The sequence below is a fragment of the Phocaeicola dorei genome (assembly GCF_013009555.1).
Classification (GTDB): domain Bacteria; phylum Bacteroidota; class Bacteroidia; order Bacteroidales; family Bacteroidaceae; genus Phocaeicola; species Phocaeicola dorei.
This window is the reverse complement of sequence record NZ_CP046176.1, coordinates 5,024,570-5,082,240: the sequence shown is the minus strand read 5'-3', so window position 1 is coordinate 5,082,240 and position 57,671 is coordinate 5,024,570. Positions and strand designations below refer to the sequence as shown.

The 57,671-nt window shown below is 43.0% G+C and carries 50 protein-coding genes, 2 tRNA genes and 3 pseudogenes (2 of these 55 running past the window's edge); 26 read left to right on the top strand and 29 right to left on the bottom strand.

All coding sequences use genetic code 11. From position 1 onward, the window contains the following. The 3 genes in view from GKD17_RS20805 to GKD17_RS20795 are tightly spaced (at most 20 nt apart) and all read right to left on the bottom strand, a layout consistent with a single transcriptional unit that may run on beyond the window. Positions 1–1,513, bottom strand: the 5' portion of a protein-coding gene (locus tag GKD17_RS20805) for a DUF3945 domain-containing protein (RefSeq protein WP_004291455.1). Its footprint begins 59 nt before the window's first position; 1,513 of the gene's 1,572 nt are visible here — the first part of the coding sequence; it begins with the start codon at positions 1,511–1,513; the stop codon falls past the left edge of the window. Between the two features lie 20 nt (positions 1,514–1,533). Continuing rightward, a complete protein-coding gene (locus tag GKD17_RS20800; RefSeq protein ID WP_004291454.1) occupies positions 1,534–1,884 on the bottom strand; it encodes a helix-turn-helix domain-containing protein in 351 nt (116 codons plus the stop codon). A 3-nt stretch (positions 1,885–1,887) separates the two neighbouring features. Then, a complete protein-coding gene (locus tag GKD17_RS20795; RefSeq protein WP_004291432.1) occupies positions 1,888–2,313 on the bottom strand; it encodes a helix-turn-helix domain-containing protein in 426 nt (141 codons plus the stop codon). Positions 2,314–2,451: 138 nt separating this feature from the next. Here GKD17_RS20795 and GKD17_RS20790 point away from each other — a divergent pair, with 138 nt between their 5' ends. Then, entirely contained in the window at positions 2,452–2,751 is a 300-nt protein-coding gene (locus GKD17_RS20790; RefSeq protein ID WP_004291426.1) for a helix-turn-helix domain-containing protein, read from the top strand. Between the two features lie 31 nt (positions 2,752–2,782). After that, positions 2,783–3,088, top strand: a complete 306-nt coding sequence (locus GKD17_RS20785; protein ID WP_004291424.1) for a helix-turn-helix domain-containing protein — start codon at positions 2,783–2,785, stop codon at positions 3,086–3,088. A gap of 77 nt (positions 3,089–3,165) precedes the next feature. Here GKD17_RS20785 and GKD17_RS20780 read toward each other — a convergent pair whose 3' ends face one another. Both GKD17_RS20780 and GKD17_RS20775 read right to left on the bottom strand, forming a co-directional pair. Continuing rightward, positions 3,166–3,528, bottom strand: coding sequence for a hypothetical protein (locus GKD17_RS20780; RefSeq protein WP_004291423.1), 363 nt, complete (start codon positions 3,526–3,528; stop codon positions 3,166–3,168). A gap of 11 nt (positions 3,529–3,539) precedes the next feature. After that, positions 3,540–4,775, bottom strand: a complete 1,236-nt coding sequence (locus GKD17_RS20775) for a site-specific integrase (protein WP_004291422.1) — start codon at positions 4,773–4,775, stop codon at positions 3,540–3,542. 352 nt (positions 4,776–5,127) lie between these two features. Between GKD17_RS20775 and GKD17_RS20770 the strand changes: the two genes are divergently transcribed. Beyond that, entirely contained in the window at positions 5,128–7,620 is a 2,493-nt protein-coding gene (locus GKD17_RS20770) for a YfhO family protein (RefSeq protein ID WP_007839161.1), read from the top strand. Between the two features lie 26 nt (positions 7,621–7,646). Here GKD17_RS20770 and GKD17_RS20765 read toward each other — a convergent pair whose 3' ends face one another. The 6 genes from GKD17_RS20765 to GKD17_RS20740 are packed head-to-tail and all read right to left on the bottom strand — an operon-like array spanning position 7,647 to position 13,941. Further along, positions 7,647–8,393 carry a glycosyltransferase family 2 protein gene (locus GKD17_RS20765; RefSeq protein WP_007839159.1) on the bottom strand — a complete coding sequence of 249 codons (747 nt, stop codon included), beginning with the start codon at positions 8,391–8,393 and terminating at the stop codon, positions 7,647–7,649. Continuing rightward, complete coding sequence (locus tag GKD17_RS20760) at positions 8,386–9,648, bottom strand: glycosyltransferase family 4 protein (RefSeq protein ID WP_007841327.1); 1,263 nt, start codon at positions 9,646–9,648, stop codon at positions 8,386–8,388. The genes GKD17_RS20765 and GKD17_RS20760 overlap by 8 nt, the downstream gene beginning before the upstream one ends. A gap of 12 nt (positions 9,649–9,660) precedes the next feature. Continuing rightward, positions 9,661–10,776, bottom strand: a complete 1,116-nt coding sequence (locus tag GKD17_RS20755; protein WP_007839155.1) for a glycosyltransferase family 4 protein — start codon at positions 10,774–10,776, stop codon at positions 9,661–9,663. Continuing rightward, positions 10,749–11,765 (bottom strand): hypothetical protein, encoded by a 1,017-nt coding sequence (locus tag GKD17_RS20750; protein WP_007839153.1) that lies wholly within the window; start codon positions 11,763–11,765, stop codon positions 10,749–10,751. The genes GKD17_RS20755 and GKD17_RS20750 overlap by 28 nt, the downstream gene beginning before the upstream one ends. Then, positions 11,762–12,577, bottom strand: coding sequence for a LicD family protein (locus tag GKD17_RS20745; protein WP_007839151.1), 816 nt, complete (start codon positions 12,575–12,577; stop codon positions 11,762–11,764). The genes GKD17_RS20750 and GKD17_RS20745 overlap by 4 nt, the downstream gene beginning before the upstream one ends. Further along, positions 12,574–13,941, bottom strand: coding sequence for a bifunctional cytidylyltransferase/SDR family oxidoreductase (locus tag GKD17_RS20740; RefSeq protein WP_007839150.1), 1,368 nt, complete (start codon positions 13,939–13,941; stop codon positions 12,574–12,576). The genes GKD17_RS20745 and GKD17_RS20740 overlap by 4 nt, the downstream gene beginning before the upstream one ends. Before the next feature lie 91 nt (positions 13,942–14,032). Here GKD17_RS20740 and GKD17_RS20735 point away from each other — a divergent pair, with 91 nt between their 5' ends. After that, on the top strand, positions 14,033–14,863 hold the full coding sequence (locus tag GKD17_RS20735; protein WP_007841325.1) for an O-fucosyltransferase family protein: 831 nt from the start codon (positions 14,033–14,035) through the stop codon (positions 14,861–14,863). Positions 14,864–14,885: 22 nt separating this feature from the next. Here GKD17_RS20735 and GKD17_RS20730 read toward each other — a convergent pair whose 3' ends face one another. The 3 genes from GKD17_RS20730 to metG form a co-directional block, all read right to left on the bottom strand. Further along, positions 14,886–15,911, bottom strand: coding sequence for an acyltransferase (locus GKD17_RS20730; protein ID WP_007839148.1), 1,026 nt, complete (start codon positions 15,909–15,911; stop codon positions 14,886–14,888). Further along, positions 15,911–17,347, bottom strand: a complete 1,437-nt coding sequence (locus GKD17_RS20725) for a lipopolysaccharide biosynthesis protein (RefSeq protein WP_007839147.1) — start codon at positions 17,345–17,347, stop codon at positions 15,911–15,913. The genes GKD17_RS20730 and GKD17_RS20725 overlap by 1 nt, the downstream gene beginning before the upstream one ends. Positions 17,348–17,428: 81 nt before the next feature. Further along, positions 17,429–19,471 (bottom strand): methionine--tRNA ligase, encoded by a 2,043-nt coding sequence (gene metG, locus GKD17_RS20720; protein ID WP_007839146.1) that lies wholly within the window; start codon positions 19,469–19,471, stop codon positions 17,429–17,431. Positions 19,472–19,703: 232 nt separating this feature from the next. Between metG and GKD17_RS20715 the strand changes: the two genes are divergently transcribed. Genes GKD17_RS20715 through GKD17_RS20700 form a run of 4 tightly spaced genes read left to right on the top strand, consistent with a single transcriptional unit; the run spans position 19,704 to position 22,019 of the window. Next, complete coding sequence (locus GKD17_RS20715; protein ID WP_007841322.1) at positions 19,704–20,786, top strand: TIGR04133 family radical SAM/SPASM protein; 1,083 nt, start codon at positions 19,704–19,706, stop codon at positions 20,784–20,786. An 11-nt stretch (positions 20,787–20,797) separates the two neighbouring features. Next, the gene (locus GKD17_RS20710; protein WP_007839141.1) at positions 20,798–21,277 is read left to right on the top strand and encodes a radical SAM-associated putative lipoprotein; all 480 of its coding nucleotides are present in this window, start codon (positions 20,798–20,800) and stop codon (positions 21,275–21,277) included. Between the two features lie 31 nt (positions 21,278–21,308). Continuing rightward, positions 21,309–21,797 carry a radical SAM-associated putative lipoprotein gene (locus GKD17_RS20705; protein ID WP_007839140.1) on the top strand — a complete coding sequence of 163 codons (489 nt, stop codon included), beginning with the start codon at positions 21,309–21,311 and terminating at the stop codon, positions 21,795–21,797. 54 nt (positions 21,798–21,851) lie between these two features. Beyond that, positions 21,852–22,019, top strand: coding sequence for a hypothetical protein (locus GKD17_RS20700; RefSeq protein WP_007839139.1), 168 nt, complete (start codon positions 21,852–21,854; stop codon positions 22,017–22,019). Between the two features lies 1 nt (position 22,020). Here the strand turns inward: GKD17_RS20700 and GKD17_RS20695 are convergent, their stop codons facing one another. From GKD17_RS20695 to xerD, 4 genes are all read right to left on the bottom strand, one after another. Further along, the gene (locus GKD17_RS20695) at positions 22,021–23,559 is read right to left on the bottom strand and encodes a YifB family Mg chelatase-like AAA ATPase (RefSeq protein WP_007839138.1); all 1,539 of its coding nucleotides are present in this window, start codon (positions 23,557–23,559) and stop codon (positions 22,021–22,023) included. Between the two features lie 4 nt (positions 23,560–23,563). Then, on the bottom strand, positions 23,564–24,631 hold the full coding sequence (locus GKD17_RS20690) for a thioredoxin-like domain-containing protein (protein WP_007839137.1): 1,068 nt from the start codon (positions 24,629–24,631) through the stop codon (positions 23,564–23,566). Positions 24,632–24,783: 152 nt separating this feature from the next. Further along, positions 24,784–26,460, bottom strand: a complete 1,677-nt coding sequence (locus GKD17_RS20685) for a tetratricopeptide repeat protein (protein WP_007839136.1) — start codon at positions 26,458–26,460, stop codon at positions 24,784–24,786. 158 nt (positions 26,461–26,618) lie between these two features. Beyond that, positions 26,619–27,545 (bottom strand): site-specific tyrosine recombinase XerD, encoded by a 927-nt coding sequence (gene xerD, locus GKD17_RS20680; RefSeq protein WP_007839135.1) that lies wholly within the window; start codon positions 27,543–27,545, stop codon positions 26,619–26,621. Between the two features lie 66 nt (positions 27,546–27,611). On the opposite strand from xerD, the gene aroQ reads away from it, so the two are divergent. The 5 genes from aroQ to GKD17_RS20655 all read left to right on the top strand — a co-directional run bounded on the left by aroQ (position 27,612) and on the right by GKD17_RS20655 (position 31,841). Further along, positions 27,612–28,034, top strand: coding sequence for a type II 3-dehydroquinate dehydratase (gene aroQ, locus GKD17_RS20675; protein ID WP_007839134.1), 423 nt, complete (start codon positions 27,612–27,614; stop codon positions 28,032–28,034). Between the two features lie 32 nt (positions 28,035–28,066). Continuing rightward, on the top strand, positions 28,067–29,530 hold the full coding sequence (gene pyk, locus GKD17_RS20670) for a pyruvate kinase (RefSeq protein ID WP_005850571.1): 1,464 nt from the start codon (positions 28,067–28,069) through the stop codon (positions 29,528–29,530). A gap of 15 nt (positions 29,531–29,545) precedes the next feature. After that, positions 29,546–30,184 (top strand): O-methyltransferase, encoded by a 639-nt coding sequence (locus tag GKD17_RS20665; protein WP_007839133.1) that lies wholly within the window; start codon positions 29,546–29,548, stop codon positions 30,182–30,184. A gap of 73 nt (positions 30,185–30,257) precedes the next feature. Continuing rightward, on the top strand, positions 30,258–30,593 hold the full coding sequence (rbfA, locus tag GKD17_RS20660; RefSeq protein ID WP_005844486.1) for a 30S ribosome-binding factor RbfA: 336 nt from the start codon (positions 30,258–30,260) through the stop codon (positions 30,591–30,593). Positions 30,594–30,602: 9 nt separating this feature from the next. Further along, the gene (locus GKD17_RS20655; protein ID WP_007839131.1) at positions 30,603–31,841 is read left to right on the top strand and encodes an FtsX-like permease family protein; all 1,239 of its coding nucleotides are present in this window, start codon (positions 30,603–30,605) and stop codon (positions 31,839–31,841) included. Positions 31,842–32,186: 345 nt separating this feature from the next. On the opposite strand, the gene GKD17_RS20650 is transcribed toward GKD17_RS20655, so the two are convergent. The 8 genes from GKD17_RS20650 to ribD form a co-directional block, all read right to left on the bottom strand. Continuing rightward, positions 32,187–33,059 (bottom strand): pyridoxamine kinase, encoded by an 873-nt coding sequence (locus GKD17_RS20650; RefSeq protein WP_007839123.1) that lies wholly within the window; start codon positions 33,057–33,059, stop codon positions 32,187–32,189. Between the two features lie 56 nt (positions 33,060–33,115). Beyond that, a complete protein-coding gene (gene murI, locus GKD17_RS20645) occupies positions 33,116–33,961 on the bottom strand; it encodes a glutamate racemase (protein WP_007839121.1) in 846 nt (281 codons plus the stop codon). A 102-nt stretch (positions 33,962–34,063) separates the two neighbouring features. Beyond that, positions 34,064–34,567 (bottom strand): OmpH/Skp family outer membrane protein, encoded by a 504-nt coding sequence (locus GKD17_RS20640; RefSeq protein ID WP_007839120.1) that lies wholly within the window; start codon positions 34,565–34,567, stop codon positions 34,064–34,066. 57 nt (positions 34,568–34,624) lie between these two features. Continuing rightward, positions 34,625–35,140 (bottom strand): OmpH/Skp family outer membrane protein, encoded by a 516-nt coding sequence (locus GKD17_RS20635; RefSeq protein WP_007839119.1) that lies wholly within the window; start codon positions 35,138–35,140, stop codon positions 34,625–34,627. Between the two features lie 20 nt (positions 35,141–35,160). Continuing rightward, positions 35,161–37,800, bottom strand: coding sequence for an outer membrane protein assembly factor BamA (bamA, locus tag GKD17_RS20630; protein WP_007839118.1), 2,640 nt, complete (start codon positions 37,798–37,800; stop codon positions 35,161–35,163). A gap of 11 nt (positions 37,801–37,811) precedes the next feature. Continuing rightward, positions 37,812–38,543 (bottom strand): isoprenyl transferase, encoded by a 732-nt coding sequence (locus GKD17_RS20625; protein WP_007839117.1) that lies wholly within the window; start codon positions 38,541–38,543, stop codon positions 37,812–37,814. Positions 38,544–38,576: 33 nt separating this feature from the next. Next, entirely contained in the window at positions 38,577–39,974 is a 1,398-nt protein-coding gene (locus GKD17_RS20620) for a DUF6242 domain-containing protein (RefSeq protein WP_007839114.1), read from the bottom strand. Between the two features lie 112 nt (positions 39,975–40,086). Then, positions 40,087–41,154: a bifunctional diaminohydroxyphosphoribosylaminopyrimidine deaminase/5-amino-6-(5-phosphoribosylamino)uracil reductase RibD gene (gene ribD, locus GKD17_RS20615; protein ID WP_007839112.1), complete on the bottom strand. Its 1,068-nt coding sequence runs from the start codon at positions 41,152–41,154 to the stop codon at positions 40,087–40,089. 44 nt (positions 41,155–41,198) lie between these two features. Between ribD and prmC the strand changes: the two genes are divergently transcribed. The 3 genes and pseudogenes from prmC to GKD17_RS20600 all read left to right on the top strand — a co-directional run. Continuing rightward, entirely contained in the window at positions 41,199–42,035 is an 837-nt protein-coding gene (gene prmC / locus GKD17_RS20610) for a peptide chain release factor N(5)-glutamine methyltransferase (RefSeq protein ID WP_007839110.1), read from the top strand. 1 nt (position 42,036) lies between these two features. After that, entirely contained in the window at positions 42,037–42,522 is a 486-nt protein-coding gene (locus GKD17_RS20605) for a regulatory protein RecX (protein WP_007839108.1), read from the top strand. Next, positions 42,503–42,814: pseudogene (locus GKD17_RS20600) on the top strand (ComF family protein); the annotation flags it as partial. The gene GKD17_RS20605 and the pseudogene GKD17_RS20600, both read left to right, overlap by 20 nt. A gap of 16 nt (positions 42,815–42,830) precedes the next feature. Here GKD17_RS20600 and GKD17_RS20595 read toward each other — a convergent pair. Next, positions 42,831–43,604, bottom strand: a complete 774-nt coding sequence (locus GKD17_RS20595; RefSeq protein WP_007839296.1) for an IS5 family transposase — start codon at positions 43,602–43,604, stop codon at positions 42,831–42,833. Between the two features lie 110 nt (positions 43,605–43,714). Between GKD17_RS20595 and GKD17_RS20590 the strand changes: the two are divergent. The 8 genes and pseudogenes from GKD17_RS20590 to GKD17_RS20555 all read left to right on the top strand — a co-directional run. Continuing rightward, positions 43,715–44,101 (top strand): annotated as a pseudogene (locus GKD17_RS20590) (ComF family protein); the annotation flags it as partial. Between the two features lie 99 nt (positions 44,102–44,200). Then, positions 44,201–44,839, top strand: a complete 639-nt coding sequence (gene pyrE, locus GKD17_RS20585) for an orotate phosphoribosyltransferase (RefSeq protein ID WP_007839094.1) — start codon at positions 44,201–44,203, stop codon at positions 44,837–44,839. A 97-nt stretch (positions 44,840–44,936) separates the two neighbouring features. Continuing rightward, positions 44,937–45,341 (top strand): SRPBCC family protein, encoded by a 405-nt coding sequence (locus GKD17_RS20580; RefSeq protein WP_007839093.1) that lies wholly within the window; start codon positions 44,937–44,939, stop codon positions 45,339–45,341. Between the two features lie 15 nt (positions 45,342–45,356). After that, on the top strand, positions 45,357–46,697 hold the full coding sequence (argH, locus tag GKD17_RS20575; protein ID WP_007839091.1) for an argininosuccinate lyase: 1,341 nt from the start codon (positions 45,357–45,359) through the stop codon (positions 46,695–46,697). Positions 46,698–46,720: 23 nt separating this feature from the next. Then, positions 46,721–47,713 (top strand): aldo/keto reductase, encoded by a 993-nt coding sequence (locus tag GKD17_RS20570; protein ID WP_007841291.1) that lies wholly within the window; start codon positions 46,721–46,723, stop codon positions 47,711–47,713. A 70-nt stretch (positions 47,714–47,783) separates the two neighbouring features. After that, positions 47,784–47,856: transfer RNA gene (locus GKD17_RS20565), tRNA-Gly, on the top strand. A gap of 16 nt (positions 47,857–47,872) precedes the next feature. Then, positions 47,873–47,957, top strand: a tRNA-Leu gene (locus GKD17_RS20560). Positions 47,958–48,197: 240 nt separating this feature from the next. Further along, positions 48,198–48,494 (top strand): annotated as a pseudogene (locus GKD17_RS20555) (RagB/SusD family nutrient uptake outer membrane protein); the annotation flags it as partial. Between the two features lie 774 nt (positions 48,495–49,268). On the opposite strand, the gene GKD17_RS20550 reads toward GKD17_RS20555, so the two are convergent. Both GKD17_RS20550 and GKD17_RS20545 read right to left on the bottom strand, forming a co-directional pair. Beyond that, a complete protein-coding gene (locus GKD17_RS20550) occupies positions 49,269–49,856 on the bottom strand; it encodes a DNA-3-methyladenine glycosylase I (protein ID WP_007839083.1) in 588 nt (195 codons plus the stop codon). 101 nt (positions 49,857–49,957) lie between these two features. Further along, positions 49,958–53,953 (bottom strand): hybrid sensor histidine kinase/response regulator transcription factor, encoded by a 3,996-nt coding sequence (locus GKD17_RS20545; protein WP_032936877.1) that lies wholly within the window; start codon positions 53,951–53,953, stop codon positions 49,958–49,960. 251 nt (positions 53,954–54,204) lie between these two features. On the opposite strand from GKD17_RS20545, the gene GKD17_RS20540 reads away from it, so the two are divergent. Next, positions 54,205–57,258 (top strand): SusC/RagA family TonB-linked outer membrane protein, encoded by a 3,054-nt coding sequence (locus GKD17_RS20540; protein WP_007839073.1) that lies wholly within the window; start codon positions 54,205–54,207, stop codon positions 57,256–57,258. Between the two features lie 18 nt (positions 57,259–57,276). Next, a protein-coding gene (locus GKD17_RS20535; RefSeq protein WP_032933493.1) for a RagB/SusD family nutrient uptake outer membrane protein crosses the window boundary here: on the top strand, positions 57,277–57,671 show its beginning. Its footprint extends 1,249 nt past the window's final position; only the first 395 of its 1,644 coding nucleotides appear in the window; its start codon is at positions 57,277–57,279; its stop codon lies off the right edge, out of view.

Below are 57,671 nucleotides of genomic sequence, written 5' to 3'. Positions count from 1 at the left end.
GGGCGTCCTTCGGGTTGGTCTGACCTTTCTGCAACGGCTCTCTCAGATTCTTTGTAGCCTCGTTGGTCTTGCCATCGTTGTTCACCGCCACCTGCGTGCGGCTCTCGTTGGACGGAGCAACCTGCTGTGCATTGTCAGGGTTCGTGTCGTAGCGGTACGGGCGTCCCTTCTCCGGGTTGAACTTGATATACATCGTGGCATGGAAGCCCTGCTTGTCGGTCACGTTCTCCAGCTTCACGGCTTTACCCGCCACATAGTCGGCTTTCTGCTGGTCGGTGAAGCTCACGCCGCTCCATTTGCTGATGGGGCGGATGCTGCCGTCCTCGTTCGTCCACGTGTTGCGGCGTTGCTCCTTCTTGGTCTGTGCGGCATTTTCCCCGCCCTGCGCCTGACTTTTCGATGTGTCGCCTTTGGTTTCCTGTGTCTGTGCGGTACGGGGCGACTTGCCGGTTCCCGGCACGAACTCCACGCCGCGCTGCTCCACGTTCACTTGCAGGGTGGTGACGAACTTTCTGCCGTCGTTGCGCTCGATGAGCTTGTCGCGTACGGGCAGTCCGGCGCGGAGCATGTCCCGCTCCTGCGTGGTGATTTCCGTCTTGCCGATGCGCTCCGGGATGCGCACCCTGCTTGCCGGAATGTCCGTGATTTCATTCGTCTTGCGGTCGATGCTGATGTAGGAGGGGATGATCTCGCCCGTTTCCCTGTCCACAATGTCCACGACCCTACCGAGATTGCCCGTTTCGCGGAGGTTCTTCCGGTCATTGTCGGAGAATTTGTGTTCCTTGTACTCATCCAGCTTCTGCTCCTTGCGGATGAAGTGCGGCACGAGGCTGATGTTTCCCTCACCGTCCTTCTTGAAGGAGAGGCGGGCGTCCAGCTCGAATGATTCGCCGCCGAAGGTCGGTTTGACCTTTACCAAGTCGGACTTGCCATAGTTGAGCATCTTCGTAAGGTCGCCGGACTTTTCAAGGTTGTCCCGCTTTACGCCCCATCTGTCCTCCAGCTCCTGCCAGTTGATTTTACTCTCGTCGATGGGCTGGTAGCCACGTTTGCCCTGCATCTGTTCGGATTTGTCCTGTTGCTGTTCTTTCCGTTGTTCCATGTTCTCCTGTTTTTGAGGTTCTTGTTTCTCTGTCTGTTGTGCTGCCATCTCTTCCTGCACCTTCTTCTCATAGTCGGAGGTGTCCACCTTGTGAGGGGCGAGCAGCTCCTTGTTCGCTTCGGGGTCTTTCAGCAGTTGCTTCATCACCTCTAAGAGATTTTCAGCTTGGTCTGCCGCAATGCGGTAGAAACCGAAGCGGCTGGGTTCCTTGCACTGCCGGAAGAAGTTCTTGAAGAAGTTGTCCAGCACGTCGCCATGTCGGTCGAATTGCAGGAAACTCTGCGCGTTCTCCGCTTTTGCGGGGGTGCGCTTGGGTGTGCCGTCCGCGTTCAGCCCGGCTACCACGCTGATCTCGCCTGTCTTCTCGTCACGGACTACCAGCACGTCCTTTTCGTCTTTTTTCTTTGCCATCTGAAAAATGTTTTAATGGGTTATTTATGAAAGAAATTATGGATACGAGCCTTGTAGAAGGCTATATCTTCCTTTTTGAAGTCCTTGATATGGTTGGAAAGGAATGTCAGCACGTCCTCCTCGCTGTAATAGGTCTTCTTGCCCAGCGTCTTGTAGGGCAATGCGCCTACGCTGCGGTAGCGTTGGAGGGTGCGTTTGCTTATCTGGAGCAACATGCACAAATCCTGATTGTCGAAAAGGCGGATGCTTTCCGTGATAGTGGGCTGTTTCCCCTCAGCCTTCATCGCCAGCAGCAGTTCGTCCTGACGGTCGAGCCGTTCCATCAGCTTCTGCATCCAGCCCTCGAAGTTGTTTCGTGTGAGCAGTTCCATGACCTATGTCCTCCTTCCTTTTGGTTTGCCGCCCGTGCGCAGCGTGTGGTTGTGGAACAGGGTGTCTATTGTCCCTTCCTCGTTCCTTACTGTGTTGTCCTCCAATAGCCGCAGTATCTCGGAAAGGCGGTAGCGGCAGCTTCCGCGTACCACCACATACTCGATACGGTGGTCGGTGCGCATACGCTGCATGGTGCGCTTGCTCACGTTGAGCATCTTCGCCGCCTGTGCCGTGTCAAGCAGCTTGTCTTCGGTTTCCCGCTTCCGTTTCTTCTCGTCCCTTGCCTCGCGGATGTACCCTGCGATGTTCGCAATCTGCGCCATCATCTCCTTGTAGGCGGAACTTTCCATTGTTATCACTTTCATGTTCAGTCCTTTCTTTTTGTTTCTGCGACAAAATTCGGCAATAAACAAAAGGGGCTTTAACAACTCACTACGTGACTCACGTAAGATTTTTGCGGAAGATGGCTCCGTAACCCGGTCAAACGGCGCAACAGGCAGCCTTTCAGCGGAAAACGATACGTCTTGTATGCCGTTTCGTTACCTTTGCGGCAAACTCTAAATGACATGAATATGGAAATAGTATCTATCGAGAAAAAGACTTTCGAGATGATGGTGGCGGCATTCGGCGCACTCTCGGAGAAGGTCGCCGCCCTGAGGCGCAAAAGCGACACGGGGCGCATGGAAAGATGGCTCACGGGCGAGGAGGTCTGCGGGCAGTTGAGAATAAGCCCGCGCACGTTGCAGACGCTGCGTGACAGGCGGCTTATCGGCTACTCGCAGATAAACCGCAGGTTCTATTACAAGCCAGAGGAGGTGAAGCGGCTGATACCGCTTGTCGGCACGCTCTATCCGCACGGCAGATGATTTGATTTATTCACCCACTGAATCCGAAGTTATGATGAACGAGAACAACGATGTTTTTACGATGGAAGACGAGCCGATAGCCTCTGTGGTGCAGGATATGCGCAAAGGCTCGAAATGGCTGTCCGCATTTCTGGAAAGCTACCGTCCTCCGCTGGACGGGGAACGTTACCTGACGGACGGCGAGGTGTCGGAACTGCTCCGTGTGAGCCGGCGCACCTTGCAGGAATACCGCAACAACCGCGTGTTGCCCTTCATACTTTTGGGAGGGAAGGTGCTTTACCCGGAAACGGGGCTGCGCGGGGTACTGGAAGCGAACTACCGCAAGCCGCTGGAGTGAGGCGGTTTCATGAAAAAGTAAACGGGTGACACCTTTTGTGGTGCTACCCGTTTACTTGTCTTATGGGGTATGTGCAATCAGCAATACCCGGCTTTTCCGTTCTGTATGAACATCACGTATGTCTGCCGTTTCTCTTGTGAGAGTGCCTTTCCCACCAGCCATGTGCGGAACAGGTGGGTGTTGTAGGTATTCACCCTGAAAGCGACCGGGATGATGATTTCAAGGGCGTACACGTCCGCGTGCAGCCCGTTTTCAAGCTGCATGTAGCGGCACACCTCGTAGTCGTTCAGCACGTCCGACTTGCGGACGGCTCTGATGGCGGCGTTCACTGCCGGGACGGTCGTATGGAACAATCCGGCTATTTCGGTGGCGGTCATCCACACGTCGTTACCGGTTACGCTGACTGCCTTGTCCTCGATGATGATTGTGTCACGTTTCATGGCTTTTCTTTTTAGATGGTGCAACCTGCAAATTCCTCGACGCCGTTCAATCTTGCGGCAAGGTTCTCCATGTCCTGATTGAGCTTCTCTTTGGTTATCTTTGCGTAAATCTGCGTCGTCTTTATGCTCTTGTGTCCGAGCATGGAGCTGACCGTTTCGATGGGAACACCGTTGGAGAGGAATATCGTCGTGGCTGCCGTGTGGCGGCTCTGATGCCACGTGATATGCTTGGTGATGCCGCAACGCTTGGCGACGGCACGGATACCGGCAAGGCACGTGTTATAATGCGGAACGGGAAATATCCTGCCGTCCCCGCACAGTCCCCGGTATTTGCCGATTATGCGGTTGGCGATGTCGAGCAGGCGGATGTTGGACACCACGCCCGTTTTCTGGCGGTTGATGTTTATCCACTCGTGTTCGTCGAAGTAGGTGCGGATATTCTCTTCCGTAAGGTTGCGCATATCCGCGAACGACAGCCCCGTGAAGGCGCAGAACAGGTAGAGGTCGCGGTACAATTCCTGTTTGGCGTTTTTCAGTTTCCCCTCCATCAGCAGGCGGATCTCATCTTTGGTCAGGAAACTGCGTGTTGTTTCCTCCTTCTTGATTTCATACTCGCGGAACGGGTCGCGCGTCAGCCACTCGTTGTTGATGGCGATGAATACCATCGTCCGTAACGGGCAGACGTACAGCCACACGGTATTGGTGCAGCAGTGCTTGTCCGTGCGCAGGAACATCTCGAAGTCGGAGATGAAAGCCGGGGTAAGCTCTTTTAGGGCGATGTCCTTCACATGGTAGCGGATGTCGAGGAACTCTTGCATGTGCTTGTAAACGGTGCGGTACTTCAGCAGCGTGCCTTTGGCTTTCATGCCTGCCTCCACCTGCTTCTCGTAGTCCTCGTTGTGCTGGCGGAACACCTGCATCAGCGTGTGGTAGCGGTGTTCCAGTCCGAGAAAGGCGTTCTTCACCTTCTCCGCCGTGACGAAGTTGTCACGCTCCATGATTTCCTGATAATGCCTGTTGATGCGTACCCGCATCTTGTCAAGCATACGGTTCGTTTCGAGTGCCGCCGTGCTTCTGCCCGTGACACGTCCACCTTTGGTGTCCCACAGTTTCGGATCGACAGTCAGTTTGCAGCTGAACTGTGTCTGGCTGCCGTCCACCGTGATGCGTCCCATGACGGGAACTGTCCCGTCCTTTTTCACTACCTGACGCTTGAGGTAGTAGATTACTGAAAATGTACTCTTCATTGTCCTTAATTTTTGGGTTTCAAAATTAGTTGGTGAAGAGTCCGGTGTTGGTACGCAAAACGGGGAGGAACGGCGCAATCTTTTTCCGTAACCTGATTTTTCGCATGAGTTATGGATAACTCACTATTCCTTAGAGCCTTGTTTCGCTATTCGTACCCGTTTGTCGCATTTTCGGGCATGGTTACGAACAAGTAACGTAGCGGCGTCAGGATTTGGCTTCGGCAGGGATTGTAATGGCTTCACGGATTATCGCCACTTCAACCAAAACCCTTGTAACTCAATTCTATCACTATATCTTTCCGCATTTCACTTTTTTGTAGTAACTTTGCAACGTTAATAAACAGATATACTTATGAACTTATTTAAAAGAATACTACCTGATATAGTAGTGATTATCCTCTTTGCTGTCATCTCATTCGTCTATTTTTTCCCGGCAGTGACAGAAGGGCGTATCCTTTCACAACATGACTCTGTGGCGGGCATTGGTGCTGGTGAAGAAGCGAAAGAATATCTGGAACGTACGGGAGAGCGTACGCGCTGGACTAATTCGATTTTTGGTGGTATGCCTACTTATCAGATGGCACCCAGTTATGATTCTACGGATACCCTGAAGGGAGTAGAGAAGTTGTATCATTTGTATCTCCCGAATTATGTGTGGTATGTATTTGTCATGCTGTTGGGCTTTTATATATTATTGCGTGCATTCGATTTCTCGGTCTGGCTGGCTTCATTGGGGGCTGTGTTGTGGGCATTTTCTTCTTATTTTTTCATCATTATAGCTGCCGGACACATCTGGAAATTTGTAACCTTGGCCTATATTCCACCCACTATAGCCGGTATGGTACTGGCTTATAGAGGAAAATACTTGTCAGGCGGTTTGCTGACAGCGGTTTTTGTTGCTTTGCAGATAGTGTCGAACCATGTGCAGATGAGTTATTATTTTCTATTTGTCATGCTCTTTATGGCGGTTGCGTTTGGAGTGGATGCTTGGCAGAAGAAGGAAATGCCGCAATTTCTGAAAGCAACTGGGGTGTTGTTGATGGCCGGTATTTTGGGAGTTTGCATAAATCTATCCAACTTATATCATACGTATGAGTATAGTAAGGAAACGATGCGTGGAAAGAGTGAGCTGGTGAAACCGGATAGTCATAATCAGACTAAAAGTGGTCTGGAACGAGATTATATCACTCAGTGGAGTTACGGTATCGGTGAGACTTTCTCTTTGCTTGTTCCTAATGTGAAAGGTGGCGCTTCCGTACCTTTAGCAGCTAACGAAAAGGCGATGGAAAAGGCGAATCCTATGTATAATAGCATCTATAGCCAGATAGGCCAGTATTGGGGCGAGCAACCCGGTACATCCGGTCCTGTATACGTGGGGGCGTTTGTAATGTTTCTGTTTATTCTTGGACTGTTTATAGTGAAAGGTCCTATGAAATGGGCGCTTTTGAGTGCTACTGTTTTGTCTGTCCTGCTGTCATGGGGAAAGAATTTTATGGGATTCACTGATTTCTTTTTGGATTATATCCCGATGTACGATAAATTCCGTGCGGTTTCTTCCATTTTGGTCATTGCTGAGTTTACCATACCTCTGTTGGCTGTCCTTGCTTTAAAGGAGGTAATGGCACGTCCTCAGTTGGTTAAGGAACGGGCCCGGTCGTTTTATATCAGTCTGGGATTGACAGGTGGTATCGCTTTATTGTTTGCATTGGCTCCCGGTTTCTTTTTCCCGTCGTATGTTTCAAGCATGGAAATGCAGGCATTGCAGGGTATTCCGGCAGATCAGCTGGCTCCGTTACTTGCTAATCTAGAAGAAATCCGTCGGAGTGTCTTTACTTCGGATGCATGGCGCAGCTTCTTTATTATTATGATAGGTACGGCAGTTCTTTGGTTATATGGCATGGGCAAGCTGAAAGCGAAGGTGACGATTCTGGCATTGGCTGTCCTCTGTCTGGCAGATATGTGGAGTGTGAACAAACGTTATTTGTATGATGACCAGTTTGTGGAAAAGGTACAACAGGATAATTCCTTTAAACCGACCGAAACGGATAAGACGATATTGGCCGATAAAACGTTGGATTTCCGGGTACTGAACCTAGCCGGCAATACGTTTAATGAAAATACGACTTCTTATTGGCATAAGAGCATCGGTGGATATCATGCCGCCAAACTGCGCCGCTATCAGGAAATGATAGAGGAGCATATCAGTACCGAGATGAATGGCGTGTTCAAGGCTGTTTCGGAGGCGGGAGGTGATATGCAGAAGGTGGCTCCGTCCGGATTTCCTGTGTTGAATATGCTGAATACCCGTTACTTTATTTTTCCGCTGCAAGGTGGAAAGACCGTCCCAATACGGAATCCTCATACGCTGGGCAATGCTTGGTTTGTAAACGAGGTGCAGTATGTGGACAATGCCAATGAAGAGATAGACGCTTTGCATCGGATAGACCCGGCAAAAACGGCTGTCGTAGATAAAAAATTCAGTGCGGAGGTAAAATCGGCAGCTGAAACAGATACACTGAGTACAATCAAACTGACTGCGTACGAACCTAATGACTTGAAATATGAGGTTAATTCCAAAACTGGAGGAACAGTGGTTTTCTCGGAAATTTACTATCCCGGTTGGCAGGCATATATTGATGGTGTGGAAGCGCCGCACGGAAGAGCGGATTATATTCTTCGGGCAATGAATGTGCCGGCCGGAAAGCATGTAGTGGAATTTAAGTTCGACCCGAAATCGCTGCATGTTACGGAAACGGTGGCTTTTGTGGCATTGGGTGTATTGGCCTGTGTGTTGGTCTTGTTCTTGTTCTTGCAGGTCAGAAAGGCCCGTAGGAAAATTGATTGAGTCCCGTTATTAGTCAGACTTCCGGATTATTTGTAGAGCAGGCGCAGAACGAACCATAAGTGGTGTGTCACTGTGCTTGCCCATCCATAGTGACGGCTCATAATACGGAAGCGTTCTTTCAAGGAGGCTTTATGGTTACGGGTGGTCATTCCTTCATTCAGGTAATCAATAAGAGTAAGATGGGTATTATGGAGTACATCCGCTTTCTTCATGATACGGATACACCAGTCAAAATCTGCCGAGAACCGATATTGCAGGTCGTATGGCTCTACCAGATCACGGCGGGCGAAAAAGGCTTGATGGCAAACCAACATTCCTTGCTTGAAGCTTTTCCAGGTAAGCGTTGCGGGTGCAGACAGGCGGCGCATGTATAAAAAATGCCCTTGACTGTCCACTATTTCTGTTTCTCCATATAGCACTCCCGGCAGGGCTGTTCCATTGATGGAATGTACCATTTGCAGCAAAGTATCATCCTCGTGCAGGCCATCACCGGCATTCAAGAAACAAAGATAATCTCCGGTTGCCAATTTTATTCCTTTGTTCATGGCATCGTATAAACCTTGGTCGGGCTCACTGATAACAGTGGTGATATGTTCCTGGTATTTGTGAATGATATCCAGTGTTTCATCTGTTGATCCCCCGTCCACAATAATATACTCCAGATTCTTATAAGTTTGTGTAACAATACTTTGTATAGTATCCTCTAACACTTTTGCTGCATTGTAGGTGACGGTAATAATAGAAAACTTGGGATGAGGATGATGGTTATGCATGATTCCCTGTAATCTTGTTATAGATTTCAACATATTTCTTGGCAATGGTACTTTCCGAATAACTGGATACTGCCTTACGGCAGGCTTCCTCACTCAGACTTTCATATTCTCCTTCGGTCAATGCCCAGTGAATGCCGTTTGCCAGATCCTTGGAAGACTGATATTCGGCAACATAACCGTTGTGCAGGTGGTCAATCATTTGTGGAATACCTCCTACATTGAACCCTATGCACGGAATACCACAGGCCATTGCTTCTACGATGGTATTGGGTAGATTGTCTTGTAAAGAAGGTGTGACGTATAAGTCGACTGCATTGTAGATATCTACCAGTTCCTTCTCGTTGCTGACATAATTCATCGGATAGATAGGGAAGGGAAACAGGGAAGTGTATTGTTCGGCTTGGTTACCAAAAACCACTACACCTAATTCTTTACTAAAATCTGGATATGAGGAAGCAATTTGTTTGCAAGCTGATACCAGATAGTCTATTCCTTTTCTCTTGTCTGTAATTTTTACGGAGCCGAAAAGCAATAACTTCTTGTCTTGCGGAAGATGGCATTTTTCTCTGGCCTGTTTTTTATCACGAGGTTTGAACAGGTTGGTGTTGATTGCATTGGGAATATTGGTAATGGTCTGACCTTTAATCAGATCACTTTTCTTAGCCAATGATTCTAACCAGCGGCTACAAGCTACAAAGGTGATTTGTGCTCCTTCAAACAGTTTTTTCTTTTTCTGGAAAGTACGGTAGGCTATGTCTTTTCTGCTTCCTTTGTAAAGTTGCGGACAGTTGTGGCATTGTGTGGCATATTTATCGCAATCTCCTGCATAATGGCAGATACCGGTAAAAGGCCACATATCATGCATTGTCCAAACGATGGGTTTGCCGGATTGGATGATACGCCGGATATCTGTCAGTGACAACATACCTTGGTTAATCCAGTGCAGATGAATGACGTCGGCCTGGGTAAATTCGGGCAATACTGTGATATTGGTGCCGGTATTGGCTATGTCAACGGCAAACAAGTTATGTTTCTTGAAGTGGTTGGCTTGCCAGATAACGACACGTTCCCAGATGAATTGCCATACTTTCCACCATGATTTCTTTAGTTCAACGACACTTATCTGGTCGGTCTGCTTGTCACGTACAAGCATTTTTGCCTTTATTCCGTTGTTTTTTAAAGCCTCCATGAGGCGGTTGGCTGCAATGGCGGCTCCACCTATTCGCTCAGACGTATTGATGATAAGTACTCTCATGTGCATAAAAGTTTATGCAAATGTACGTTTTTTAGAGGACATCTTAGATATTTCCAGTAAGCTTTCTGCTATTTCATGGGAAAAGATTTCCAAATTGAAACGTTTTTCTGCCAACTTTCGGGCGTTGGCGCCCATCTTTTGGGCTTCTTCGGGATGGTCGGCTATGCGATGAATGGCGTTGATCCAGCCTTCCACGTCATTATAGGCTACGGTAATTCCTATTTCTTCTTTGTCTATATCCATTTCAAAATTGGGATTACGTGAGCAAATGACAGGGATGCCTAATGCAAAGGCTTCTACCAATGTGGTAAGGCCTACGGTATAAGGAAAATCCATACAGCAGATGACAACACAGCTTTTTCGTGCCACTTTCTGTGCCAATAAGTATGGGATGACACCGTCCGTATAGTGTACTTGTACAGAATCGGGTAGACAAAAGCTTTCAATAATCTGTTGGTAGTTTACACTTCCATTGGTGGGGGCGATGTACAAGTCCAGTTGTTGTTCGGTGGCGCAGAAAGCTTGCAGCATAGTGTTTACATCCCGGTTTTCTTTCCCGGTGGAGATAAAGCCTTCTGGTTTCCGATCTGGCATTACTTGTAGAATATGGTCATAGAAAGCGAGATCCGGTCCCCAATGGATAAGCTGAAGCTTTTCTTCGGGAGCTTTCCCGGTCGCTAATGAGTCTTTAATCAATTTTTTACTGAATAGGAACATATGGTCAATGCCTTTATAAAAGAAACGTGAGATATGTTCTCTTATTTTTCCGGATGAAGTTTTTAAGGCAGTGTGATGCCAAATGACGATGGGTTTGCGGTAGAATCCTAATGCTCTGAGCAGGATAATTAGCTCCAGTCCACGGAAAGATGTACCGTAGAGTACTTCGTATGGCTCTTTGCAGCACAGAATCTCTTTAGTGGCATAGAGCATCAGTCTTAGACGGCCGGGGAAAGCTTTGTATTTATGCATTACCGACCGGATGCCATATTTTTCCAGCAAAGGAAGTCCGTAGAGAATGTGTCCCGGAAACTTATAATCTTTCCATTCCTCGTAACTTTCACGGGTTAACCGGGTGTGATAAAAATAAATAGTGAGTGGTTTTACCGGTGTTGGTCTCTTTTCAGCCATTTGTTAATTCTGTTTTTTATTGCTTTAGTAATGATGGAAAAATTGCCGTATCGCAGGTTCAGAAATAATTCTTCGAAAGAACGTCCTATCTTAATCCAGGGATGTCCCCACCCCATGATGCGGTAGACGGCTTTTTTATAAGCTACATTCTCAATGACATAACGGGGATGCTTGAGAGGAAATTCTACTTCATACCGTTTCATGGTGAAGATGCGGCGGTATCCTTTGGGCAGTGTATGAACAGAACCGGCAAAATGGGTGGAATCTGCTGTGACTCCCAAATTGTTAATCATGTTGCGGGTAGGTACGATAGCCAGTCCCGAGTTGAAAAGCATGGAAGCGTGGAAGATGGTTTCATAATAGGCTTTGTTGTTTTCTTTATGGCGATGGCACATGTAGATAAAGTCTTTGCGGAATTTCCGTTCTTTAATGAGCTGCTCCAGTTGTTGCATATTGAACTTATCCTCTAGAAAAGTATAATGCTCGTCCCATTGGTCGATGACCCTTCTCCAACTGGCCCATCCCCAAATCGAGAAGGTGGAGGCAAAGAAATAATCGTATGGTACATCCGGAGTAATCTCTTCGTTATTGAAACCTGCAATCATGGTGATACGGGTGTCTTGCTCGTATTTGTCTAACATTTCTTTACAGAATGTGAAAAAAGAAACGGAAGGCACATCGTCATCTTCCAATACGATACATTTGTCAACCATAGAAAAAGCCCATTTTTGTGAGATGTATTCCGAAGGGTCGCAACCATAGTTCTTCTCCTGATACATGCGATGGACTTTGCAATCCCAGTCTATCTGATCTGTCACTTCACGACATGCTTTTATACCGGGCAGGTCGTGTTCGCCACGTGGTCCGTCCTGATAGAGGAAAAGCTTGGAGGGACGGGCATTCCTGACTTGTTCAAACACTTGTGATAGTTGTTGCGGGCGGTTGAAGAACAAAATGAGTACGGGTACATCTACAAGGAACGGTTTCATGGTTTCTTTATCAATTCGGGGTGAATATAAATGGCATGGATTTTCTGTTTGTCTTTGGGAGGAATGTCCATGTAATTCTTATATAAATCTTTCAGGTAAGCATCTGGGTTGGCAGGTGCCTTGAATGGTTTCCCTTCAAAAATTATTTCTGATATGGGAAATACAGAGTCTTTGCGGTGCATGATACCGTATCCATTGTTTATCAGAACATTGGAAAGATAAGTATCTTTTTTGTAGAGCAGACCAAGCAGATTCCATATTCCTTTGAACAGCCAGTATTTTGTGCCGAAGTAAAAGAATTCTGCGAAGGCACGTAGAGAATAATAATGTTGCGTATGCAGAATGGAATAGCTTTTGGAGATTCCTTTGGTTAGCTTCTTTACCCATGATTTGGGTATGCTGGGGTAATCAATAAATGGGAATATATCTACAAAAAGCCCCTTTTGATAATCCGCATTAAAATTATCGCCGAATTCTACATACAGAGAGTTCAAGTCCCTCACTTTTATAATCGGTTCCTTGCTTGAAGGATCACTTTGTGGGGTTTGGAGGAATAACCCTTCGGATAGTTCGTCAGGAGCTACTTCTATGAATTTTTGCATATCGGCCAATGGCATTCCTATATCTATATCATCATCCCAAGGGATGAATCCTCCGTGGCGCACGGCTCCCAATAATGTACCTCCGTCCAGCCAGTAGGTCAGGTGGTGCTTTTGGCAAATACGGTCCATTTCTTCTAATATGGAGAGTTGCTTCAGTTGGCAGGCTCGCAGGTTATTGGCTACATAGGTAGATAGAAATTCATTTTTCATACTTCATTTCTTTTTACATCAATTACTTGTCCTGTAAATTCGGAAACCAATGACTGTATGGTGGCAATTGCGACCTTTTCTGCTGATAATAGGGTGTTCTCAGGTTCTGTTCCGAAGTTTTTTACGCGCATGGGAGTTTTGGTACGTTCGGGGTTGATGCAATTAACAGCAATGCCAAACGGTTCCCATTCTTGTGCGATAGCTTGTACAAAGTTTACAATGGCCGCTTTCGTAGAGGAATAGATGCTGTAGAAAGCTCTGCCGCGAGTATAGGAACTGGAGGTGAAGAAAACTAATTTCCCTTTGCTTTCTTTTAAATAGGCGTACGCCTCCATCGCTACGTTGATAGTTCCCATATAGTTGGTGCTCACCGCATTGTATATCGTTTGATAGTCCGAACTCATCAAAGGCTCTTTGTTGAGGACGCCAGCCGTGTTGATGATATAGTCTATTCTGTGGGTTTGTAAGAATACTTTTTTTAGAGCATCGGCCACTTGTTCCTTTTTGCCTACATCCACACCGTTCATGCTTCGGGAAAAACAGAATACTTTTGCTTGTTTCTCCTGTAGCATACGGGCTGTATGTTCTCCTATTCCATAGCTTCCACCGAAGATGACGGCTACTTTGCCTTTCAGTTGGCTTTCATTCAATGGAATTTCATTCAGCTCACTTTTACGTAACTGGAAGAATTTGTCCAATAGGTAGGTATCTTCTTTATAGGTCAGCTTCATGTTGCTTTCCTCGCCTGTAACTACATATACAGGTACATCGGGTAAATATTTTACAACAACCCCACAGTCATCGGTAACTTTGAAATGTTCGTCTTTCAAGGCGATTTCATAAGCGTGGCTGATGGTTTCCAAATGAAAAGCTTGTGGAGTCTGCCCCCGTTTTAGTTTGGACCGGTCGGGAATCTGATGAATGAAATCTCCATCTACTTCGATAATGGTGTCAGTGGCAGGCATGGCGACATCAATAGCTGCATATGTTTCCAATGCTTTGATGACATCATTTAGAATACGTTGGCTGACCAATGGACGTACAGCATCATGGAAAATCAGGTTGACATCGCTGCCTTCGTAAGCTTTGATAGCCGAAAGGCTGGAATGAAATCTTTCCTGACCGCCTTTCAGAATCTTCTTCACTTTTTTCCATCCATTCTTGATAATGATGGACTCAAAGTCAGCAATATAAAAAGGATTGGAAACAATGGCAATTTCATCGATGTGCGGATTGCTTTCGAAAGCATCTATTGTATGCTCGACTACCATTTTGCCCGCTACTTTAAAGAATTGCTTGGGAGTGGACAGACCTAAGCGGCTGCCTATACCTCCTGCTAATACGATTGCGATATTTTTTCTCATTTCTTTTGTTTATCGGGGGACTATGCAAAAGTAGTAATTAATTAGCATTTATAAGCAATGTTGTTTATATTTGCCTTAAAATTTAATGAGAATGGGTAAAATTACATTTGTACCGGTAGGAGGACTGGCTAACCGTATGCGTGCGGTGGCTTCGGCCGTGGCACTGGCAGCGAAGAGTGATAGTGATTTAAGTATCGTTTGGTTTCAGGATTGGGCGCTAAATGCACCGTTTAGCCAATTGTTCAAACCTGTGGACAGGAAGATTGCCTGTTTGCGGGATGCTTCGCAGTTGGATTATGCATTGTTGGACAGACCTCGTTCCAGGAATTTTCATTTCCCGCTTTTGTTTCAGAAACTGTTTTTCAAGTCTTGCCTGTACGAGCGTTCTATTACTCCTTTATGTAATCGGCATTTTGATTTTGAACGGTGGGTTAAAGAAGGTAGCTGTGTTTATATGGCATCATATACCGCTTTTCAACCTTATGATTATGTATGGATCAGTCGGTTATTTGTTCCGGTAGAAGAGGTTATGGAAGAGGTGGAAAACCGTTGTCGGAATTTTTCGGATACCATGATTGGTATGCATATCCGTCGTACAGATAATCTGGCTTCTATCCGGCAAAGCCCTATCGAGTTATTCTATCAGAAACTGGATGAGGAGATAAAAGAGGACGATAAGGTGGCTATCTATTTGGCTACAGATTCGGAAGAGGTGAAGCGGGAGATGAAAGAGCGTTATGGTGACCGGATATTCTGTTCCGGAAAAAAGGCAGACCGTGGATCTTTGGAGGGAATAAGGGAGGGTATCACGGATATGTACACATTGGCCCGTACACAAAAAATATATGGTTCTTTTCAGAGTTCATTTTCGGATATGGCAGCTCAGATAGGAGGGACTCCATTGGAGATTTTGAAATTATGAGTTGCGGAAATAAATAATTGTTTTAATGATTATCTGTAAACATTTTAATTTTTGCTCCTCTTCTTTCCATTGCATCTGCTAATTTGTTTTCTATTTTTCCTAATAGCAGCCGTCTGCTCCATTCTATAACAAGTGTTGTCAGACAGATAGAAACAAGTGTTCCCATAAAATACAGAACAAGTAGATTGCTGTCTGCATAAGGGGTATACCAGGGTTGTAAACAGTGGATAAGAAGTCCTTGAAGCATATATAAGGCAAAAACGTATCCTGCTAGGTAATTGATGATGCGGGATGAAAAATGCCATCGGGTGAACTGGTAGAAAACCATGATAGAGGCGATGATAATCAGTAGATTATTATCTCGGGCGAATCTCAGTATGATATTTCCACTCATTGCTGTAAGCAGGGAATTCAGTATAAAAATACCGGCAAGGCTCCCTGATAAAATATCCCAGCTATGTCGTTTCATGTTTTCCGGAAGACCATAGACCTTCAGATATTGTCCTATGAGATAAGCTAGTGTGACATTGATAATTCCCTTACCTGTGTCATTTTGAATTTCAAAAAACAGGATTGTCGGGGCAAATATAAAAAAGAATCCCCATAGTAACAGTAGTTGTTCATAACTTTTTTGTGAGAGGTTTTGAACCAGTCGGTTTAAATAGGGTGAGAAACAATAAAGCACTACATAGCAGGTCATAAACCAGTATTTTTTGCTAAGTATCGGTATCAATGAGGAGGCTAGTCCTGTCCAGGTATGCGGAGTGTGAAGCCATATTGTTTCGATCAGATAAGAAACGATGGAATAAAACCATACGACAACCAGCATCTTGAAAAATTTATGTGTATTGAAACGGATTCCGAAATAGCCTGAGATCAGAATGAATAAAGTTACTCCTGTGTTTCCCAATGTATTGACAAATAGTATGAATTCTTTGTTCAGCAAATTACTGGTGTGGAAGGTATTCCCTAGAATATGCATGGATACAATCAGTATGATACTGATAATTCGTAAACATTCTAATCCGGAGTGACGTGTAGCAGCCATTATTTCTTGATTATATAGTGTAAACTCTCTTTAAAAGTGACAGAGCCGCTCAACCACAGGATGGCTGTGTAGAGTGTGCCGGCTATGATAATCTTGCTTGCCATTAATAAATACAGATTGGCAAAGCCGATAGTGACATAATAGGTAGCTGCCATTACCGCAGTAGCTATGAAGGCAAACGGAAGGATGTCTTTCAGTGCTGCGAACAAGTTGAGCCGTATTTGTTGCCATACAAAATAGTGCCATACAAACAGCCAGCAGATATTGATGGATACATACACTATAATCATGGTATGTACACCGTATGGATAAAGCAGGAGCATGGTTGTTAACTGGATAATGCCTAAACTGATGGTATTCCACATGTAGATATCCGATTTTCCTTTGCTGATAACTAGGTTGGAATACAAATTGGTTATGGGGATGAATGCGCCACCGATGCAGAGCAACTGTAGGATGGAGGCACTGGGCAACCATTTGTCCGTAATAGTCAGCATAATCAGTTCGGGTGCGATTAATGATAATCCTAACATAGCCGGGAAAGAAATAAAGGCAGTGAAGCGGAGCATCTTCCGGAAAGCGCGTTGTTGGCGTTCCCTTTCATCCGATAAACTGGAAAGTACAGGTTGGGCCACACTGTTGACTGTTCCTGAAATTAATGAATGTCCCATATAATTCCATTTATTAGCTTGAGTAAAATAGCCTACTTCTTGTCCCGAATAGAATTTACCAAGAATAACGGTAAAGATATTATTATTGATGTGGTTGAATATATTGGTTACTACTAATTTGCTGCTGAAAGAAAGCATCCCTTTTAAAGGCTTGAAATCGAAAGTAAGTGTAGGTCGCCAGGGTGAGAAGCACCAATAACAGATATTAATAGTTCCTACATAAACAATGCTTTGTGTGGCTATGCCCCAATAGGCAAATCCCAAGCAGGCCATAGTTATACCGATAGTTCCTGAGGCAGTTAATCCGATAGTGACCGCCATTGCCTTTTGCTTGACCATTAAGTTGCGGAACAGGTAAGCACTGTGGGCAATACCCAAACTGGCTACAAAGAAACCGAGGAAAGTGTATCGTGCCAAAGCTGTCAGTTCGGGAGTATGATAGAATTCGGCAATGAGTGGGGCGCAAAGGAACAAAATGAGGTAGAGACAGGCACTTAGTCCGGTACTGAACCAGAATACGGCATTATAGTCTTTGTGGGAGATCTCCCGTTTGTTAGCTAGGGCTGCCGTGAACCCACTTTCCTGTAAGGAACCTGCAATAAGAGAGAAGATGGATAGCATTCCCACCATGCCATAATCTTCGGCATTCAGAATGCGTGATAGGAATATCCCGAAAAAAAGATTCAGCAGCTGCTGTACTCCGTTGCTTAGTCCACCCCAAAAGAGGCCTTTTGCTGTTTTTTCTTTCAAGGATTGTTCTGCCATTTTTATAGATAGATTATAAAATAGTCAGGCTGAAAGCGGACGTTTCAGTTGCTTTCAGCCTTTTCTGTATTTGGGTGTATATTATTTCACTTCACTGCCCGGCTTTACCTCCCTTAATAATGAGGTCACTGCTAAGGTGCCGTCAAAGTTTTCAGCACTTAGAATCATGCCTTCGCTCACCAGTCCATTCTTGAATTGGCGCGGAGCAAAGTTGGCAATGAATAAAACTTGTTTGCCTATCAGTTCTTCCGGTTTATAATGTTGCGCGATACCGCTGACGATGGTACGGTTCTCCAGTCCGTCAGCAATCTTGAATTTCAGCAGTTTTTTCATTTTAGGCACTACTTCACATTCTAATACGGTACCTACACGGATATCTAGCTTTTCAAATTCTTCGAAAGCAATTATCGGTTTTATCGGGTTAGCTTTATAGCTGGCAGCCTCGTTTGCTTTTTTGGTAGCCAACAGTTTGTCTACTTGTGCTTGAATGGTTTCATCTTCGATCTTTTCGAACAACAGTTCTGCTTTATTCAATTGATGCCCTTCTGCCAGCAGATCGGTACGTCCCAGTTGGTCCCATTCAAATGTTTCCATATTCAGCATTTGGCGGAGCTTTTCGCTGCTGAAAGGCAGGAAGGGTTCGAAAGCAATTGCCAGATTGGCAACTAGTTGCAATGCTATGTTAAGAATGGTGGCTACACGGTCCATATCAGTCTTTACCAGTTTCCAGGGTTCTGTATCAGCTAAGTATTTATTACCGATACGTGCCAGGTTCATTGCCTCTTTTTGTGCATCGCGGAATTTGAATACATCCAATAGTTTTTCTACTTCTGCCTTTACGTCTGCAAATTCTTTTAATGTTTCTTTATCGTAATCGGTCAATTCACCGCAAACTGGAACTTTCCCATCGAAATATTTATGAGTCAGCACTAAAGCACGGTTTACAAAGTTACCATAAACAGCTACCAACTCATTGTTGTTACGTGCTTGAAAATCTTTCCAGGTAAAATCGTTGTCTTTTGTCTCGGGGGCATTGGCTGTCAATACATAGCGCAATACATCCTGTTTGCCGGGGAAGTCCTGCAAATATTCATGCAACCATACTGCCCAGTTGCGTGAAGTGGAAATCTTGTCACCTTCCAGGTTCAGGAATTCATTGCTAGGTACGTTATCCGGTAAGATATAGCTTCCTTCTGCTTTCAGCATAGCAGGGAAAACAATGCAGTGGAATACAATATTGTCTTTTCCGATGAAGTGAATCAAACGGGTTTCTGGATCTTTCCACCAAGTTTCCCAACTGTCGGGAAGTAATTCTTTTGTATTTGAAATATAGCCGATGGGGGCATCAAACCATACGTAAAGTACTTTTCCTTCAGCACCTTCTACAGGAACAGGGATTCCCCAATCCAAGTCACGGCTTACCGCACGAGGTTGCAAGCCCATATCCAACCAGCTTTTACATTGTCCGTATACATTAGGGCGCCATTCTTTATGATTCTCAAGAATCCATTCACGCAGCCATCCTTCGTGTTTGTCCAATGGCAGATACCAGTGTTTAGTTTCACGCATCACAGGTTGGCTGCCACTGATAGCACTTTTCGGATTGATCAGGTCGGTTGGAGAAAGAGATGTTCCGCACTTCTCGCATTGGTCACCGTAGGCTCCTTCTGCATGGCAGTGAGGACATTCACCGATAATATAACGGTCGGCCAGGAACTGATGGGCTTCTTCGTCATAATATTGCATGGAGGTCTTTTCAATGAACTCACTTTTATCATACAGGGTTTTGAAGAATTCGGAAGCTAGTTCGTGGTGTGTTTTTGATGTAGTACGAGAGTATATATCGAATGAAATTCCAAATTCTTTGAATGATTCTTTTATCAAGGTATGATAGCGGTCCACCACATCTTGCGGAGTAATACCTTCTTTCTTTGCACGAATGGTGATAGGTACTCCGTGTTCGTCAGAGCCTCCGATGAAAAGAACATCTTCTTTCTTCAGGCGGAGATAGCGCACGTAGATATCAGCAGGAACATATACACCTGCCAGATGACCAATATGTACCGGACCGTTTGCGTAAGGCAAAGCGGATGTGACGGTGGTTCTTTTGAATTTATTTTCCATTGTATGATGTCTTTTTTTGTTATTTCTACCAGTAACGTGCAAAGTTAGTGATTTTTAGTAAGTATATGGAATAATCAGAAATATTTCTCCTTTAAAATTTCTGACAGACCATACTTATTATAAGATATTGTTATTCGGGGGCTTTGCCGGAAGCTGGGAAATTGCAAAAAATGTTATATTGTGATGCAGTGATTTGCACTTCTTTGCATTTAATATAAAAAAGGAAAAACACATGAATATAAATGCCCCTTTGTCTATTCGTCGTCGGATGGGTCTTGAAATATTCCGGCGGTTGGAAAATGAGCGTACGGAAGAGCATCAGTTGAAGCAACTATTTTGGGAATGTACTCTTCGTTGTAATTTGCATTGTCGACATTGTGGCAGTGATTGTAAAAAGATCGCTGGTCATCCTGATATGCCGAAGGAAGATTTTCTTCGGGTGTTGGATAGTGTCTCAGCTCAAAATGATCCGCATAAAATCTTTGTGATTATTACTGGTGGGGAACCCTTGATGAGGAAGGATCTGGAAGAGTGTGGGCGTGCTATTTATGAAAGAGGGTTTCCTTGGGGAATGGTAACTAATGGACTATATATGACTCGTGAACGATTGAATGGGCTGTTGGATGCCGGATTGCATACGGCTACGGTCAGTCTTGACGGTTTTGCGACGGATCATAACTGGATGCGGGGCAACCCGCAAAGTTTTGAACGGGCTGTTGAAGCGATCAAGTTGATGGTACAGGTTCCTGATTTTGTTTTTGATGTGGTTACTTGTGTAAATAAGCATAGTTATATGCGTTTGGAGGAGTTGAAAGACTTCTTGATAAGTTTGGGGGTAAAAGGTTGGCGGCTTTTTACTATATTCCCGGTAGGGCGTGCAGCCAAAGATCCTGAACTTCAATTGTCTAATGAGGAGTTCAGAGGAGTAATGGAATTTATTAGGAAGAGCCGTAAGGAAGGACGGATCCATGTAAGTTACGGTTGTGAGGGATTTCTAGGTAATTATGAGGCTGAAGTGCGCGATACTTTCTTCGCTTGCCGGGCGGGAATATCGGTCGGCTCAGTTCTTATTGATGGAGCGATTTCTGCTTGTCCCAGTATTCGTGCCGATTATCACCAGGGAAATATTTATGAGAATGATTTTATGGAAGTATGGAATCATAGATTCAAACCTTACCGTGACCGAGAATGGATGAAAAAAGATGAATGTGCTGATTGTAAATATTTTCGTTTCTGTAAAGGGAATGGCATGCACCTGCGCGATGAAAATGGAGATTTATTGTTCTGTCATTTAAAAAGATTGCAAACACCATAAAAAAGAAAGGAATGAAGAAGATGAAACAGAAGAAAGTATTGGAGCAGAGCTTATGCGGTGTGCTGGCTTTATTGGGTTTTGCTGCTTGTGCTGAAACCTCAGTGGAATATGGAACTCCTACTATGGATTTCTGGGTAAGAGGTAAGGTGATATCTGATGACGGAAAGGCTTTGAAAGACATTCAGGTAATTGTAAAAAATGAGAATGCATATTATAATGATGAAGAAGGGGAGTTGGTCCGGATGAATGATACTATTTATACAGATTCTGGAGGTGAGTTTGTTTCACAGATGATGAGAGACGGATGGGTCGATACGAAGAAATTGATATTTAATGATATAGATGGTGAGGCAAATGGAGGAACTTTTAAATCGGATTCTGTCTGTATGAAGGATATGGAAAGTAAACAAATAAAGAAAGGAGACGGAAACTGGTATTTAGGTACTTATGAATACAACATGGAAATAAAACTTTCTAAAGAAGATAAATAACATAAAAACTGACTTTAAACTATTAGGGATTATGAACATGAAAAAGAAAATGACAGTACATCGGTTATTGTCCGGAGCGTTGGTTTTACTTGGATTCGCTTCTTGCAGTAATGAAGATGAGAATTGGGAGATACGATGTGAATATGGTACTCCTTATAGCAAATTCTTAGTGAAAGGTACAGTGACTTCGGATAAGGATGAGCCTTTGAAAAACATTCAGGTAATCGTAAGGCAAGATTGGAATAATGGCGTTTTCCCTGCCGATACAATTTATACAGATGAAAAAGGAGAATTCAAGACCGAAGACTTGAGTATAGGTGGAATTAATGAACAGAAAGTCTATTTTAATGATATAGACGGCGAAGAAAATGGTGGTGCATTTAAATCAGATTCTGTTTTAATCAAAGATATGAATCAAAAGAAGTTGGAAGAGGGTGGACATTGGTATGTAGGAAAATTTGAGTTCTCTCCTAAAGGTTCGATAAAGCTATCGAAAAAAGAGAAAAATAGGGAAGATTAATGAACTAAACTTTTCTTATTCTGTTTTTGATGAAAACCTTAGATTGAAAGAATCATGAATGCGTGGTATAAATTCATTTTGAATGTACTTTTCTCTAAAAAGAGTGAGAATAAAGATTGGGAAATGACCGATGAAGAAGAGGATATACTTGCAAATTACATTGAACTGGATTCATTGATGCAGGTCATTTATCATGCAAAGGAAACTGAGCCCGGCAGCTAAACTAGCCGGCCCAGTCTTCTCTATCAAGATTTCTATAGCTTATCGCTTCTGCCAGGTGGATGGAAGTAATGTGTTCGCTGTTGTCCAGATCGGCAATGGTACGTGCTACTTTTAGAATACGACCATATGCGCGTGCCGACAGGTTGAGGCGTGTCATGGCAGTTTGTAATAATTTTAGCCCTGCTTCATTGGGTTGAGCATACAGATGGAGTAATCCGGCTTCCATTTGTGCGTTGCAGTAAATACCCGGATGGTTAGCAAAACGTTGAGCTTGTATTTCCCGGGCCTTGATAACCCGTTTGCGTATGCTTGCACTACTTTCTGCATGATGTTGTTCTGCCATTTTCTCGAATGGAACCGGAACTATTTCTATTTGGATATCTATGCGGTCCAGTAAAGGACCGGAGATACGGTTCAGGTACCGTTGCACTTGTCCAGGATTACAGACGCAAGCTCGTGTGGGATGATTATAATATCCGCATGGACAGGGATTCATACTAGCTACCAGCATGAAACTGGCCGGATAATCTAGACTGTATTTAGCTCGTGAGATGGATATATACCTGTCCTCTAGGGGTTGGCGAAGTACTTCAAGTACACTTCTATTAAATTCCGGCAACTCGTCTAGAAAGAGCAAACCGTTGTGGGCCAGACTGATTTCTCCCGGTTGGGGATTGGTGCCGCCACCTACCATTGCTACTTGCGAGATTGTATGATGGGGACTACGGAAAGGCCGAATAGCAATCAGTGAGCTGTCTTTTCCTAATTTTCCTGCTATTGAATGTATTTTAGTCGTTTCCAGACTTTCACCCAATGACAGGGGAGGGAGAATGCTTGGCATACACTTTGCCATCATGGACTTTCCACTTCCGGGTGAACCGATCATAATCAAGTTGTGTCCTCCAGACGCGGCTACTTCCAATGCGCGTTTTACACTTTCTTGTCCTTTTACATCAGCAAAATCGTATGGAAAGCTACTTTGGTTTTCATAGAATTCTTCCCGTGTATTGACGATGCTAGGCTCCAGATTGCGTTCATTATTGAAAAATTCGATGACCTCTTTGATATTTTCTACGCCATATACTTTCAGATTGTTTACTACAGCAGCTTCTCGCGCATTTTGTTTGGGAAGTATGAATCCTTCAAAACCTTGTTCTCGGGCACTGATAGCTATGGAGAGAGCTCCTTTGACGGGTTGCAGGCTTCCATCTAGGCTAAGTTCTCCGATAATAAGATAGCGTGAAAGTTTTTCTTCCGATACGATTTGGGTAGCGGCCAATATTCCGATTGCTAGCGGAAGATCGTATGCAGACCCCTCTTTACGTATGTCAGCAGGGGCCATATTCACTACAATCTGACAAGTAGGGAATTTATATCCGTTTACCTGTAAAGCGGAAATAATACGTTCATGACTTTCTTTCACGGCCGAGTCCGGCAGACCGACAAGGAAGAATTTTATACCTCGTGAACTATTTACTTCAATAGTTACAATGGTAGCGTCGATACCTTGAACGGCTGCTCCATAGACTTTTACCAGCATTCTTTTATTTTTTATTTTGTCTCTTTCGAGTACGTTCTGCCTCTTTGGCGGCTTTTTCTTTCTCTTTATCTTGTTCTATCAGCTGTTTCACTTTGTCTATCAGTTCTTTGCCTCGTATATCTTGCGTGATGACCCGCTTGTCAGGACCTATAAGTATATTGGCAGGAATCCGGGTTATGCCTTGCTGTTTGACAATGGAATTGTCCCAGCCTTTGAAATCGCAAACTTGTTTCCATTGTGTGGTGTCTCTTTGAATGATTTTCTCCATCCATTCCTTTTTGTCCAAGTCAAGGGAGAGGCTGATAATAACAAACTTATTTTTTTTCAATGCCTTTTGTACGGGTACTAAAGAATCTTGTGTGGCAATGCTTTCTTTGTTCCAGCTTGCCCAAAAATCCAAAAGGACATATTTCCCTTTTACGCTGTTCCAGTTGATGGTCTTTCCTTCTCTGTCCGTGCACGAGATGTTGGAAACGTAGCGATGATCTGTCAGTTCTTTTTTCTCACTTAATTTATTCTGGAGATCTATAATATAAGGTGTGTCTTTTATGATACCGCTTAATCCTTTTATCAGTTGATCTATGTGGTTATAGTCAGGAAGCGAGTCCTGTACATAATATTTGTCTATCAGATAGATATTGCTATACGAGTGTGGATTGGTTTTAATTAATGAATCCACAGCAGCCATAACGGCAGTTTTGTTATTTTCTAATGTGTTAAGATACTGGATATGTTTTGCCAGTTGTGCGTTTTCTCCCTTTCCTTTAACCTCTATCTCTCCGACCATTCCGTTTAGGGTGACACTTTCTCCTTTATCAGCATATATCGGCAAGATTTGTTTTTCTCCTAATAGTAATGAAAAGATAGTAAATGTGTCAGGGGTAATAGTGTAAGTGAATTTGCCTTTTGAGAGGAGTATGGTATCTAGCTTGTAATCGGGCTCTTGATAAAATACTAATATAGTGTCTGAAGGGAGTCCTTTAATGCTTCCTTCTAAGGTGAATGTATTTTTCTTGCCGCAGCCGCTTGCCAGCACAACAAGAGTGAAAAGAAAGAATAGTAATTTTTTCATTTCAAGATATTTTTTGCGAAAATACGCATTTTGTGGCTAAAGGCAGGTATAAATGAAGGTTATTTTACATAAAAAAGCCGGAAGCTTCATCACGAAGCCTCCGGTTACAGTAATAATCATCTAAAAACTAGACAAGATGATATCTAGTTATATTATTTGATAGCGTCGGCGTATTTAGCGAACTCGCGATCGTTAGCAGCTTTTTCAGCCATTGAAGGATCTTTTGCGATTGCGCTCTTGATGCTGCTGCTTACCAATGAAGCATTGTTTGTGCGAGCACCAACGATAGCCATCAAGTAGTCAGTCATTGCATCCGGATTCTTGATTGCAGACAAGGTCGCTTTTGCTTTGTTATAGTCTTTAGCCAAAATCTGAGCTTGAGCGGCACTGTTAGTCTTAGCGTCACCGAATGAGTTGACAGCTCTGTCATACTGGCCTTGTTTGATATACAAGTTACCCAAAGCTTCACCGGCAGCATTAGCACCTGTAGCTTTGCCTAAGTAAGTTTCAGCAGCTGCAACATTGCCCTTAACCAATTCGCAAAGACCAAGGTTAGCGTTTACTTCAGGAGCGCTAGCGTTCTTAGAAGCAGCTTGTTTGAAGTAGTTTTCTGCTTTAGCAGCATCACCGGCAGCGAATGCCAATTCACCCAGGTTGTTATAAGCACGGAAATCGTTCGGATAAAGTTGAGTTGTCTTGTTGAAGATAGCTTCTTTGCGGGCGTTGTCGTTAGTCAGTGTAGCAGCGTACAATAATTCTTCTACACTCAATACTTTAGGATCAGAGTTGAATGCTTCGTTGATTTCATCATCGCTACGACCGATGATGTCATAGTTGGCAGTTAAACGGGCACGACGTAACTGAGGCAGGATTTCGTCAGCCAAAGTTTTGTATACAGAAGAAATATTCTTGATTTCAGCTTCTCTTTGTTCAGGATCATTGTACATAGAAAGAACACGCAAGATCAAATCTTTATCCTGCAAGTTTGATTTGGATACCAGTTCTTGGAAACCTTCCCAATCTTGTGCAGTGTATTTTGCATCCAGGTTAGTATCAATCTTGCCTTTCTTCAACTGGCGTTCCATATATTTTTCTGTGTTTGCTTCACGGTTTTCAGCCAAACCGGTGTTCAGTTTCACACCACCATCAGGTGAAGCGTATGCAGAAATTTCAATGTTATTCAGTTTGTAGTTCTTGGTGTCAGCATTAACTTCAGCCACTTTCTTATGGAATTCTTTGATATCGTCAGAATTCAATTCACTGTTGCGCAAGTTAGCTTGCTGGATCAAGAACATGATGTTAGCAGTTTGAGCATCTTTAATGATGCGTTGGAAAGCATCGTTAGCGTATGATGCGTTAGAGCTGGCAGCAGTAGGCAGTTCAGAAGTCGCGATAACGCCATCAGCGATTTTCACAGAAGGAATAGTGTATGATTTCTTTCCTTTTGTAATCTTGAAATCAAGATAAAGTTCAGAGTTTGCCATTTCGGGAACATAGTCGAAAGAAGCTTTCATCGTATAGCTACCACCTGCTTTGTAAGCGATAGTCTGATTGTTTCCTTCTACTTTTTCTCCTTGGAATACAGCAGGCTGGCCTTTAGCTTCGCCACCTTTCCATCTCAGAACAGGGGTAACTTCAACAGTTGCGTTCTTCTTGAAATACTTCTCGGGGAATTTACCATTAATTGTCACAGGCACTTTACCACCGATTGCTTCAAGCACTTCAGGGTTAGTTGTGAAATAGTCAGAAGACAATTCTCCCATCTTGCCGCATGATGACAGGGCAAGGACCAATAAAGCCACTAAGGGCAAATACAACTTTTTAATCATAGTTACTTTATTAATTTAACGTTTGTAATGTAAAATTCGCTATAGTACGTTTTTGTGCGTCTCTTTGGGGACAAAGATAGGAAAAACTCTATTATGTGCTAGCTTCTTAGCCTGCTTTTTTTTCAATTTATCTTAAAATATTTTAGAATATAGAACCTTTATTTACCTTTTTCTCTGAATTTGATGTTACGGGGGTGGTGTTCTATGATTTCACTGCGTAACATATTGCGGTCTATGTGTGTATAAATTTCTGTGGTCCCGATACTTTCGTGTCCAAGCATACACTGTATGGCACGCAAGTTGGCGCCTCCTTCCAGCAAGTGTGTCGCAAAAGAATGGCGGAAGGTATGAGGACTGATTTTTTTTTTCAAACCGATGCGCTCTGCCAGTTCCTTGATGATATGGAAAACCATGATGCGGGAGATGTTCTTCCCGAAATTGCTGATGAAGACAAAATCTTCAAATCCCGGCTTTATTTTCATCAGGTTACGGTCGGTGAAGTAGAGCCTGATTTCCTTGATGGCACGCGGTGAAATAGGGACCAGCCGCTGTTTGCTTCCTTTCCCTTCCACCTTGATGAAGCCTTCTTCAAAATAAAGTTCGGATAATTTCAGATTACAGAGTTCGGAAACACGTAGTCCGCAACTGTAAAGTGTTTCCAATATGGCTCTGTTGCGTTGACCTTCTTTGGTTCCGCGGTCTATGCTGCCTATCAATAAGTCTATTTCTTCCACCGTCATTACTTCGGGCAGTTTGAAACCTGTCTGGGGGGATTCCAGTAATTCTGTTGGGTCGGATTCCAGATAATCTTCCATAATGAGGAAACGGTAGAAAGAGCGGATGCCTGACAAGATGCGTGCCTGCGAACGGGGGTGGATGCCGATATCATGTAATCCGGCTGAGAAATCTTCCAGATTTTCAAGCCGGACATCCAGAATGTTGATATTTTCTAATGTAAGATAAGCCAGTAACTTGTCCAGGTCAGTAAGATAAGCATCTACCGTATTGTCAGATAACGATTTCTCCAACTTTAAATATTGCTTGTATTTCACCAATATCTTGTCTGTTTTCTCGGTTCTTTTCATTTCTTTTTTCTACCTTTGTACCCAAATTCCCTGCAAAGGTAGAAAAAGTTCAGATATAGTATAAATATGAAAATACAAATTATTAATGGACCTAATATCAATTTATTAGGCAAACGGGAACCTTCCATTTATGGTGCTGTTTCATTTGAAGACTATCTGGTGGAATTGCGCCGTACTTATCCGGACATTGAAATAGCGTATTATCAGTCGAATGTGGAAGGTGAGATGATCAATAAAATACACGAAGTGGGTTTTGATTATGACGGCATCGTCTTGAATGCAGGGGCTTATACGCATACTTCCATTGCTTTACAGGATGCTATCCGCTCCGTGACAGCTCCTGTGATTGAGGTGCACATCTCAAATGTACATACCCGTGAGGAGTTTCGCCATAAGTCGATGATTTCTTGCGCTTGTGTGGGAGTAATTTGTGGGTTCGGGCTTCATTCATATCGTTTGGCGATTGAGGCTTTGTTGATGAGAAAATAAAAAGTTTAGGTATAATATAAGGTGATAAGATTATGATGTTGAAACAAACAAAAATCGTAGCGTCCATCTCAGATCAGCGTTGCGAGGTAGAGTTTATAAGAGATCTTTTCAAGGCTGGTATGAATGTGGTCCGTATGAATACGGCTCACGCTTCACGTGAAGGTTTTGAAAAATTGATAACCAATGTACGTGAGGTTTCCAACCGTATTGCCATATTGATGGACACAAAAGGTCCCGAAGTGCGTACTACTGCTATTGCAGGCGGCGAGCCTATTCCTTATCAGATTGGTGACAAAGTAAAGATTGTAGGCAATCCAGCACAAGAAACGACCCGTGAATGTATTGCTGTATCTTATCCTGGTTTTGTGCATGATCTTCAGGTGGATGGCGATATTCTGATTGATGATGGTGATCTGGAGCTGCGCGTGATTGAGAAGACAGACGAGTATTTGTTGTGCGAGGTGCAGAATGAAGCTACTTTGGGTAACCGTAAGAGTGTGAATGTACCGGGCGTGCGCATCAATCTCCCTTCTTTGACAGAAAAGGACCGTAACAATATACTGTATGCTATTGAAAAGGACATTGATTTCATAGCACATTCGTTTGTTCGTAATAAGCAAGATGTGCTGGATATCCGCCAGATACTGGATGCATACGGCAGCGACATTAAGATTATCGCCAAGATCGAGAATCAGGAAGGAGTGGACAATATTGATGAAATATTGGAAGTGGCCGACGGAGTCATGGTGGCTCGTGGTGACTTGGGCATTGAAGTTCCTCAGGAACGAATCCCCGGCATTCAGCGTTTGTTGATAAAAAAATGTATTCTGGCAAAGAAACCGGTGATTGTTGCTACCCAGATGTTGCATACCATGATTAATAATCCGCGTCCTACCCGTGCTGAAGTGACCGATATTGCCAATGCTATTTACTACCGCACGGATGCATTGATGCTGAGTGGAGAAACGGCATACGGCAAGTATCCGGTGGAAGCCGTGAAGACGATGGCCAAGATTGCAGCGCAGGCTGAGAAAGATAAACTGGCCGAGAATGACATCCGTATTCCTTTGGATGAAAACTCCAATGACGTAACTGCTTTCCTGGCAAAACAGGCAGTAAAGGCTACCAGCAAACTGAATATCCGCGCCATTATTACCGACAGTTTCAGCGGGCGTACCGCACGTAATATTGCTGCTTTCCGTGGCAAATATCCTGTATTGGCCATCTGTTATAAAGAAAAAACGATGCGTCATCTGGCTTTGTCATATGGGGTGGAGGCTATCTATATGCCCGAAAAGGCTAACGGACAGGCATATTATTTCGCTGCTTTGCGTAAATTGCTGGATGATGGCGTTTTGAGTGAAAGCGACATGGTGGCCTATCTGAGCAGCGGTAAGCAAGGTACTCAGACTTCTTTCCTTGAAATCAATGTAGTGGGAGATGTGTTGAAGTATGCTATGGACTATGTGCTGCCCAACCGCAACCGTTACCTATAAAAATAGAAGATAGGAATGAAAGAAACGGACGCTATTGACGAATATATCCTTCAGCACATTGACGAAGAAAGTGATTACCTGAAGGCACTTTATCGCGATACGCACGTCAAGCTTTTACGTCCCCGTATGGCTTCCGGCCACTTGCAGGGACGTATGCTGAAAATGTTTGTGCAAATGATACGCCCCCGTCAGGTGTTGGAAATCGGGACTTACAGTGGCTACTCCGCACTTTGCCTGGCCGAAGGGTTGGAAGAGGGGGCCATGTTGCACACATTTGAGATAAACGATGAGCAGGAGGACTTTACACGTCCCTGGCTGGAAGGTTCGCCTTACGCCGGCAAGATTAAATTTTATATAGGTGATGCGCTGAAGTTGCTGCCTGGCATGAACATTACCTTTGATTTAGCGTTTGTAGACGGTGATAAGCGGAAGTATATTGAATATTACGAAATGGTACTGGAGAAATTATCACCCGGCGGATATATCATTGCCGACAACACATTGTGGGACGGACATGTATTGGAGGAACCGCATCATACAGATCTTCAGACTATTGGAATAAAGAAATTTAATGATTTGGTAGCTGCCGACAAACGGGTTGAAAAGGTGATTCTTCCCTTGCGCGACGGGCTGACAATCATAAAAAAATGTTGAATAATGTGCTCATAGCTTGCGCTATGAACCCTATGGCATATTAGCAAATTAGCAAACTGAATAATTATTAATTATGGAAACGACCAGACAAAATAAGATTTCTCGTTTGATCCAAAAGGAGTTGAGTGAGATTTTCCTGCTTCAGACTAAGTCCATGAATGGTGTTTTGGTGTCGGTAAGTGCTGTCCGCATCAGTCCCGATATGAGTATTGCACGCGTCTATCTCAGCGTGTTCCCTTCTGAGAGGAGCCAGGAAATAGTAAAGAATATCAATGATAATATGAAATCCATCCGTTATGAATTAGGAACACGGGTACGCCATCAGTTGCGCATCATTCCCGAGTTGAAATTCTTTGTGGATGATTCATTGGATTATGCCGAACGTATAGACGAACTGTTGAAAAAGTAGAACCGGACGGTGAATTTTCCCTTTTATATAGCGAAGCGTTATCTTTTTTCCAAGAAGTCGCACAATGCCATTAATGTTATTTCAGCCATTTCCGTCTGCGGAGTGGCTTTGGCTACATTGGCATTGGTATGCACTTTGTCTGTTTTTAACGGCTTCCAGGATCTGGTAGCTACTTTCTTTACGGCTTTTGACCCGGAGCTGAAAATTACGGCTGTCACCGGAAAGGTTTTTGACGGACAAGAAGCGCGTATAGAAGCTTTGCGCCGGATGCCGGAGATCGCTGTTTTTTCTGAGTCTTTGGAAGAGAATGCGATGGTTCAGTATAAAGATCGTCAGACCATGGCGGTGATTAAAGGAATTGAAGATAATTTCGAGGATCTGACCGCTATTGACAGTATCCTTTTCGGCCGGGGGCAATTCGTGTTGCATGATGAAGTGGTAGATTATGCCATTCCCGGCATAGAATTGGTTTCTATCTTGGGAACGGGTATCAAATTCCTCGATCCGCTAGAGATTTATGCTCCCAAACGGGGAGTTAAAGTCAATATGGCCAATCCTGCTTCCAGCTTTAACTCTGCCGATTTATATTCCAGCGGCCTTGTTTTTGCGGTGAACCAACAGAAGTATGACTCTTCTTACATTTTGACTTCCCTCCAATTTGCCCGTAGGTTGTTTCAGTATGACACAGAAGTGAGTTCGGTAGAATTGAAATTGAAGCCGGATGTAGATGTAGGGAGTGTAAAATCGAAGATACAGAAAATATTGGGAGATGATTTCCGGGTGCAGGACCGGTATGAGCAGCAAGCGGATACTTTCCGCATTATGGAGATAGAGAAGCTGATCTCTTATATTTTCCTTACCTTTATCCTGATGATAGCCTGCTTTAATGTGATAGGCTCATTGTCCATGCTGATTATAGATAAGAAGGCAGATGTAGTGACATTGCGCAATTTAGGGGCCAGCGACAAGTTGATTACGCGTATCTTTCTGTTCGAGGGGCGTATGATTTCATTGATGGGTGCGGTTATCGGAGTGGTACTGGGCTTGATCCTTTGTTTTATCCAGCAGGAATTCGGATTGCTTTCGCTGGGAGGTGGTAACTCCGGTGGCAATTTTGTGGTGGATGCCTATCCGGTCAGTGTCCATACATGGGATATTGTTATAGTTTTTGTCACTGTGCTGGTGGTGGGCTTTCTTTCTGTGTGGTATCCCGTGCGTTATCTCAGCCGCAGGCTGCTGGGCAGGTAATTTATTTATTATTGTTGATACGGCTGATGTTTGTTGGTTTGCACGGTACGATTTGGCTGCTTTCTTTGGTTTTACTCTTTTCTTCTTTGTGGTTAACCCTATTTTGTTTTATGGTTAAGCTCTTTTTTATGGTTGTGTACTATAGTCTCTTCCGGTGGTTTGTACAGTCTGATATAGTGGACTGTATAAACTCTTGCAGTAGACTGTACAGTCCACTGCCGGAGTCTGTAGTAGTTAACTGTATGATAAGGGTTAGCTATAAGGAAAAACGACCTTAATCGTCGGAGTAATAGGGCTTGGTACAAGCTTCTTTCCCGGGGGACAAATCTTCTACTTTCGGGATCCTCAAATCAGTTCATAACTGCTGATCTGGATTGGCATATCCAGATTGTGCAATACCTTCTCTAGCAGAATTCCTTCTCGGTTATCATATTCATATCCGAAAGTGGCGCGGATGCCTTGCAGGATGAACTGTGTGGCGCGGTCCAAGGCGATAGGCAGGCTGTCTCCCTGCATCAGTGAGCCAGTTATCACACTGGTAAATGTATCACCTGTGCCGGGGTAATGAGCAGGCAGGTAGGGGCAAGTAACTTTCCAATAACGGTCTCCTTGCCTGTCGTATGCATATACGGAAGTCTTGTGCGAGTCATCTTGTACGGGTACGCTGGTGATAATGACGATACCGGGACCGTGTTCTGATATTTCGTGCAGATAGTTTTTCAGTTCCGCGTCCGTATTCTCTGCTTTATAAGGTTTGTCAAGCAGATAAAAGAGTTCGGTCATATTAGGTGTGATAACATCGGCTTTCCGGATGAGATGGCGCATCTCCATAATCATTTGTTCATCGAAGTTGGTATATAATTTCCCGTTATCTCCCAAAACAGGATCTATCATAACCAGACTGTCAGGTTGTCGGAAATCATCAATAAACCGGGATACGATTTGTATTTGCTGGGGAGAGCCCAGATAGCCTGTATAGATAGCGTCAAACTGTATCTTCAGTTGCTTCCATTCGTTGATAATCTTGGGCATCTCGTCCGTGAGGTCCAAGAAGGAGAAGTGCGGGTATTGGGTGTGGCTGGATAATACGGCTGTGGGCAGAGGGCAGACTTGAAAGCCCATGGATGAGAGGATAGGGATAACGACGGTGAGAGATACTCGTCCTGCACCGGATAAATCGTGTACCGCAGCTATCTTCTTTACTTTATTTGTATACATATCTTCATGAATTAAGCGTTATGGATGGTATATATAACAGGTAAACCGGAAGAAAGTTATTCCAATGCTATGCTTTCTACTTTTATGTCCTGCCGACCTAAGAAGATGGAAGCGGATTCCTCGAACTTGTTTTCACTTTCGGTGGTAAGGAAGCGGCACTTTCCTCCTTTTTCGCAACGTGCGTCCATTTCAGGATGGCGGTTCAAATAGTCCTGCAGACTTCGGGCTACATATTCTCCTTGTGCGATGATGCGGATATGTCCGGGAGTAAACTGTCTTATTTTATCAAGCAGTAACGGATAATGGGTACATCCCAGTATGATGGTGTCAATCACCGGGTCTTTATCCAGCAGCCGGTTGATATGTTGTTTGACGAAATAGTCGGCTCCTTCCGATTGATATTCATTATTCTCTACTAAGGAAACCCACATGGGACAGGCTTCTCCTGTTACCACAATGTCGGGAGATAATTTATGTATTTCCAAAAGATAGGATTCGGATTTGATGGTACCGGCTGTGGCCAGTATGCCTACGTGCCGGCTTCGGGTGATTTCTCCTATACATTCTGCTGTAGGCCGGATGACCCCGAGTACTCTGCGGGTAGCGTCTATTACCGGAAGATTGATCTGCTGGATGGTGCGTAAGGCTTTTGCCGATGCTGTGTTGCATGCTAATATCACCAAAGGGCATCCTAGTTCGAACAGTTTGCTTACGGCTTGCAAGGTAAATTCGTAAACAACTTCAAAGGAGCGCGGTCCGTATGGACAGCGTGCGCTGTCTCCCAAATAGATATAATCATATTCAGGCATCAGTCCGCGTATTTTGTCCAGAATGGTTAGACCACCGTAGCCGGAGTCGAATACACCGATAGGGCCGGTTGAAGGGGGGAGAGATGGGATCATGGCAGTATAGCTATATAATACAGGCACGGATTACACGGATGTTCACGGTTTCGAAACCTATGAAATCTGTGTAATCCGTGCCTGTAAAGGTCTTTAACTTAATTATTTGATTCCTACTTTAGCTTTGACAGCAGCAGTTACATCCGTGGACTGCGCTTCATTTACGTAGGGAATTTCTGTTCTGTTCAAATCAAAGATATAAGTATATCCACCTTCCTGGCCTACTGCTTTGATGGCATCCTCAATTTTTTTGTAGATAGGTTCCATCATATCAGCGTATGATTTCTGCAATTGCTGTTGTGCGTCTTGTTGGAACTGCATTCCTTTTTCCTGTAATTCCTGCAATTCTTTCTGGCGTCTTTCCTGAATGTTCTTAGGAAGGTTGGCTTGTTCCTGTTGGTATTCAGTATATTTTTTGGTCAGTTCATCAGTCGCACGTTTCATTTCATCCTCATATTGTTTCTGCATAGCTTGGATGTCAGTCTGAGCCTTTGTAAATTCCGGCATGACAGTAAGTACATCTGCAGATTTAAGATGCCCGAATTTCTGAGCAAATACACTCATCGGAACGATGAGTAAAAGTAGTAAAGCAATTTTTTTCAACATAGTTCTATTTTTTATTAGTTATTGCAAATTTGGATTATCGGTTGCAAATGTAGGAAATTAATTTGAATATCCTAATCTTGAGAGCACTTCATTGCTGATATCAATGCTTGGAGACGCGAAAATAATACTTTGGGCAGAGCCTCTGTCTACTACTGCCGCATATCCTTTTTGCTCTGAAATCTGTTTTACCGCTTCATAGATTTTATCTTGAATAGGTGCGATTAATGCTTCTTGTTTTTTGGCCATTTCTCCTTCAGGACCGAAATATTTCTTTCTCAGTTCGGCTGCTTCCTTTTCTTTTGCCACAATTGCTTCTTCTCTTTGCGTTTTCTGTGCGGCCGACAGGGAAGCCGAGGCTTTCTGGTATTCTTTATAAAGTGTTTCCGCTTCTTTTGCTTTCGCCTCCACCTCACTTTGATATTGTTGTGAAGCTTGATTCAGTTGGGTATTCGCCTGTTCGTATGCAGGAATATTCTTCAGGATATATTCCATATCAATCAAGGCAAACTTTTGAGCGCTGGCTGTGAATACACAAGCCACAAACAATAGAGATAATAGGATAGCCTTTTTCATAATCACTTTGTTTTTAGTTATTAAAACTCTTGTCCTAGGATAAAGTGGAACTGGCTTCCACTATAACGGCTGGAGCCGTTAATCTTGTCGAAACCATATGCCCAGTCAATACCCATCATACCAATCATCGGCAGGAAGATACGGACACCGACACCTGCCGAGCGTTTCAACTGGAACGGATTGAACTTGCTTACATCTGTCCATGCGTTACCTCCTTCGATGAAGCCTAGCGCATAGATACTGGTCGAATTCTCCAGCATCAACGGGTATCTTAATTCTGCACCTAAACGTACGTAAGCGTAGCCTTCACTACCATAAGGGGTCAATGAACCGTTTTCGTAACCACGCAGTGCAATGGTTTCGGAAGCGTAGCTGGTGCTATAGCCTGTCATACCGTCACCACCCATGTAGAATGTTTCAAAAGGTGATTTTTTGTATTTGTTATAGTGACCCAGCAAGCCGAATTCTGCGCGTGTCATAATAACCGGACATTTCTGACCTCCTGTAAGGGCGGTATAGGTCTTTGATTTGAATTTCCATTTATGGTATTCAATCCAGTTGAACATGCTTGCCGCTTCATCATAATCATCTTTACCGTATACCGAGTAGTCCTTGTTACTGAACAATGAGTACGGAGGAGTCAACTGTACGGAAGCCGAGAATTCAGAACCGCGACGCGGGAAAATCGGGTTGTCCGTAGAGTTACGTGCCAGAGTTAGATTCAAACTCAAGTTGTTGCAATTACCGGTTGACATATACTCTCCGTTGTTCAACTTGATATACAGGTAGCTCCAGTCTTTCAATATAAATCGTTGGTAAGAGAGTTCGGCTGACAGGGTAAAGTAGTCATCCGGCCACCTCAAACGCTTACCCCAACCGATGGATGCTCCATACATCTGGATAGATTTGTCGGGGTCATAATAAGACTCGTAGTTGTTATATCCACCATAATAATTACCATAACCGCTGTAATAATTATAGTAATTATTCATATAAGCTGAGTTATAGTAGTTACTGCTGATATCTGTCTGTATGGAGTAGAAAGCCGAAACAGAGAATGAATTCGGACGTTTCCCGCCAAACCACGGGTCAAAGAACGATACACTATATGACTGGTAGTAACTACCGTTGGTCTGTCCGCTGATGGTCAATGTCTGCCCATCACCTTGTGGCAGGAATCCTCGGTAGTTATCACTCTTATGGAACAAGTTTGCCATAGAGAAGTTCGTGAACTTCAAACTTAATTTACCGATAACACCGGTCTGTCCCCAACCTGCCGAGAACTCTACCTGGTCATTTGCTTTAGACTCCAGATTCCAGTTGATGTCTACTGTACCATTGGTAGGATCCGGTTGAACATCCGGCTGGATATTTTCAGGGTTGAAATGTCCCATTTGGGCTATCTCACGATAGGAACGTTCCAATGCTTCTTTGCTGAACAGATCTCCCGGTTTGGTTCTTAACTCACGGCGTACCACGTTTTCATACAAACGGTCGTTACCGTTGATGCGCACTTTGCTGATAGAGGCCTGAGGACCTTCCTGAATACGCATTTCCAAGTCAATGGAGTCACCGTCTATGTTTACTTCTACCGGGTCAAGGTTGTAGAATACGTATCCTTTATTATAGTAGTAGTTACCGATAGCGTCTTCATCACCGGTTAGACGCTCGGTCATTAATTTCTGGTTATAAACATCTCCTTTTTTCATACGGAGTTGCTCGTTCAACCAGTCCGAAGCATAAATGGTGTTACCTACCCATGTCACGTTGCGCAGATAGTATTTGTCACCTTCTTCTATTTTCATGTACACATCGACGGTACGGTCATCGTATGGAGAAATGCTGTCCACAACAATTTGTGCGTCGCGGTAACCTAATTCGTTGTATTTGTCGATGATATGCTGTTTGTCTTCTTCGTATTTCTCTTCAATGAACTTTTTGGTACGGAAGAGGTTGACAAGTTTGTTTTTCTCATTCGTCTTCTTCATGACACGCTTTAACTTCTTGTCACTCAACACAGTGTTGCCGTCAATGGTGATCTTGTGGACTTTCACCTTTTCTTTCTTGTCAATCATTACATCAACATCCACTTGGTCTTTATTGTCAGCCAAATCACGCTCTACAATAGTCACTTCGGCGTTTTTAAAACCTTTTTCATCGAAATGTTTCTTGATTAATATTTTAGCACGGTCTATCAAGTTGGGAGTAATCTGGCTTCCTTTTACCAAGCCTAGTTTGGCTTCCAAATCTTCACGCTCGCTTTTCTTTACGCCGTGGTAACGAATGTCGGCAATACGTGGACGTTGAGCCAGGATGATTTTTAAATAGATCTTGTCTCCAACAATTTTTTCAGCTATGATTTGTACATCAGAGAACAGTCCGTGTCGCCAATAACGTTTTACAGCTGTGGTAATGTCATCTCCCGGAACAACAATGGTCTGTCCTACCGATAGTCCTGAAAGTCCGATCAATACATAATCTTCATAGTTTTTTACGCCTTCTACTTTGATTCCGCCGATTTCATACTTCTTGGGCGTTCCGGAATAAAGTATGACTGGATTGTCGTTTTCTTCTACGTTTGCTTCTTGGGCGTAACTGCCTGTTGAAAAGCAAAATAGGCATGTAAGCGTTAATAGTATAAGTGAAATACGATATAGCATTTTATCTAACTTTATATTTGTTCACTGGTTTTGCCGAAACGGCGTTCTCTTTTCTGATAATCATAAATGGCTTTGCAAAATTCTTCTTCGCGGAAATCCGGCCAGAACGTTTCACAAAAATATAGTTCGGAATAAGCACATTGCCAAAGCAGATAGTTGCTAAGGCGGATTTCTCCTCCGGTACGTATAAGCAAATCTGGATCGGGCATATAGTTTGTACTTAAATGCGCATTTATCAAATTGTCATCGATGTCGTCAATGGCTAGTTTGTTGTTTTGAATCTTGATCGTTATTTGTCTTACCGCTTCTGTTATTTCCCATTTGGAAGAGTAGCTTAAAGCAAGTGTCAGACACATGCCGGTATTGATTGAGGTGTGTTCAATACATTGGTTCAATCGTTCCAGAACTTCTACCGGTAACTTTGCCGTATCACCGATAATGCGAAAACTGATGTTGTTTTTCATGAAAGTTTCTTCTTCAATGGAGTCCATCAGAAGACTCATCAGAGCAGCGACTTCATCTACCGGGCGATTCCAGTTTTCGGTAGAGAAAGTATATAGTGTCAAGTATTTGACTCCCAGTCTAGCCGCTTCTTCTGCTATGATGTGTACAGTTTCTGCACCGGCTTGATGTCCGAAGCTACGTGCCTGTCCACGTTGTTTAGCCCATCTTCCATTTCCATCCATTATAATGGCTACATGGGCAGGTATACGGCTTTTGTCTATTTGCTCTCTATATGGCATGTCGCAATCTATTTTATATGACTCTCTTTGACTTTATTCCTTGGAATCGAATCCCAACTTATTGATTCTTCCCCTCCATACTTCTCCACTTCGGCTCCATATAATCCACAAAAAGTTATTTTTGTCTATAACATAAGAATAGTTGCCGTCTGCCTGATGGTATAGATCGGGGAATTCTGTTGGGAAAAATACATATCTAGAAACAGGTTTCCATGTAACGCCTTGATCTGTTGATTCATAGAATTGGCTGAAGGCGGGAATGTCCTTACCGAAACTTTTGCCCGGACCACCGAAAGCGTATAATTGGTCGTTGTAATGAATCATGGCTATATTAGCCAGCTTGGGACAATAAAAACTATCGTATGCGGCTGTAGGATAATCTGCCCAACTGTCTTCTGTGGTCAGTCTGGTCCATACAGTAGAGGTCGTGTCGGTAGCAATGGGATTTTCCCCCATTAGTACCATACGGTCTATGGATTTATTGGTTACCAACGGGTAAGCTGTGTATGATATCTGATTTTTCGGGAAATTGGCCGGAACCTCTCCATTAGTATCCCACGCCATAGCATCCGTACTTTCCATAAAATGATTGTTGGTGTCTATGGCGTACAATTTGCGGTTATATTCTGAATGAACGCCGGCAATCAGCTTCTCGAATTTGGTGTTAGTGCCAATCTTGCTCCAGCTTTTTCCATCAGAGGAACAGTACAGGTCATTGTCGGCAAGTATGTATAATTTGTCTCCCCATGCCATGGCAGAAGAATAGTCCGCATTTAGCATATTTTCAGGTAAAGCCTGTAAGGGTGTCCAGGTTCCTCCATCATTGATGTGGGTGCTTGTAACAGCGGCACCATTGTCTTGCTGTGCGAAAACATAAATATAATCTCCTAATGTGACTGCTTTTTGTGCCTGGATGGTGTTGTCGAAACTACTTCCTCTATGGCTCCACTGCAATGAGTCGGGAACTTGTTTATGTACATTAATCTCAGCTTTATAAATAGGCCCATAGACTCCGCTCATTGCCATAACTTTAAATTGGATAGGTTTTTCGAAATTCAAGGAGTCGGTTTCATTCCACAACGAATCTTTGTCCTCTGCAACAATAAAAACTCCGATACCATCTGATGTTATGCTGACTACAACTTTGCTGATGTCTGTACCGACTGGCAGGGAGTCTACATTGTAGATATGTCTTGTGCCTTGGTCGATGGCAAAAGGGTATTTGGTACCATCAACGGTGAATGTCAGCGTTGTATCTTTGCCATTAACCTTTTCGGTATATTGAGTTTCAATTTTATCTTTTATAGCAAAAGCGGTAATGCTTGATTCTGAACTATATTCTGTTTCTACTTCGTTGTCGTCCAAGCAAGATGTAATCATAAAAGCTGCAGTAAGCAGACTTGTGATGACAGTCAAAAACTTTATTTTCATTTGCAAATGAGTCTATTGTTACAAGTCGCAAAAGTAGGAAGATTTTTTTCTATACAGAAGTTTTAGGGCAAGTTTTATATTAATTTATAGATAAACTAGCCCTTTTTCTCTGTCAATCAGCCACATTTTGTCTTTGGTTTTGTGGATGGACGGCATGCATTATTTCTCTTCCAAAGTATATTTTATTCAATTTAAAGTATTTTTTTTGAATAGAAGGTGCCTCTATCCCATTCTTCAAACACAGTGGAACCTTTTCTATGAAGGCTTCATCCCATAGACTGGAATCTATGAAAGACTGTAATAAAATACTTCCTCCTTCTACTAGAAGTGATTGTATTTTTTTCTGATATAATACTTCCATTATTTGCGGCAGGATGTCTTTGCTAAAATCCAAAGATATGTATTCTGTTAATGTGTTTGGCTGATGGGGGGATTTTCGGGTGAACACGAATGTCTTTATCCTGCCACTGAAAAGTTCCAGGTCTCGCGGTAATGTCAATTCTTTGTCTATTACCAGGCGTACGGGATGCTTGCCGTACCAATTCCGGGTGGATAAGGAGGGATTGTCAAGTAATGCCGTGCGTCGTCCTACTAATATAGCGTCATGTTCGGCGCGTTTTTTGTGTACCAGCATGCTGGTCAGTGGATTGGATAGTTTGATCGGTTTTCCTCCTGTGCGGTTTATATCGATGAAACCATCGGTAGATTCTGCCCACTTTAAGGTTATGTATGGGCGTTTGAGTGTGTTGAATGTAATGAAGCGTCTTATCAGGTGCCGGCATTCCTCCTCTAATACACCTACAGTTACTTCAATACCGGCTTTGCGCAGTTTTTCGATACCTCTGCCGGCTACCAGAGAAAACGGGTCCATGCAGCCTATCACGACTTTGGGGATTTTCTTCTCTATAATCAGATCGGCGCAGGGAGGGGTCTTCCCATAATGGGAGCATGGTTCCAGACTTACGTAAATGGTTGATTCCTTCAACAGATTTTCGTCTTTAACGGAACGTATGGCGTTTACTTCGGCATGTGCCTCTCCGCAACGGATGTGGTAGCCCTCTCCAATAATGGTATCGTGATATACGATGACAGCACCTACCATCGGATTAGGAGCTGTGTTACAGAGTCCGTTGTGTGCCAGTTGCAGACAACGGGAAATATATTTTTCATCTTTTGTCATAACAGTCTTGTTTAAATTCTTACTTTTGCATATAAAATGACACTATGAATCCTGTTGTATCTTACATAAAACAAACCTTGCAGGGGTATTACCCCGATACAGAACTTGTACCTATGGCTAAATTGCTGCTTACACAAGTCTTCGGTATGTCTGTTGTTGAATTGTATGCAGGCAAAGATACTACTTTTTCAGTGAATGAGCAGAAACGGTTGGATGATATTCTGGTCCGTCTGCAAAAACTAGAACCTATTCAATATATAATAGGCACTGAAGAGTTTTATGGTCTTACTTTTGAAGTGAATAAACATGTATTGATTCCACGTCCGGAAACGGGGGAGTTGGTAGATTGGATTATACGGGAACATAAGTATGGTCGGGTTAAAATATTGGATATTGGTACGGGGAGTGGTTGTATCGCTGTTTCTTTGACCAAGAATCTGGAAGAGGCGGAGGTCGTTTCATGGGATGTCTCAGAAAAGGCGTTGCAAGTTGCAGAACGTAATTGCAGGCGGAACGGCGTTCGTGTAACTCTTGAGCAAAGGGATGTGCTGCTTGCTTCTCCTGCCGGTGAGCAGTTTGATGTCATTGTCAGCAATCCACCTTATATTACAGAAAAGGAGAAAGCGAATATGAGTGCTAATGTCTTGGAGTGGGAGCCGGAATTGGCTTTGTTTGTGCCGGATGATAGTCCATTGCTGTTTTATCGGAAAATAGCAGAATTGGGTAGGGATATGTTAGTGTCTGGTGGAAGGCTTTATTTTGAAATTAATCAGGAATATGGCCGGGAGACGGTGGATATGCTAGCTGGTTTGGGATACAAAAATATAGAATTGAGGAAAGATCTCTTTCAAAATGATAGAATGATAAAAGCGAAAAAATGAGATGAAAGGAGAATTAAGTGAGAATGAGTTGAGGTATAAGGCAGAAGCTTATTGTTCTTCAATGGAACGTTGTGTAACGGATGTAGAGGCTAAATTATCACAATGGGGGGCAACTCCGGAAGTGATGGAGAAAATCGTTCGGCATTTGCAGGATGAGAGATACATTGACCAGAAGCGTTTTTGCTCGGCTTTTGTTCGTGATAAATATCGCTTTAACCAATGGGGCAGAGTGAAAATCAGTCAGGCTTTGCGCATGAAGAAGATCCCTGCGGATGTTATAGCCGAAGGGTTGGAGGAGATAGATGAACGGGAGTATGTGGAGATTCTGTCTGGCTTGATCGAGCAGAAAAGAAGTAGAGTGAAAGCATGTACGGAATACGAACGGAATGGGAAATTGATTCGTTTTGCTGTTGGTAGAGGATTTGAAATAGAGGCTGTTTGCCGTTGTGTGAAACAAACCGGAGAAGATGATGTCTATTTGGACTGATCTTTGGAATTTATTTTTCCCACATAGTTGTCTGCTTTGTGGGCGGCAGCTTATATCAGGGGAGAGAGTGCTTTGCTTGAAATGCTTGTCAAGGCTTCCGCGTACTCAATTTCATTTACGGAAAGATAATATTGTAGAATGTAACTTCTGGGGAAAAATACCGGTGGAGCGTGCCACCTCTTTTCTTTATTATGCAAAGGGAGGGAATGTCCGACAGTTGTTGTATGAACTGAAATATCATGGTAATCAAGAAGTGGGTGAAGTGATGGGGCGGATGATGGCATCTGAACTTAGAAGCTGTTTTGATTTCATTCGATAAATCTGTTAAGCATGATTTGGATGAATGCAATCTGTACCATAGCTTCTGCGGTTTCAGCAAGGAATTCGTAATCGATGGTCAGCCTTCTGAAGTTTTCCAGCCATGAGAAAGAGCGTTCCACAATCCAGCGTTTGGGCAGTACCTGAAATTTGGATGGACATTCGTCCGGTCTGAGTACGACCTCCAATATCCATCCGAATTTCTTCTTGACCCAATCAGCCAAATCTCCCCTGTAGCCTCCGTCCGCCAGGATTTTCACCAAACGCGGAAATTTATAAGCGAGTTTTTCTATGGCTTGTGGGGCGCCCTTGCTGTCATGCAGGTTGGCCTCATGGATTGCGACGGCTAACGGAAGGCCAAGCGTATCGACAATGATGTGCTCTTTCCGTCCTTTGATTTTCTTGTTCCCGTCTATACCACGGTCTGAATCAACATGATGGGAAGTCTTTACGCTTCTGGAATCCATGATGCCAAGACTGGGACTTTCCTGCCGTCCTGCCTGTTTACGGATGAAAGCGTGCAAGGTATCCATCACTTCTTCAAACACGCCTTCAAGCTTCCATTTACGGAAGTAGTAATAGACGGTTTGCCAAGGGGCGAAGTCAGAAGGAAGCATACGCCACTGGCAGCCGGTCTTGTTGATATAAAGGATGGCATTCATTATCTCTTTAAGCGAATGTTTTCGGTTCCTCGCTTGCGGCTCTAAAATATTTTTTATAACTTGCCACTGTTTTTCAGTCAGGTCGGTTGGATACTGTGTCATAACTTTATTGTTTGGTACCTTTAAAGATATAACATTTTTCCAATTGACCGGCTGATTCTGAATTGTATGTAGCCCTATAACATTATTCTTAAATCAATTCAAAACAGTTTCTTATGTGTTCTCATTTTTTTGATGGGATAGATTTGATTGTTCCTGTCCCGTTACATCAACGTAAAAAACGTTTAAGGGGGTATAATCAGAGTGAATGCTTGGCACGGGGAGTTTCGGTGGTGACAGGTATTCCTATGAACACTAAAGTTGTGATAAGAAGCAGATATACTGATACGCAGACGCATAAAGGACAATATGCAAGATGGGAAAACGTGCGAAATTTGTTTGCCTGTATTTTCCCCGATGGCTTGGAAGGAAAGCATCTATTGTTGGTGGATGATGTGCTGACAACAGGGGCTACGGTTGTTTCTTGCGCTGATGCCTTTCGTGGCATACCCGGATTACGTATCAGTGTACTTACTTTGGCATTGGCAGGGGAATCTTGATAACAACAACTATTTTTTAGAAAAATACCTTGTCCGATTTTTCATTATCTCGATGTATTTCTATATTTTTGCACAATATTTATCAGATATAGTTGAGTTATGAAGACTTTAGAAAAATTATTCGCAGAGAAATTACTGAAGATTAAGGCTATCAAGTTGCAGCCGGCTAATCCTTTTACTTGGGCATCCGGTTGGAAGTCGCCTTTTTATTGTGATAACCGCAAAACTCTTTCGTATCCTTCTCTTCGTAATTTTGTGAAACTTGAGATTAGCCGTATTGTCCTGGAGAAGTTCGGTCAGGTAGATGCTATTGCCGGTGTGGCGACAGGGGCTATCCCTCAAGGAGCTTTGGTGGCTGAAGAATTGAATCTGCCGTTTGTGTATGTTCGTTCTACTCCGAAAGACCATGGCTTGGAAAACCTGATTGAAGGTGAACTTCGTCCTGGTATGAAAGTCGTAGTTATTGAGGACTTGATTTCAACTGGCGGCAGTAGCTTGAAAGCTGTTGAAGCTATCCGTCGTGACGGATGTGAAGTGATTGGTATGGTCGCTGCATTTACTTATGGTTTCCCGGTGGCAATTGAAGCGTTCAAGGAAGCAAAAGTGAACTTGGTTACTCTGACTAATTATGAAGCTGTATTGGATTCGGCCTTGAAAACCGGATATATTAATGAAGAGGATGTTTCTGTTTTAGATAACTGGAGAAAGGATCCGGCTCATTGGGAGGCAGGCAAATAAGTTATAGTTTTAAAACAAATATAATATGAAGAGAACCGTTCGGAAATTTTTATGGATTTCCGGATTGTTCTTTTCGTGTTTTTAGAGAGCAGGTATTATGGCACAATTTGAGAGTAGTGTGAAATATGTTCCTTATAGTCAGGAGCAGGTGTTTAATAAGTTGTCGGATTTAAGTAACTTGGAATCTGTACGTGATAAATTGGCTGACAAGGTACAAGGTATGGAGTTCGACTGTGATTCTTTAAGTTTTACGGTACAAGGCATAAGCATTACTTTGCGTATTATAGAACGTGAACCTTGTAAATGTGTTAAATTCGAAAGTGAAAAATCTCCGGTCCCTATGAATTTGTGGATTCAGATTTTGCCTGTAGAGGCTGGGCAGGCAAAACTGAAAGTAACTATTCGTGCAGAAGTGAATATGTTTATGAAGGCAATGGTTACTAAACCTTTACAGGATGGGGTGGATAAACTGGCTGAGATGTTATCGATGATTCCTTATTAAAAAATAAAGAAAAATATGGCACAGAAACTTTGGGAAAAAAATGTCCGAGTAAATGAGGAGATAGATCGTTTTACAGTAGGACGTGACCGTGAAATGGACCTTTATCTGGCTAAACACGATGTATTGGGCTCAATGGCACATATCACCATGTTGGAAAGTATTGGTTTGCTTACGGCCGGAGAATTGGAAATGCTGTTAGCGGAATTAAAAAATATCTATGCTTCTGCCGAAAAGGGAGAGTTTGTAATAGAGGATGGTATAGAGGATGTACACTCGCAAGTAGAATTGATGTTGACGCGTAAGTTGGGAGATGTCGGGAAGAAAATTCATAGTGGACGTTCACGCAATGACCAGGTGCTGGTGGATTTGAAGCTGTTTACTCGTGCGGAATTAAAAGAAGTGGCCGAAGCAGTAGAGCGGCTTTTCCATGTGCTGATTTCTCAAAGCAATCAATATAAAGATGTGCTGATGCCGGGATATACCCATTTGCAGATAGCGATGCCTTCTTCATTTGGCTTGTGGTTTGGTGCGTATGCAGAGAGTTTGGTGGACGATATGATGTTTCTGCAGGCCGCATTCAAAATGTGCAACCGTAATCCGTTGGGGTCTGCTGCCGGTTATGGTTCTTCTTTCCCGCTAAACCGTGAGATGACTACTAGTCTGCTGGGTTTTGATTCGATGAACTATAATGTGGTATATGCGCAGATGGGACGTGGCAAAATGGAACGTAATGTAGCTTTTGCCTTGGCTTCTATTGCCGGAACCGTTTCTAAGATGGCTTTTGATGCTTGTATGTTTAGTAGTCAGAATTTTGGCTTCGTGAAACTTCCGGACGAGTGTACAACTGGTTCCAGTATTATGCCCCATAAGAAGAATCCCGATGTGTTCGAACTGACACGGGCTAAGTGTAACAAGATACAGGTTCTCCCCCAACAAATTATGATGATAATGAACAATCTGCCTTCGGGTTACTTCCGTGATTTGCAGATTATAAAAGAAGTATTCCTGCCTGCTTTTCAGGAGCTGAAGGAGTGTTTGCAAATGGCTGCCTATATTATGGACAAGATTAAAATCAACGAGCATATTCTGGATGATGATCGTTACCTTTATATATTTAGTGTGGAAGAGGTTAACCGTCTGGCTTCTGAGGGCATGCCATTCCGTGATGCTTATAAGAAGGTGGGCTTGGATATAGAAGCCGGAAAATTTACTCACAACAAGAAGGTACATCATACTCATGAGGGTAGTATAGGTAATTTGTGTAATGACAGAATTGAAAATCTGATGCAACAGGTAGTAGATGGTTTTAACTTCTCAGTCATGGAGCAGGCAGAACAATCCCTTTTGGGTAGATAGAAACAATTATAAATCGCATGATCATGAAATATCAACCTTCAGCAGAGCGCTATGACAAGATGCAGTATAAATACTGTGGGAATAGCGGATTACTTTTGCCTCGTATCTCTTTAGGCTTGTGGCATAATTTTGGCAGTGTGGACGATTTCGGTGTGGCAACCGATATGATTAAATACGCTTTCGATAATGGGGTTACGCATTTTGACTTGGCTAATAATTATGGCCCCATTCCGGGAAGTGCTGAGATTAATTTTGGTAAAATCTTAAAGGAAAATTTTCAAGGTTATCGTGATGAATTGATTATTTCCTCAAAAGCAGGGCATGAAATGTGGGATGGACCTTATGGAGGAAACAGTTCGCGTAAGAATTTAATGGCCAGCATTGATCAAAGTTTGCGTCGTACCGGTTTGGATTACTTTGATATATTCTATAGTCACCGTTATGATGGGGTGACTCCTGTTGAGGAAACAATGCAGGCATTGATTGATATAGTGAAACAAGGAAAGGCATTGTATGTGGGTATTTCAAAATACCCTCCAGCACAAGCTAAAATAGCTTATGAAATGTTGAGGGCTGCCGGTGTGCCGTGTCTCATTAGCCAATATCGTTATAGTATGTTTGACCGTACTGTAGAGGAGAAATCATTGCCATTGGCTGCAGAACAAGGCTCCGGTTTTATTGCATTTTCGCCTTTGGCGCAAGGCTTGCTGACTAAAAAATATCTGCATGGTATTCCGGAACATTCTCGTGCGGCCCGTTCTACCGGATTTTTGAAAGTAGATCAAGTGACAGAAGATAAAGTAGGAAAAGCACGTCGGTTGGATGAAATAGCCGCTCGTCGTGGCCAGACTTTGGCTGAGATGGCATTGGCATGGGTCTTGAAAGACGAACGAATGACTTCTGTTATTGTGGGGACAAGTTCTGTGAAACAGTTGGCAGATAATCTTCATGCATTGGATAATTTGAACTTTACTAATGAAGAATTGGCCGAAATAGAGGGAATTTTACGATTGTAAATAAAAAAATGGGTGCAAAGTTTGGTTGGTATTATAAAATGACTTATCTTTGCATCCGTTAAAACAAAAGGCGGAAATAGCTCAGTTGGTAGAGCATAACCTTGCCAAGGTTAGGGTCGCGAGTTCGAGTCTCGTTTTCCGCTCTCTCTCGTCGAGGATGCTCGAATGGTGGAATCGGTAGACACGAGGGACTTAAAATCCCTTGGCCATTGTGGCTGTGCGGGTTCAAGTCCCGCTTCGAGTACGAAATAAAATCACAAATATCTAGTTATTAGATATTTGTGATTTTTATTTTAGTAAATTGCACCATATTTGCGGCTCAGTTTGAAAATTCTACAACGCTTCCCACATCTCGGGGGTCAACGTAAAAACCTGAGGGATTCATAGATTAAGCATAAATTTTAGTCAGTCTGAATAGAAAGAAAGTCCTGTCCTTTACTCCTCTGAACTGTGTTCTGAAGTCCTTGATTTTGGAACATCTTATATCAATGAGGTAAGGAGAAGAGCAGCTATTCCCGGCAAGGAAGCCGCCATGGAGATAAAGCCGGAACAGTTGACATTGGATTTTATTTTGGATGAACGGGCCCGTGAGTTGGGAGGAGAGCAGCAACGTTGGTTCGATTTGAAGCGTACCGGTAAGCTGCTGGAAAGAGTAAAAGCATACAATCCGGATGCGAAAGTGAATATAAAAGAGCATCATTTGCTACGTCCTATTCCTCAGACTCAACTGGATGCCATTATCAATAAAGAAGAGTTCGGGCAAAATGCCGGTTACAATTAAGTGTGCCTGTCAGGCTGAAGTTTGATTTCCGGTGAAGGTGTATCTTGATGATTGGCAGAGAAGTTATTTAGCTTGCAAAAGTTGGTAAATAACATAAGTTCGTTTTTTAAAAAGGTCTTGTTCTTTTTTTAAAATGAACTTATGTTTTTAAAAAACATCCTTATCTTTTTTGCATAGGAACTTGTGTTTTTGTACATGAACAAAAAATTGATGATTCCCACATATATATGTGTAACCTCACGCGGACGTATATATAGTCCTACGTGAACGTTCATGAAGTGCCGCATGAACATTCGTATAAAACAGGTTGTCTTTCCTCGGAACATTTTCCCTTTCACGACGGGAGGTTTTTACAAACTGACAGCATAAGTTTAGGAAGTTTCTTCCATTGTTTCCGAAAGTTATGCCGTTAACTTTCGGGACTACTCCTATCAATGCAAAAAACACATTTTATCTCTCATGCTCTCATCTTTTATCACTTTCCCCCGATGAATAAAGCGTTTAAAGGGTGAGAGATGAGGTGAGAGATGCCCCAAAAGGTGAGAGCAACTGCTCTCACAAAGCCAAAAAATGTTTTGTTATGCAATCTGGGAACAGAACATCTCTTTCTTTTCGGCTCAGTCAAGATATATGCATGAAACTATTGAATTACAGATACCCTTATAGTCTTGAATTCAATCCCGGCTGTCATATCGTTGCTATTTTTCTCGAAAAGAAAAGGAGGAAAAGACATATTGAGGTTTCCGATAAAAGGTGATGATAGTGTTAACAGAGTTAATAATTCTGTTGTGGAACTTTCCGGCAAATACAGTCTGTCAAATGATCGTTGATAAAACCTGAAGCTTGCAAATGGGCGTAGCAAATCGTAGTTCCGAAGAACTTGAAACCTCGTTTTTTCATATCTTTACTCATGGCATCGGATTCGGGGGAGGATACCGGAATCTCGCTCAATGACCGGAATGTGTTGATAATCGGCTTTTTGTCGGGAAAGAATGACAGGGTATAATTATAAAAACTGCCGAATTCCTTTTGTACGGCAAGGAATAGTTTCGCATTCGTGATTGTCGATTTGATTTTCAGACGGTTTTTTACAATGCCCTCAAATTGCATTAGCCGCTCAACGTCTTCATCGGTCATTTGTGCCACCAACTCGGCATCAAAATTACAGAAGGCTTTACGATATCCCTCTCTTTTTCTAAGAATCGTTATCCAGCTTAGTCCTGCTTGGGCACTTTCCAATACAAGAAACTCAAACAGCGTCTTGTCATCGGTTACTAACTTTCCCCACTCCTGATCATGGTATTTCACATACAATTCGTCTGTTCCGCACCAACCGCAACGTCCGTTTGTTATATCTTGCATAATTCTATCATTTGTGATATGGAACAAATGTAATGGATTCATGGCATTATGCCAAATTTAAAAGGACTATTTTATACGCATATATAAATTATCTTACAGTGTCAGGAGCCGTTCTTGCAAAAATCTTTTGGCAGTACTCCAAATTGTTTCTGAAAACATTTGGCAAAATAGGAAGAAGAGTTGAAACCGACAATATAGCATACTTCATTGATTCTGTATTCTCCGGATTGAATCAGTTGGGCTGCCATTTTCAACCGTTCCAGTTGAATAAACTCATTGGGGGTAATTTGAGCGATTCCCTTTATTTTTCGATGCAGGCTGGAACGGCTCATATTCATTTTCTCGGCTAATATATCCACATTAAAATCGGGTTCCGAAATGTTCTTCTGAATTACTTCTATTAGTTTGTCTAAAAAGTTCTCATCTGCTTTGCTCAGTGCAATGGTTTTGGCGTTCACAAAAGGTGATGAAGTGAAAGCATGGCGCAATTTGTCCTGATTGCTTAATAAGTTCGCTATGCGTGCCAATAAATACTCCGTAGAAAAAGGTTTTTCTATATAGTCGTCGGCTCCTAGTTCTATTCCTTCTATCTTGGATTGCATGGTAACTTTTGCTGTGAGCAGAATGATAGGAATATGGCTATGTTCTATATCGGTCTTTAATGTATGGCATAATTCGAAACCATCCATTTCGGGCATCATCACATCACTGACAATCAGACTGATTGTCTTTTCTGATAGCACTTGCAGGGCTTCCTTGCCATTAGATGCACGTATAACGCAATATACAGTTTCCAGTTGTGCGCAAATAAAGTTCTGCATCTCGGGGTCATCCTCTACTACAAGAATACAGATGTTAGTGCTGTGTTGCCGGATGACTGTTTGCATATTGCCGGTCTGGCTGATAGTGGAATCTTTTTGCAACTGTATGGCTTTTTCTTGATCGACAGGAAGCTCGACACAGAAACAGATTTCTTCCCTATCCTTTAAATAAAGTTTTCCTTTATGTAATTCTGCCAGGGAACGTGCCAAAGGCAGGCCGATGCCGGTACCGGCTGTGCGTTGCCCACCGGAGGTTTGTTTGATTTGCACAAAAGGCTGGAAAATTTTTTCTTGCATATCGTGGGGGATGGGATGCCCGTCATTGCTGACCATAATGGAGAAGTATCCCGGTTCTTTCATTCCGTATGGTGGTATTAAAGATACATGGATAGATGATGTGGCATATTTTACTGCATTATTGAACAGATTGCTTAGAATTTTGGTCAGGGCTTCTTTATCTACGGGTGCATTGAAATCCTGTTCGGGCAGGTCTGTTTGAAATTTCAACCCATTCTGTTGGGCGGCGGGATTGAAACGGATATAAGTGTCTCTTATTAGTTGGGAGATATTACAATCCATAAAGTTAAGACGGAACCCCTTGGTTTCTGTTTTTCGGAAGTCGAGTAACTGATTGGTCAGGTCAAGTAATCGCAGGGTATTCCGTTCCATGACGTCCAGGTTCTCACGGATGGTGTTGCGATCTATGTTTTCCTTGTGCAGGATGTTCTCTAACGGGCCTTTTATCAGGGTTAGCGGTGTGCGGATTTCATGTGCTATATTAGTGAAGAAGTCTATTTTGGCATGATAAATTTCTTTTTCCTTTTCGGCTTCTAAGATTTCCAGTTGCCGTCGTTGTTTGTCCGTGATTTGTTTTCGGAAGCGATAGAAGATATATCCGATACCGGCTGCCGAAAGTATAAAATAAAGAAGATAGGCCCACGGGGATTTCCAGAAAGGAGGTGCGATATGTATGTGGATACTTTTGATGTCATTACTCCATTCTCCCTTGGCGTTAGCTGTTTTCACGCAGAAAGTATAGTCGCCTGGCTTTAGATTGGTATAGGAAGCGGTGGAACTTTTTGTGGTACTGTACCACTCTTTATCAAATCCTTTCAATGTATAACTCAGATAATTTTCTTCAGGGGCGGCGTAACAAAGAGCTGCAAAGCGGAAGGCAAAAGAGTTTTGATTATACTTCAGGTTTATTTCCCGGGTATAAGTCACGCTTTGACTGAGGGGGGAATCTTTGGTGCCTATATCGGCGCTTTTGTTGAAAAGCAGGAAATCGGTGATGGCTACAGGTGGAAAATAAGTGTTTTCGGTGAAGGACTCGGGTTTGAAGGCAATGAAGCCATTGATACATCCGAAATAGATGGTACCGTCTTTGCTCTTAATTCCTGAACTATAATTGAACTGATTGGTGAGCAGTCCATTGTTGTCTGCATAAATGTTCGAGGTTTTGGTCTTCAGATCGAACCGTATCAATCCTTTGTTGGAGGTGAGCCAAAGGATGTCATTGTTGGCTTCTACAATCTTATAAATCACATCATTGGCAAGCCCTTGTGAAGAATCATAAGTAGTGAATTCCTCTGTGTCCTGGTTGAATGAGCAGAATCCTCTTCCCAGCATGGTGAACCACAAACGTTGCTTGCTGTCTTCATAAATACTTATCACCTTGTTGTAAGGGAGTCCGTGGGGAACTCCGGGAGTAGAAACATAATTTTTCCAGCTGTTATTTCTAGGATTGTATTTGAATATACCGGAATTATAGGTGGCAAACCAGATATTTCCTTTACTGTCTTCCAATATGTTGAAAACAAAGATACCATCTATTTTGTGGATACGGGTGAAATCATTTGTTTCATGGTTATAGAGATTGAGTCCGGTTGTGGTACCTATGTAGAGTTGACCTGCAGAGGTGCGGCACATGGAATAGATGTTGTTGTCGTTCAATGTATTTTCGGCATGTCCCATCAGGTAGTGACGGGAACGGTGGGTCTTCAGATCCAATGAGTATAATCCTTTGGAATATGTACCTATCCACAGAGTGTGATTGTCCATACTTAGAGCGTGGACATTATAGTGCAGTCCTGCCAGTGGACAAGGGCTGAATTCTTTGGTCTTTGGATTGAATTTGTTCAAGCCGCCGTCTTCTGTTCCTATCCATAGATTTCCGTCTTCATCTTCGCAAAATTCACGGACTACTTTTCCGCTGAGGCTGTTTTGTCCTATGATGGGATAGTATTTTTCGAAGGTGGCATATTGGGTGGGATAATAGTCTATGCCTCCGAAATAGCTGCCGATCCATATGCCACCTTCAGCATCCTTGTAGAGGGAATAAATGGCATTGTCCGACAAGGAATAGTCATCGTTGGGATTGTAGGTGAGGTGTTGGATTTCCCGGGTTTCCTTGTTGTAAGTGTATATTCCTCGTTCTGTGGCAACCCACAATGTTTTTTTGTCGATGGGATAGATGTTTCTTACAAAGATACTTTCGGTTTGGGAAGAGTCCGGTAGCAAGTCGGTGACTGTCCGGGTAAGGATATTGATACTTTTCAGACCACCTTTTGCGGAACCAGTGTACAAGGTGTTATGCTGTTCGGGGAAAATTTTGAAAATCTGGTCATCGGTGAAGAGGTTTTTCCCCTCTTGTGTTTGGAATAACCGGAAGTTCTGGAAATGATCATCAGTATAATAAAGCCCTTTTCCGTTATAGCCTATCCATACTGCGTTTTGCTGGTCTATACAGATAGAACTGAGTAGATGGGCATCGGGGATAGCATAGTGTGTTAATGTTTGTCGGTCGTTATCGAACAGGAAAACGCCTTGGGATTCTACTGCTATCCAGATGTTTTTTTGTGTATCGGTGGTGATTTGTACAATGGGCTGGGTGATGCACAAGCTGTCCTGACTTTTGCAGGTGAGTTTTGAGAAAGTTTCCGTCAATGGATCATAGATATAAATTCCGTCGTCTGTTCCTATCCATAATTTCCCATCCTTATTTTCGTGCAATGAGTTGACGTTGTTATTACCCAAAGAATGAGGGTTGGAATGATTGTGTTTGAAAATACGGAAATTGGATCCGTCATAACGGTTTAGTCCGTCTTTGGTGCCGAACCACATGAATCCGTTCCTGTCTTGGGTGATACAAAGAACGGAACTTTGAGACAGTTTGTTTTTCAGACCCAAATGTTGGAAATAATATCTTTCAGCATGAACACAGGGGGATGACAGGCTGAAAAGGATTGATATGAGAAGGAATAAGTGCTTGTACATAGTTTGTTTTATCAAGTGGTTTACTATGTGCAAAAGTAGATATTTGGCTGAAAAACACAAGGGGAAGGCAAAATATTGTCCTGTTTTGGCAGAATATTGCTCTCTTTTCGTAAGGTGGAGGAGGTAAGGTGGTGTAAAAGGTGGGTGAAAATATTGTTTTGGCAGAAAATTCATATTATTTGGATGGATATTCTTGTGGCTTTTTATCTAATAAGTCTACTTTTGGGCTGTAATTAAATTAAAGATCAAATATGAAAAACATGTTTAGTAAAGGTGCACATCCGTCTGAATTTGGACATCGACAAACAACGATGTTGATGTTGGGCTTGTTTTTACTCGTTTCCCAATGCTTGTTTGCTCAGAGCAGAATAATAAAGGGAACGGTATATGATGAACATAAGGATGCACTGATCGGTGCGTCGGTTATTCTTAAAGGTACTTCTCAGGGAACCATTACCGATATAGATGGTAATTTTAGTGTGGAGGCAAGTGATAAGAATACTGTTTTGATTGTTTCTTATATAGGTTATGATGCCCAAGAGATAAATGTGGGTAGCCAGACCTTTGTCAAGGTACAGTTGAAACCTTCTTCTCTGGCGCTGGAGGAAGTTGTAGTGGTGGGTTACGGTTCGCAAAAGAAAAGTGAGCTGACGGCTGCCATCTCAAGTGTCAAGTCTTCGGATTTTGTCCGTGGAAATGTGAGGGATGCGGGGCAATTATTGAAAGGGAAAATTGCTGGTCTTAGCATTGTGAATTCTACAGGTGACCCTACCGAGAATTCGTCTATCTTACTTCGTGGTACTAACTCTTTGCAGGGTAACAATTCGCCATTAGTGTTGATTGACGGTATTCCGGGAGATTTAAGAACGGTGGCTCCTGAGGATATTGCTCAAATCGATGTGCTGAAGGATGGTTCGTCTGCGGCTATTTATGGTACACGAGCTACCAATGGGGTGATTTTGGTTACTACCCGTAAGGCTAATTCTGATTTTTCCATAGACTATAATGGGTATGTCGGTACAGAAGAGTTTGTGAAAACGGAAAGAGTGTTGACTGGAGATGAATTTCGTTCTTTAATTCAGGATGGAACAATTTCTGCTACTGATTTTGGAGGTAATACAGATTGGCTGGAAGCCATAACTCGTACTCCGGTCAATCATGGGCATAATCTGAGTGTAAAGGGTGGTTCCGAGAAGACTAATTATTTGTTGAATGTCAATTATAAAAAGAACCAGGGAATTTTCAAAAAGTCAGATAATGAGACGTTGATTGTACGACTGGCGGTGAATCATTCAATGTTGAATGATAAATTGCGTTTGAACGTCAGCGTTAATTCTAATACGCAGAACTATACAACGACCGGAGATGGTTCCTCTTTCAATAGAGGGGTATATAGTGCGGCATTGGTTACTAATCCTACCTTGCCTATTTATAAGCAGGATGTAAATAAGGATGTCCTGTCATCAATGCCGGAGTATGATGGTCCTTGGGCACAGCCTTCGGCTCTGGTGGCTATCGCCAATCCGCTGAGTACTATCGAGACAGCTAATGGCAGACATCACAGACAGCGTACCAGATTGAATGGTAATGTTACTTTCCAACCCATCGAATCATTGAAATTCAATGCGTTGTTATCTTGGGATAGATATTACGAAACAAGGGGTTATCGTGAGACTTTTGATAATTTCAATACCACAGTGGCTCATTCCCGTGATGGTTTTGCCTCCAGAGGTACTTGTGAGACTACAGACCAGTTGTTTGAATTTACCGCTCAGTATAGTGAAGTTTTTGGCATTCATAATATTTCTGTATTGGGAGGTTATGGCTATCAGAAGAATATATGGGAGGATTATTGGATGCGGAACTGGAATTTTCCTACAGACCAGTTTGGCTGGGATAATATCGCTTTAGGACGTGGCGACAGCGATATTGCCGGTGCTGCTATTCCTATTAACAGTAATAAAACGTCAGGTAATCTTATCAGTTTTTTCGGACGTATCAATTACATATTGGCGGGCAAGTATTTGGCTACCATTAGTGTAAGGCATGAGGCAGACTCCAAATTTGTGGGTTCCGATCAGGTTTGGGGTACATTTCCGGCTGTAAGTCTGGCATGGCGGATTAATGAAGAGAATTTTATGAAAAATATCAAGTGGATTAATAGCTTGAAACTTCGTGCCGGTTATGGTGTGACAGGTATTGCTCCTTCCAATCCTTATTTGGCAACCTATCGTTTGGGATATACTTCAAATAATGATACTTTTTATTATAATGGTCAATGGGTGAATAAATTGACTCCGCAGAGTAATCCGAATCCGGAATTCACATGGGAAAAGAAGAAGGAATTTAATGTGGGGCTTGATTTCTCTATTCTGAAAGATCGTATCAGTGGTAGTGTTGATGCTTATTACAGAAAAACTGTAGACTTGTTATATAATTATCCTGTTCCTGTTCCGCCCAATGTATATGGCACTACACTGGCAAATGTGGGTACTATCAGTAATAAGGGACTGGAGATATTGCTGAACGGGGTTGTCTTTAATAAAAAAGATTTTGGTTGGAATACCACACTGACTTATTCTACTAATAAGAATAAGCTTGACAAATTGAATAATAGTAAATACCAGTTGGCAAACGATTATTTTTATGTGGGTGACGCACAAGCGCCTATGTCGGGAGTCCCTACCCATCGTGTAAAAGTAGGGGAGCCTATAGGGCAGATTTGGGGTTGGAAAGTATTGGATATTACAGAAGACGGTAAATGGATTTATGAAGATCAGAATGGTAATGCTGTAGAGTCTAAAGATGTGAAGATAGAGGATAGAAAAGTGATTGGTAATGGTTTGCCAAAGCATTATTTGGGATGGAACAATGATTTCCGTTATAAAAATTTTGATTTGAGCGTTACCATGAGAGGAGCCTTTGGATTCCAGAATATCAACTTTACTCGTCTGCATTATGAGAATTATAGAGACCAGGCAATGAATAATTTGAAAGCCGGGTATGAAAAAGTATTTGGTAAAGCGGTGCTGACGGACTCCAAGCAATTTAATAGTTACTATGTGGAGGATGGCGATTATTGGAAAATTGATAATATTGTATTGGGGTATAATTTCAAGAAAGACTTTATTAAAGGGATTAAGGGAATGCGTCTGTATTTCTCTGTTCAAAACGCTTTGACCATTACCGGATACAAAGGACTTGATCCGGAGGTAGGCGGTTCGCTTTTAACTCCGGGAACAGATGACAGAAACAAGTATCCCACTACCCGTTCATATACCTTTGGCGTTAACTTGAGTTTTTAAATTATTAGATTGAAGAACATGAAAAGAAGAATAAGAATAGCATTGATGTGTCCTGCACTTTGTTGTCTGATAGGAGCATCATTGAATAGTTGTATGGAACTGGACGATAGCGTGTATACTACGATCGTATCCGATAAATATCATTATACGGAAAAGGACATGGTTGCCATATTAGGTAATGCTTATACTCCATGGCGTTCTGTTGTTATCGGTGCAATAAATGAAACGCAGACCATTTCTACAGATGAGACCATGATACCGGTACATCCTTGGGGATGGAATGGGACTACCATTAACATGCATTTACATACCTGGACTTCGGAGACAGGTGAGGCTGTTAATCGGTGGGGTGACCTGTATACTGGTATAAACAATGCCAATCAGGTAATTTACCAGATTGAATCCGGCCTGTT

Bases quoted from the DNA above. Each gene is read 5' to 3' on its own strand.
- GKD17_RS20800 (WP_004291454.1), bottom strand. From the start codon at position 1,884: ATGGAACTGCTCACACGAAACAACTTCGAGGGCTGGATGCAGAAGCTG.
- GKD17_RS20790 (WP_004291426.1), top strand. From the start codon at position 2,452: ATGAATATGGAAATAGTATCTATCGAGAAAAAGACTTTCGAGATGATG.
- GKD17_RS20785 (WP_004291424.1), top strand. From the start codon at position 2,783: ATGATGAACGAGAACAACGATGTTTTTACGATGGAAGACGAGCCGATA.
- GKD17_RS20780 (WP_004291423.1), bottom strand. From the start codon at position 3,528: ATGAAACGTGACACAATCATCATCGAGGACAAGGCAGTCAGCGTAACC.
- GKD17_RS20775 (WP_004291422.1), bottom strand. From the start codon at position 4,775: ATGAAGAGTACATTTTCAGTAATCTACTACCTCAAGCGTCAGGTAGTG.
- GKD17_RS20770 (WP_007839161.1), top strand. From the start codon at position 5,128: ATGAACTTATTTAAAAGAATACTACCTGATATAGTAGTGATTATCCTC.
- GKD17_RS20765 (WP_007839159.1), bottom strand. From the start codon at position 8,393: ATGCATAACCATCATCCTCATCCCAAGTTTTCTATTATTACCGTCACC.
- GKD17_RS20760 (WP_007841327.1), bottom strand. From the start codon at position 9,648: ATGAGAGTACTTATCATCAATACGTCTGAGCGAATAGGTGGAGCCGCC.
- GKD17_RS20755 (WP_007839155.1), bottom strand. From the start codon at position 10,776: ATGGCTGAAAAGAGACCAACACCGGTAAAACCACTCACTATTTATTTT.
- GKD17_RS20750 (WP_007839153.1), bottom strand. From the start codon at position 11,765: ATGAAACCGTTCCTTGTAGATGTACCCGTACTCATTTTGTTCTTCAAC.
- GKD17_RS20745 (WP_007839151.1), bottom strand. From the start codon at position 12,577: ATGAAAAATGAATTTCTATCTACCTATGTAGCCAATAACCTGCGAGCC.
- GKD17_RS20740 (WP_007839150.1), bottom strand. From the start codon at position 13,941: ATGAGAAAAAATATCGCAATCGTATTAGCAGGAGGTATAGGCAGCCGC.
- GKD17_RS20735 (WP_007841325.1), top strand. From the start codon at position 14,033: ATGGGTAAAATTACATTTGTACCGGTAGGAGGACTGGCTAACCGTATG.
- GKD17_RS20730 (WP_007839148.1), bottom strand. From the start codon at position 15,911: ATGGCTGCTACACGTCACTCCGGATTAGAATGTTTACGAATTATCAGT.
- GKD17_RS20725 (WP_007839147.1), bottom strand. From the start codon at position 17,347: ATGGCAGAACAATCCTTGAAAGAAAAAACAGCAAAAGGCCTCTTTTGG.
- metG (WP_007839146.1), bottom strand. From the start codon at position 19,471: ATGGAAAATAAATTCAAAAGAACCACCGTCACATCCGCTTTGCCTTAC.
- GKD17_RS20715 (WP_007841322.1), top strand. From the start codon at position 19,704: ATGAATATAAATGCCCCTTTGTCTATTCGTCGTCGGATGGGTCTTGAA.
- GKD17_RS20710 (WP_007839141.1), top strand. From the start codon at position 20,798: ATGAAGAAGATGAAACAGAAGAAAGTATTGGAGCAGAGCTTATGCGGT.
- GKD17_RS20705 (WP_007839140.1), top strand. From the start codon at position 21,309: ATGAACATGAAAAAGAAAATGACAGTACATCGGTTATTGTCCGGAGCG.
- GKD17_RS20700 (WP_007839139.1), top strand. From the start codon at position 21,852: ATGAATGCGTGGTATAAATTCATTTTGAATGTACTTTTCTCTAAAAAG.
- GKD17_RS20695 (WP_007839138.1), bottom strand. From the start codon at position 23,559: ATGCTGGTAAAAGTCTATGGAGCAGCCGTTCAAGGTATCGACGCTACC.
- GKD17_RS20690 (WP_007839137.1), bottom strand. From the start codon at position 24,631: ATGAAAAAATTACTATTCTTTCTTTTCACTCTTGTTGTGCTGGCAAGC.
- GKD17_RS20685 (WP_007839136.1), bottom strand. From the start codon at position 26,460: ATGATTAAAAAGTTGTATTTGCCCTTAGTGGCTTTATTGGTCCTTGCC.
- xerD (WP_007839135.1), bottom strand. From the start codon at position 27,545: ATGAAAAGAACCGAGAAAACAGACAAGATATTGGTGAAATACAAGCAA.
- aroQ (WP_007839134.1), top strand. From the start codon at position 27,612: ATGAAAATACAAATTATTAATGGACCTAATATCAATTTATTAGGCAAA.
- pyk (WP_005850571.1), top strand. From the start codon at position 28,067: ATGATGTTGAAACAAACAAAAATCGTAGCGTCCATCTCAGATCAGCGT.
- GKD17_RS20665 (WP_007839133.1), top strand. From the start codon at position 29,546: ATGAAAGAAACGGACGCTATTGACGAATATATCCTTCAGCACATTGAC.
- rbfA (WP_005844486.1), top strand. From the start codon at position 30,258: ATGGAAACGACCAGACAAAATAAGATTTCTCGTTTGATCCAAAAGGAG.
- GKD17_RS20650 (WP_007839123.1), bottom strand. From the start codon at position 33,059: ATGTATACAAATAAAGTAAAGAAGATAGCTGCGGTACACGATTTATCC.
- murI (WP_007839121.1), bottom strand. From the start codon at position 33,961: ATGATCCCATCTCTCCCCCCTTCAACCGGCCCTATCGGTGTATTCGAC.
- GKD17_RS20640 (WP_007839120.1), bottom strand. From the start codon at position 34,567: ATGTTGAAAAAAATTGCTTTACTACTTTTACTCATCGTTCCGATGAGT.
- GKD17_RS20635 (WP_007839119.1), bottom strand. From the start codon at position 35,140: ATGAAAAAGGCTATCCTATTATCTCTATTGTTTGTGGCTTGTGTATTC.
- bamA (WP_007839118.1), bottom strand. From the start codon at position 37,800: ATGCTATATCGTATTTCACTTATACTATTAACGCTTACATGCCTATTT.
- GKD17_RS20625 (WP_007839117.1), bottom strand. From the start codon at position 38,543: ATGCCATATAGAGAGCAAATAGACAAAAGCCGTATACCTGCCCATGTA.
- GKD17_RS20620 (WP_007839114.1), bottom strand. From the start codon at position 39,974: ATGAAAATAAAGTTTTTGACTGTCATCACAAGTCTGCTTACTGCAGCT.
- ribD (WP_007839112.1), bottom strand. From the start codon at position 41,154: ATGACAAAAGATGAAAAATATATTTCCCGTTGTCTGCAACTGGCACAC.
- prmC (WP_007839110.1), top strand. From the start codon at position 41,199: ATGAATCCTGTTGTATCTTACATAAAACAAACCTTGCAGGGGTATTAC.
- GKD17_RS20605 (WP_007839108.1), top strand. From the start codon at position 42,037: ATGAAAGGAGAATTAAGTGAGAATGAGTTGAGGTATAAGGCAGAAGCT.
- GKD17_RS20595 (WP_007839296.1), bottom strand. From the start codon at position 43,604: ATGACACAGTATCCAACCGACCTGACTGAAAAACAGTGGCAAGTTATA.
- pyrE (WP_007839094.1), top strand. From the start codon at position 44,201: ATGAAGACTTTAGAAAAATTATTCGCAGAGAAATTACTGAAGATTAAG.
- GKD17_RS20580 (WP_007839093.1), top strand. From the start codon at position 44,937: ATGGCACAATTTGAGAGTAGTGTGAAATATGTTCCTTATAGTCAGGAG.
- argH (WP_007839091.1), top strand. From the start codon at position 45,357: ATGGCACAGAAACTTTGGGAAAAAAATGTCCGAGTAAATGAGGAGATA.
- GKD17_RS20570 (WP_007841291.1), top strand. From the start codon at position 46,721: ATGAAATATCAACCTTCAGCAGAGCGCTATGACAAGATGCAGTATAAA.
- GKD17_RS20550 (WP_007839083.1), bottom strand. From the start codon at position 49,856: ATGCAAGATATAACAAACGGACGTTGCGGTTGGTGCGGAACAGACGAA.
- GKD17_RS20545 (WP_032936877.1), bottom strand. From the start codon at position 53,953: ATGTACAAGCACTTATTCCTTCTCATATCAATCCTTTTCAGCCTGTCA.
- GKD17_RS20540 (WP_007839073.1), top strand. From the start codon at position 54,205: ATGAAAAACATGTTTAGTAAAGGTGCACATCCGTCTGAATTTGGACAT.